The sequence below is a fragment of the Kitasatospora sp. NPDC004614 genome, assembly GCF_042873675.1.
Taxonomy (GTDB): Bacteria; Actinomycetota; Actinomycetes; order Streptomycetales; family Streptomycetaceae; genus Kitasatospora.
On record NZ_JBIALR010000027.1, the window covers coordinates 1 to 56,336 of the forward strand.

Below are 56,336 nucleotides of genomic sequence, written 5' to 3' on the forward strand. Positions count from 1 at the left end.
TCTCCCCCGCCCATTCCCCCATCGCCACAAGGCGAGTCTGGCCCCACCGCTCACACGGCGGGGCCAGAACCCAACATCTTCATCAGTCTTCTAGGTGTACTGACCACGGAGGTTGGTGACAGGGCTCACGGCGTGGTGATCTTGAAATGAGTGAGGGCCTTCTGGCCAGGTGTGGATTGCGACATCTTCACCGGCGACCAGAAAGGCCCTCATGCCACACCGTAACGCACCGCTGACCGAGACCGGACGCCTGCGTCTGGCCCGCTGCGTGGTCGAGGACGGCCGACCCGGCCGGGCACTCGAACTCCTGGACGCCCGCACCGACTCATATGTCAGGGAACACCCGGACCACGTCCGCTCCCGCGGCTCTGGCTGCTGGGCGAGGCCGGCCGCTACAAGGAGGGCATCTCGGAGGCCACCGCCCTCAACGAGCATGAGCCCGGCGAGTGGGACCCCGCGCTGGCGCGGCTGCTGGAGCGCGACGGACGGCTGGAGGAAGCCCTCGCACTGCTCCGCTCCTCCACCCACTACCTGGTTCACCATGACTTGCCCGACATGCTGATCAGGCACGGCCGCCCGGCCGAGGCCCTCGACGCCATTCCCACGATCGCCGAGAGGCGCGCGGCCGCCGAACGACGGGAGCGGGAACGCGAACGGGAGGCGGCGGAGCGGCGCGAGCCGGACGATCCCTGGACCACTACGGACGGGTTCAGTGTGGAACCCCCGTTCTAGCCAGAGCTCCGCGGTCAAACTTCGGTGAGACTCGTCAAACTTCGCTGAGACGGGTCAACGTCATCCACGGGAGCCGGTTCTCCCAGGAAAGCCGCGATCGATGACAAGTCGGTCATGAGTTGCCCCCTTGCTCCGCTGCCTGATTCGCGCTCGCAGCGTAGAGGCTGACCCTGACCCGCCCATTCGATACCCAGGCCGCTGTGGAAGCTGGGAAACGATCTCCGCTCACATGGAAAGTGATCTCCGACGCCCCGTCTGCGGTCCTGCTCACCATTACTCGTTAAACCCCTCCAACACTCGCCAACCGCAGACATCGTAGGGAATGTCAGGCATGCAAGAAAGCCAAACAGCCAACCACGTCCAGCACTTGGAGAAGCAAGGTGGTTGGCATCGTGAAGCAGGCCCTGACTGGCCAGCAGGTTGATCGCGCTGCCACGGCGGTTGTCACAACCTCTGGCTACGGTGCCCGCCATGGACAAGCGACTGCTGGCCGAGGAACTCTCCGGCACCTGGAATGACACCCGCGCGTTCCGCGACGCGCTCGTGGAACAGGGGGAAGGGGTGGTGGCAGCGGTACTGGTACTGCTCTGCGACGAAGGATCACCGGTCGACTGGGCCGCGTCGGCGGACGTCCTGTGTCGGATTGGCGAGCCCGCTCTCCTACCACTGGCACAGGCGGCCGTAGCGGCGGACTCGCCTGAGGTCGTCAGGAGGGTCGGGTGGGCGCTGGGACGGCTGAACGTGGAGGATCACGCGGTCTACGTTCCGCTGCTGGACCACCCGCACCCCGAAGTCCGAAGCGACGCCCTCTTCGCCTTTCAGACCCAGGGCAAGGCGGCGGCGCAATTCGTCGACAAGCTGATCCCGCGGCTGGGAGACCCGGAGCGTGAGGTCCGGCAGCGAGCGGTCTGGGCCCTTCAAGCGATCGGCCCCAAGGCCGTCCCCGGCCTGCAACAGGTGCGCTCCCGGCCCGCCTCGGCACCCAGGGTCCGGGCCGGCGCACTGGAGGCCCTCGCGGCCATCGGTGGGCCCGCGGCCCTCGACCCCCAGGACCTGGACGCCTGGAAGCGGCTGACCCAGATCAAACTGCTGACCGAGGTTCCCGAGGGCATGCACCTCTGCGGCTCCTGGTACGCGGTGCCGACCACCGACCAGAACGCGGTGCTGGACGCCTTCGACCTGGCGGCCCCGCAGCCGGTCACGCTTCGAACCGGCGCTGCGGCCTGGAACCACAACCACCACAACTGGAACCGGACCCACCCCCACGAATCCTGCTCCCGCGTCTTCGTCAGCCCCGCCCTGGATGGCTGGACCCTGATCTTTGGCGACTCCTCACAGAACACCCACCGCATCAACGACGCGGACGACCGGGAACAGGCCCTCGACCAGACGGTACGGGAGCGGTGCGCCAGCCTCAGCCGCCAGTTCGGCTCGGCCCAGTGGTACGGGATGAGCTGCGGCGACGGCTGGACCGCCTGGTGCATCGCCGAGGGCGGCGAGGTCGTGCGCCACTACGACGTCTACAACGCCGAGAAGGACGGCGACAACGGCCCCGGGCACCCGGCCGAGTCCGGCTACCTCCTGCCCCACCAGGACGGACTCCCCGATGATGCGTTCGACGGCATCAGCACCTCCGACTCCGAAACATTCCGTGCCCGGTACCTCCAGGTGAAGGAGGAGCTTGGCATCCCCGACACCTGCTATGCCGCAGACATCGCCGCCCGGCTGTCCGTCGATCCCGCCAACCTGGGGCCGGAAACCAGGAACGAGGGCCACGGAGTGCTCGCTCTCACCGCATGTGGCAGAGAACACGGTCACCCCGCCGGAGCACTGCCGGTATGACCCTTCCCACCCGGGGTGAGGACGGAGGGGCCGGTCGGATTCGGGAAGCGATCTCCAGCAGTCTGGGAAGCGATCATTACCAGGGTGTAGTTGGCCCAAGTCATTCCCACTCGTGAACACCCCATATTTCGTGTCCTTTCCGGCGGACAGCCGATCTCCCCCTGGGCGGTATGACCTACCGTCACCCGCTCGGGTCTGGCAATGGCCTCCGGTATCGACGTGGAGAAGACTGACCGGCCAAGGGCGTCGGAGGAACCTTCTGCTGACGAAGCGCGCGGCACCGGGCCGGCGAGGAACCGCCCGGACGCGGACGGCGTCACTGTGACTGGTGCGGGACGGACAACGAGGACAGCGGATGAAGCGGTTCGCGAGAACCGTGACAGGGCAATTCACCATCGCGGCGACCCGAGCCCGACCGGCCCGCCGCGGGCCGTCCCCGGCCGGCGAGAACTCCTGGAGAAACGGATCCAGGAACCGCTGGACGAGCACCTGCCCTCCGCCCCCACATGGCGCGGGACCGCCCCCGGAGCCCGAAGGCCCCGGGGGCGGTCCCCTTCACCGAACGAGCGGCGAGGTGGTGGGTGTTGTTATCCCACGAGCCGGTCCGCGTCCGAACGGCGACGCGCCCGGTACAGCAGCACACCGCCCAGCGTCAGCAGCCCGCCACCGGCCAGACCCGCCGCCGCGAGACCCGCGGGCGAACCCGTGTCCGGCAGATGACCCCCGCCGGCGTGCGGCGGCTTCGAAGGACCACCCGGACGCGGCACCTTCACACAGCCCTCGCCCTTCTCCTTCTCCGGGCACTCCGACACCGTCACACACAACGACACCGGCCGGGACTCCACCAACTGCCCCTGCAGATCCCGCGCCGAAGCCGTCGCAATGTTCGTGACATGACCGGCCTTCGCGTCCTCCCCGGTCACCACGTAGGTACCACGGCAGGTCGTGCTCGCACCCGGCTCCAGCGTGGCCGACTCGCACACCACCGGGGACACCCGGTCGTCACTGACCGAGACGTCCGCCAGCACCGTCGACCCGGTGTTCGTCACCGTGTACGTGTAGGTGATGGTGTCACCCACCTTCGCGGAACCCGACACGTCGGACTCCTTCACGATCGACAGCGACGACGCGCCGGGGACGGTCTCCACCGTCGCCTCACCCGGCGGGCTCACCACCGGGTGACCCTCCGGATCCGTGCCGTTCGCGGTCGCCTTGTTGGTCACACGACCGGCCTGAACATCCTCCTCGGTAATCGTGTACGAGCCGTGACACACCGTGCTCTGACCCGGGTTCAGCGTGGTCGCCTCACAGGTCACCGCGGTGACGTGGTCGTCCGTGACGGTGATGCCGTGCACGGGCACAGCACCCGTGTTGGTGACCGTGTACATGTAGGTGACGGTGTCACCCGCGCGGAACGGACCCGCCGCGTCGGCCTTCTTCACGAGGGACAACCGGGCCTCACCCACCACCGGAACATCCACCTCACCCGGCGGAGACTCCACCGACAGGCCGTCAGGACCTACACCACTCGCATGCGCCACATTCATCACGTGACCCGCCGCCGCATCCGCCGCGGTGACCACGTAACTGCCGTGACACAGCGTGCTCGCACCGGGGTTCAGCGCCGTCGCGTTGCACGTGACCGACGCGACGTGGTCATCCGACACGGTGAGGTTGTGGATGACGGCGGTGCCGGTGTTGGTCACGGTGTACGTGTAGTGCACCGTGTCACCCACATGGAACGGACCAGTCGCATCCGCCTTCTTCTCGATCGACAGCGACGCCACACCCACCACCGGAACAGTCGCCTCACCAGGCGGGCTCTGCACCGGCTCACCATCCGGACCCGTACCGTTCGCGTGAGCCGTGTTGGTCACGTGACCCGCCGCCACATCCGCAGCGGTGATCACGTAACTACCGTGACACAACGTGCTCGCACCGGGGTTCAGAGCCGTCGCGTTGCACGTGACCGACGAAACGTGGTCATCCGCGACGGTGATGTTGTGGACGACGGCGGTGCCGGTGTTGGTGACGGTGTACGTGTACTGCACCGTGTCACCCACATGGAACGGACCCGCACTGTCCGCCTTCTTCTCGATCGACAGCGACGCCACACCCACCACCGGAACAGTCGCCTCGTCAGGCGGACTCTGCACCGGCTCACCATCCGGACCCGTACCGTTCGCGTGAGCCGTGTTGGTCACGTGACCCGCCGCCACATCCGCAGCGGTGATCACGTAACTACCGTGACACAACGTGCTCGCACCGGGGTTCAGCGTCGTCGCGCTACACGTCACCGAGGCGACATGGTCATCCGCGACGGTGACGTTGTGAATGACGGCGGTGCCGGTGTTGGTGACGGTGTAGGTGTAGTCGACGGTCTCACCCACATGGAACGGACCCGCACTGTCAGCGGTCTTCTCGATCGACAGCCGGGCCTCGCCCACCACCGGCACAGTCGCCTCGTCAGGCGGGCTCTGCACCGGCTGACCCTCGGGGTCGGTGCCGTTCGCGTGAGCGGTGTTGGTCACGTGGCCGGCCGCCGCATCCGCCGCGGTCACCACGTAACTGCCGTGGCACAGCGTGCTCGCACCCGGGTTCAGGGTGGTGGTGTTGCAGGTGACCGAGGCGACATGGTCATCCGTCACGGTCAGGTTGTGGACGACGGCGGTGCCGGTGTTGGTGACGGTGTAGGTGTAGTCGACGGTGTCACCGACATGGAACGGACCCGCACTGTCCGCCGTCTTCTCGATCGACAGCCGGGCCTCGCCGACCACCGGAACAGTGGCCTCGTCAGGCGGGCTCTGCACCGGCTGACCCTCGGGGTCGATGCCGTTCGCGTGAGCGGTGTTGGTCACGTGGCCGGCCTGGACATCGGCAGCGATGATGACGTAACTGCCGTGGCACAGCGTGCTCGCACCCGGGTTCAGGGTGGTGGTGTTGCAGGTGACCGAGGCGACATGGTCATCCGTCACGGTCACGTTGTGGACGACGGCCGTACCGGTGTTCGTGACGGTGTACGTGTAGTCGACGGTCTCACCCACGTGGAACGGACCCGCACTGTCCGCCGTCTTCTCGATCGACAACTGAGCCTCCCCCACCACCGGCAGCACCACGCGATCCGGCGGACTCAGCACCGTCTCGCCCTGCGGGTTCGTAGCCGCGGCTTCGGCTCTGTTGGTGAGGTGGCCGAGGGCGAGGTCTGCGGCGGTAACCACGTAGGTGGCGTGGCACAGCGTGCTCTGGCCCGGGTTCAGTGTCGTCGCGTCGCACGTCACCGAGGTGGCGTGGTCGTCGGCGACCAGGAGGTCGTCGAGCACTGTCTGGCCGGTGTTCGTCACGGTGTACGTGTAGCCGACGGTGTCACCGACGTGGACGGGGCCTGCGGTGTCTGCCTGCTTGCTCAGGGCGAGGGAGGACGGGCCGATGACTGTGACGGTGGCTTCTGTCTCGGGGGAGGTGATTGGCTCGCCGTTGGATGTGCCGTGTGCTGTCGCGTGGTTGGTGGAGTGGCCGGCTGCGGCGTCGGCTGCGGTGATCACGTAGGTGCCGTGGCATTCTGTGCTGTCACCGGGGCTGCCGCGGGGGGCCAGGGTGGTGGTGTCGCAGGTGATGTTGGTGATCTTGTCGTCGGTCACCGAGAGGTTCGTCACCTCGGTGCCGCCGGTGTTGCTCACCACGTAGGTGTAGGGGACGGTGTCGCCCACGTTGAAGGGCTCGGGGGCGTCCACGTGCTTGACGATCTCGATGCCCGGCGGGGCCACCACGGGGATGTCCTCGGTGGATGGTGGCGATGTCACGGGGTCGCCGTCTGCGGTGCCGGTGGCTTGGGCGGTGTTGACGACGTGGCCTGCGGCGACGTCTTCCGCGGTGACCAGGTAGGTCGCTGTGCAGGTGACTGTCTTGCCCGGTTCCAGCACGGTCACGGGGCAGTTGATCGGGCCGACCTTCGGGTCGTTGACGGCCAGGTTGTTGATCGGGATGGTCCCGGAGTTGGTGACGACGAAGTCGTACGGGATCGTGCTGCCGATCGTGAGGTCGGCGGGCAGGGGCTGGTGGGCCTGCTTGACGAGGTTGAGTTCGGGCAGTGGCTGGTCGGTGCCGATCACCACGTTGCGGATGAGGTGCACGTCCGTGAACAGGCCCGTGGAGCCGGCGAAGCCGAACTTGTAGGTCGGGGGGACGGGTTGCGGCGCGGGGGTGCTCAGCACCTGGTGCGGGCCTGTGCCGTCGTTGAAGTCGACGCTGATGGTCAGGACCGGGTTCGGCGCCGGGGTCATGTGGACGTTGACCCGGCGGCGGGACGGCTCCAGCAGTGCCTGGGCCTGGGCCGGCGTCACGCCCGGCGGCAGGGCGGTCAGCGGGCCCTGCAGGTTGCCCGGCAGGGTGGACGGCCACGGGCCGCTGGTGGTGAAGTTGCTGGTCGTCGCGGTCAGGAAGCAGTAGCCCTCGAGGCCGTGGCCCGGGCCGCGGACGGTGACCATGTTGGGTCCGGGCGCCGGAACGTGGAAGCCCGTTCCGGCCGGGGAACGCTGTCCGGGCGGGCAACCGTTGCCGCGGTGTTCCCAGTCGCCGAAGTAGTTGCCGAGGACGTCGAGTCCGACGCCCAGGTAGCCGCCGTTGACGCCGGGCAGGAACGTCAGGTTCGGGTTGTCGTCGGGCAGCTTCTGCGCGTAGCCGAGGCTGCCGCCGAACGCGCCGGGGTGATCGAGCGAGACATCGCCGTTGACCAGGAAGAACGAGATGCCGTCGGCCGGGGTGGCGGGTGTGGTGCTGCCGTACTGCCACTGGTCGAAGCTCACGTCCAGACCGGCGTTGGCCGGCAGCGCCTGCTCGAAGAGCACCGCGCCGTTCTGGTCGTTGCTGGAGTCGGTGATCCGCAGGTAGCCGAACGGCGAGCCGTCCAGCGGCGGCACCGGGCCGACCTGCGGGAGCGGGCAGCCGCCCAGCGGGCGGTCGTCCGGCCCGAGGGGCGAGGTCGGAGCACCCGTCAGACACGCCGAGCCGACGGCGACGAACCTCGGGTCCGCGGTCGCGCCGGTGAAGTCCTCCTGCAGGAGGGGCGAACCGGTGGCTCGGACACGCTCCGGCATGGCCACCGCTCGGGGGTGTTCAGGGGCGGCGGCCTCGGCGCCCCACGAGGCGACCAGGCCGGTACCGACCAGGCCGAGGGTGGCTGCGGCGCTGATGAAGCGGGCCGTTCGGGATTTGAGCCGCCACGGTCCGCGGAAATATCTCGTCATGCCCTTGACTATGTGCAGCTAATACCAAGTGTTATCAATTATTACTATCAGTGGACCTGCCGAATCGCTCGGATGCCCGAACGCGGGATGCCAACCCGGCATCAGCACTGGCGCGATCACGGGGGCCTGATGAGAACTCAGGAGCGCGACGACCGGACACCCTCGAACGGGCCAGGCGGCGAGGTACGCATGCCGCCGACGACGCCCGGATCGGGATCGCCGGACGGGCGCCTCGATGGTCCCGCCGCGCGAGCAGTACCGCTCCCGGAATCGGCCCGCCACTCGCGCCGAACACCGTTCCGCGCTCGGAGGACGCCCGCAGGGTTCGACCACTGCGGCACCCTGGCACCCGTGAGCGCCGCGCTGCGCCATCTGTCGTGTGATGAAAGTGATCTGACGGACTGTTAGGTAAACGAGCCCTGCGCTTCCCGGGCGGCCACCCAGGGGTGAACCTTCGAACCGCCCCTCCCCCGCAGGCGCAAGGGGTTCTGAGGATCCGTCAGGACCAGACGGACGCACGGCCCTTTTGCGGGCCTCCGGATCCCGTGGCGTTCTGGAATCGGCAAGGCCGACACCGTGCCCCGCCACCGACCAACTTCTCGGAGGAGATTCTCATGCGTGCTCTCAAGCGTGTTCTGGCCGTCAGCGCCCTCGCCGCCCCCCTCGTCCTCGGCTGCGCCGGGCTCGCCTCTGCCCACGGCCACGAAGGCCACGAGGGCGCGGAGTTCAACCAGGGTCAGTTCATCGCCAACGAGGAGGGGGCCGGCGAGGCCAACGTCCACTCCGAGGTCGACCCGTGCGGCGTCGAGCACTCCAAGGGCTGGGTCTTCGCCGGTGACGAAGGCGTCGAGGGCTCGCACACCGAGTCCGGTGCCCACTTCTGAGGGCTGACCTCAGCATTCGCATTCAGGTGCCCGGCGGGAATCCCACCCGCCGGGCACCGGCGCGTCCGGGGCGGCGGGCCCGACGGCACGCCCGACGGCACGCCGGTCGGGAGGGCGGGCTCAGTGCTCGTCGAAGCGGTGCCCGGCCCGGTAGCCGGCGGGGACGCCGTCGGCGATGATCACGTCGGCCGTCATGTGGCGGGTGCGCAGGGGCAGGATGTCCTGGTAGGCGGGTGAGGTGTACCAGGCGTGGGCCTGCTGGTGGTCGGGGAACTCGATCATGATCAGGCCCTGCCGGCCCCAACTGCCCTCGAGGGTCTCGAACTTGCCGCGGTGGACGAGGAAGCGTCCGCCGAACGCGTCGAGGGTGGCGTCGATGCGCCGCAGGTATTCGACGGTGTCGGGGCAGACCTCGACGGAGTGGACCTGGGCCAGGGCGTAGGCGGGCATCGTGGTGCTCCCATGCAGTCGGGGCGGCTGACCTCGATGACGCTACGCAGCGGCGGGGCGAGGCGAATCCGTCATGAATCAGTCGGCCGGTGCCGCCGCACGCCCGCCCGGCCGTCGGACAGCCGGGCGGGGCAGGTGGCGGGTCAGGCGTTCCACTCGCGGGCGAGGATGGCGTAGACGCATTCGGTGCCCCAGCGGTCGCCGTCGAGGTCGCTGTCGATCAGGTGGGCCTCGCGGCGCATGCCGAGGCGTTCGCAGACTCGGACGGAGGGGGTGTTGAGGGCGTCGAGCCGGGCGAAGAGGCGGTGAACTCCCAGGGATTCGAAGGCTGTTGTGGTGAGGGCGCGGGCTGCTTCGGTGGCGTAGCCCTGGCCGGCGTACTGCGGGTTGAAGACCCAGCCGATCTCGGCCTGGCGGGCGCGGGCGTTGGTGAGGGTGACGACGACCTCGCCGACGACGCCCGGCTGGTCGGCCCGGCAGACGGCCCACAGGAGGCCGTCGTTGTCGGCGCTCCAGCCGGCGTGGACGCCGCGGGTGGCGATGGAGGCCTCGTTGCCCTCGCGGGTGAGTGCCGGGCGGTAGAGGTAGCGGACGACCTCGGGCAGGCACTGGTACGCGTAGCGGTCGTCGGCGTCGGCGGCGGTGAACGGGCGCAGGATCAGCCGCTCGGTGGTGATGGTGGCCGGGATGACGGCCTGGAGGTGCTGTGCAGCCTCGGTCATGGGTCCCCCTGGTGGTGTCGTGCGGTTCGGCGCACGGTGGCAGGTGGTGCCACCGTGGCGTCCGCACACCATAGTTGACGGTTGGGCGGCAGATTTCGAAGGCCGGGGCGGCCTCGCCGGCGGGGGCGGGGTGGTCAGGCGCGGAGGCGGAGCGGGGTCAGGTGTTCGGGGCGGATCAGGCGGGTCTGGGGGGAGAGTTCGCGGGTCTGGTTGATGAGGCCGTCCAGGTCCATCCCGGTGTCGTGGACGGCCGGCTCGGTGAGCGGGGTCTCGAAGGAGTCCCAGTGCACGGGGATCACCGTGCGGGGGTGGTCGAGGGCCTTGAGGAGCCGCGGTACGTAGCGGTGGACGCTGTGGGCGTTGGTCTCCGCCGACAGCATGGCGATGTCCGGCTTCAGCCCGGCGTAGTGCTGTTCGGAGAAGTCGGCGGCGCCGGTCAGCAGGGCGGACGGGCCGTCACCGAGGCGGACCTGGAAGGCGAGGGTGTCGCCCTCCGGGAGGTCGCCGATGGTCCGCGGGGCGGTGGCGGGCGGGCCGGTGAGGGTGCCGGGCACCCAGTACTGGTGCTTGGCGTTGCGGCTGTGCAGGCTGGCGACCACCTGGACGGTGAACCCGCCGAAGTCGAGGTACTCGCCGCCCTTCACCACGATCAGCTGCTCCGGTTTCACCCCCATCGCGCGGAGCAGGTGGCAGGTGGTGGCCGTCCCGACCACCTGCACGCCGTGGTGCTTGGCGATGTACGGGACGTCGTTGAAGTGGTCCCAGTGGCAGTGGCTGACCAGGACCAGGTCCGGCTTGCCGATGTGCTGGTCGATCAGGTCGGGGGCGACGGTCAGTTTCGTCTTCGGGTCGAAGTCGTTCGTCGGGTAGCGCGTGATGTACGGGTCGAACAGGACGGTCTTCCCGTTGCCCTCGATCCGCCATCCGCTGTTGCCGAGCCACCGGTAGACGGTCTCGCCGCCGGTCGGTGCCGGTTCGTCCGTCTCGGCCGCGGCCGCGACTCCGGCGCTCGCGCCGACCGCGGCTCCTGCTCCGACTCCGGCCACCGGCAGGAGGGCCGCTCCCGCGACCGCCGTGCGCAGCAGACCCCGTCGTCCTACTACCGTGTTGTCGTTCATGCGTGGGCAGACGATCACATCAGACCGCCTGGTTCCGGCTTTTGACGGATCGTCACTCACGTACTTCCGCGCACCGCCGGAGAGCGGGATCCTCGTTCGGAAGGTTCGGGTGGGGCGGTGACGGCGGATCGCGGTCCGGCCGGCACTGCTGCGCGCTAGGGTGTCCCCGCTGCGTTCGGGGGCGAACGGGGCGAAACGGGGAGGACTTGTATGGGTGAGGACCGGGCCAGCGAGCTGATCGTGCCGGACGGGCCGGGCGAGTCGGTCGTCGAGGGGTTTGTGCCGCCGCGGCCGCCGGGGTACCGGCCGTATCCGCGGATGTCCCGGGAGCAGTGCGCGGAGGCGGTGCGGCGCGGGGGCTGGCTGTTCAAGGCCGACGAGGGCCACGACCCGGACGGGCGGGTGCCGGTGGGGGTCGTGGAGGGGGCCTGGCAGGTGGACGGCGACGGCTTCCCGTTGCGGTTCTGGCCGAACCCGCGGTACGGCGCGCCGGCGCCGGAGCAGCCCGTCGTGGACGGCGCGGCGCCGCTGCCGCCGTTGCACGCCGGGCGTCGCCCGGCCGGGCGGGCGCTGCTGGGCTGGCTGGAGGACCCGCAGGCGCCGCGGCTGTGCCGGGTCGCCGGGTCGGGCGGCAGTGGCCGCAGTCACCTGCTGCACTGGCTGGTCGCCGCGTGCCCGCCGGACCATGCGCACTCCGGTCGGCGGGTCGAAGTGGCGCTGTCCGCCGCCGAGTTGACCGTGGACCTGTTCGTGTGGCGGCTCGCCGGGCTGCTGGGTGTGTCGGCGGCCGGGCCGGAGGAGCTGGTCGCGGCGTTGATCGACGGGGTGCCGCGCGTCCTGGTGGTGACCGACCTCGACCGGGCGGGCTCCGGTCTGCTGCCGGATGCCGCGCGGCGCATCGCGGCCGAGGTGTTGCGGCCCTTGCTGCGGGTGCCGTGGCTGCGGATCGTGGTGGAGTGCGCCTCCGACACGCCGGCGGCGGCCGCGCTGGACGTGCCGGCCGCCGTGCTCGACCTGGACCAGCCGCAGTGGACGGACCTGGAGGCGTTCACCCGGTGGGCGACATCCCTGACCGGACGCCAACTCCCGGCGGAGGTCTACCCGTCGCCCGCGCTGGCGCTGCTGGCCGCCCGCACCGGGGACGGGGTACTGCTCGACGCGGGCGCCCCGCTCGCGCGGCGGGCCGAGACGCTGGCCGAGACGTGGTGGGAGTCGCTGCCCGAACTCGTCCGGGCTCCGGTGGTGGCGCTGGCCTCGGTCCGGGGCGCTCTCGACGAGGAGCTGTGGGGCGAACTGCCCGGCAGCCTCGGCCCGTTCGCGGTGGAGCAGGCCGTCGAGCTGCTGTTGCCCGCCGACCACGAGGGGCGCTACCGGGTCTGGCCGGTCTCCTTCGCCGAGCGCCTCGCCCGGACCGGACTCGACCACCTGTCGATCCGCCAGAACCTCCTGCCGGAGGAGCAGCCCGGCCCGAAGGACGCCGACCGGCTGGATCTGGTGCTGCGGCACGCCGTCCGGACGTCGGCCCCGGTCGACGACCTGCTGGCGGACCCGGCGTTCCTGGTGCACGCCGATCCGCTGGCGGTCGGCCTCGCGGTGGAGCACGGGGTGGCGCTGCGGGCCGCGAACGGTGCGGAGTCGGGGGACGGCGGCGCCGTGCACCGGGCGTGGTGGCCGGCCGGGCCGCGGGTCATCGCCGCCGCGGACCCGGGCGAGCGCGCGTCCGCGCTGCACTGCTGGACGGCCGGTGAGGGCGGCGACCTGTCGGAGCGGTTCGCGCAGCTCGCCGGGCAGGGCTGGCGGGCCGGCTGGGCGTTCGCGCGCCGGACCGACCCGGTGTACCTGATCGCGCGGCACAACGCCCCGTCGCACGAGGGGCAGCTCGCGGTCGCCGTCGGCTGGGACATCGGGGCGATCGACCCTGCCACCGGTCGGCCCTCGGGCGGCTCGCCGCTCCGGCTGACGGACCGTTCCACCGTCGCCCTGGCCACCGGCCACGACGGCAGCACGTACGCACTGCGGCACAGTGGCGCCGTCGAGGAGATCCGTCCCTCCGAGCTGTCCGGCCCGTCCGGCGGCGGGATGCGGCGGCTGCTGGCCTCGGTGGACGCCGGGGCGACCGCGATCGCCGCGCGGGGCGGCGAGCAGCGCGCCGTGGCGGCCGGGGACGCGGCGGGAGGCGTGCACCTGCTGGAGGACCGGGACGGGACGGAGGCGGTGCGCAGTGACGCTCCGCTCCACGACGGGCCGGTGACCGCGCTCGATCTCGCCCACCACGGCGGGCACCACCTGCTGATCACCGGCGGCGCCGACGGCCGGGTGCAGGCGTGGATGCCGGGCCGCGGCCCGCTCTCCCCGCCGCTCCCGGCCCGGGACGTCCCCGTCACCGCGGTCGCCGTCGCCACCACGCCGGGCGGCCTGATGTGCGCGGCCGGGTGGGCGGACGGCCAGGTCCGCGTGGTGCTGGCGGGCGCCGAGCGGGTCACGCATGATCTGGCGATCGGCGCGGCTGCGGTCGGGCTGGTGATCACCGACGGGGGCCGCGTGTGCGTGGCCACTGCGGCGGGTGTCCTCGGGATCGACCTGGCGGGAGCGGCGCGGGCCTGAGGGTTCGGCGGGTGAGGACGCGGGCGGCGCCGAGTGGAGGTGGCGCCCGCGATCCCGCCGCGCCGGGGCCTGTCGGGTGCGGGTGCGGACGACGGGCAGGCGTGGTGGGCTGCGCCGAACCGGCCGCCCGCGACCAGGCGTTCGGCGGGGGCGGAGGGTCAGGTCGCTGACGGTGGCGTCGTGGGGGTGGTCGGTGCTACCCGTCGGTGCTACCCGGGCGGGGTGTCCTGGAAGACCGGCAACCGGCCAACTGGGGCCTTTCCTGGGCGTGTTGTCCGAGGTGGGGCGCGCGGTGACGCTCCCACGCCGGGCGTGCGCGGCGGTGCGGGCACGCCTTCGACGGTTGCGGCGCGCCGGTCGGGTACCGGACAGCGGGTGCCGGGTCGGGGCCCGTTCGGCGGGCGTGTGCGCTCCGACGTTGTGCCGAGGTGCGACCGGGGCGCGGTCGCTCCGGCGCGTGCGACGGGGGGACGGGCCCCGGCCCGTATCGCCGCTGGCGGGACGGTGCCGCGGGCGGGAGCGGGCTCGCGGTTGCGGCGGCGTCCGGCATGGGAAAGCGCAGGTAAAGGGAGGGTTCGGGGGCAGGTGGGCGGGCCGGTGGCATGCGCCCGCGGGATCCGGCCAACCCTCGCCGGGGCTCTTTCGACGCTCGCGCCCGTCCTTGCAGACTCTCGGTGACGGTCGGCCGGACGTCCCCCGCGTCGTCGGAAGCCGCGTCACACTCCCCCGCGAGGCGCCATGGAGCGACCGATGGACATGCGCTACGAGGCGTACACCTACGCCGATCCGGTCTTCTACGACTCCCCGGTCCAGTGGGCGGCCCGCGACGAGTTCCCGGCGGCTGCCGGGGCCGCGCCGGACGGCTGGGTGCGCGGCCTGCGCGAGGCGTGGGTGGGCTACCGGCCGGGCGCGGTGCCGTTGCCGGAGCGGGGGTGGAGGATCCACGTGTCGGCCTGCCTGGAGAACGCGCCGCGGATCCTGGACGTGGTGCGGGCGTACTGCTTCGGGCACGGGGTGGCGTTCGAATTCCTGCGCAGCCCGGCGTTGGTGCGGCTGCAGAACGCCGAGTACGCCCCGCGCGACTCCAGTGGGACGTTCATGACGCTGTACCCGGCGGACGACGCACAGTTGGAGCGATGTCTCGGCGGGCTGGACGAGGCCCTGGCGGGGGCGCCCGGCCCGGGCATCCCGGGCGGTCTGCGGTGGCGGCGCGGTCCGCTGTACCTGCGCTACGGGGCGTTCGCCGAGCAGTGGTGCCGCACCGGGGAGGGCGAGGTGGTGGCGGCGCTGCGCGAGCCGTCGGACGTGCTGCGTCCGGAGGTGCGGCGGGTGGCGTTCGACCTGCCGGAGTGGGCGCCGGTGCCGGCGGTGCTGGCCGGGGCGGTGGCGGGCGCGGGGCTCGGGAGTGTCGACGGTTTCCCGTTCACGGTGGAGCGGGTGCTGCACGTCTCGAACGGTGGCGGGAGCTACCTGGCGCGGCCGGTCGGCGGTGGCGAGCGGGTCGTCCTGAAGGAGGGCCGCCCGTTCGCGGGCCTCGATCGGCGTGGTGAGGACGCGGTGCGGCGGCTGGCGTGCGAGCAGCGGGCGTTGGAGGCGCTGGCGGGTCTGGGCGCGGTACCGGCCCTGCTGGGTGAACTGACGGCGCGGGGGCACCGTTTCCTGGTGCGGGAGTACGTGGCGGGCGAGGGATTGCACCGCTGGTTCGGCCGGCGCTTTCCGCTGGTGCGCGCGGAGGCGGACGAGGTGGCGGTGGCCGCGTACCGGGAGGAGGCGCTGGCGGTGCTGGATGCGGTGGAGCGTGCGCTGCGTGCCGTCCACGGTCGGGGCATCGTCCTCGGGGGTCTGCATCCGCGCGATGTGGTCGTCCGCGAGGACGGGTCGGTGGTCTTCGTCGACTTCGAACTCGCCTCCCCGGCGGGAGAGTTCGTGCACCCCGGGGTGGGTGAGGCCGGGTTCACGGCGCCGGCCGGGGTGACCGGGTTCGAGGTGGACGAGTGTGCGCTAGGGGCGCTGCGGATGTGGGCGTTCCTGCCGCTGGTGCCACTGACTGCGCTGCATCCGGCGAAGGGTGCGGCGCTGGCCCGTTCCGCCCGGAAGCGTTTCGAGCTGCCGATCGGCTACCTGCCCGAGGGCGGGTCGCGCGGGGAGGCTCAACTGGCCGCTGTGGAAAGCCTGTTCGGGGACGGGCGGGAGGGTTGGCCGCGGCTGCGGAACGGGCTGGTGGCGGCGATCGCCGGGAGTGCGACGCCCGAGCGTGCCGACCGGCTGTTCCCGGGCGACCCCGCGCAGTTCACCCACGACGCCCTGGGTCTGTCGTACGGCGCGGCGGGCGTCCTGTGGGCGCTGCACTCGGTGGGCGCGGGCGTCGATCCGCGGCATGTGCGGTGGCTGGTCGACGCGGTGGAGCGGCGGCCCTGCCGGCCCGGACTGTTCGTCGGCGCGCACGGCGTCGCGTGGGCGCTGGACCGGCTGGGCCGGCGCGGGAGCGCGCTGGGGCTGTTGCGGCGCCTCGAGCGGGACGACGAGCCGGGTGCCGGGCCCGGGCTGTCGGCGGGACTGGCGGGTATCGGGCTGGCACGGTTGCACTTCGCCCGCGTCACCGGCGACCGCGCGCTGCTCGCCGCGGCCGTCGACAGTGCCGACCGGGCCGTTGCCGCCCTCCGGCTGGGCGAACCCGCGCCGGCGCCCACGGCGCGGCCCGGACTGCTGCACGGCGCGAGCGGGACCGCGTTGCTGCTGGTCCGGCTGTTCGAGGAGTGCGCGGACCCGGCCCTGCTGGACCTCGCCCGGGCCGCTCTCGACCAGGACCTCTCGCGCTGCGTCGTCGCCGAGGACGGCACGCTGCGGGTGGACGGCCGGACATCGGCGTGCTTGGAGTCAGGCAGCGCGGGCATCGCTGCCGTCGCGCACGCCCTGCTGCGGCACCGCCCCGATTCCGTGCTGGCCGAGCAGGTGGGGCGGCTCCGGGCCGCCGCAGAGCCGGAGTTCGTCGCGCAGCCGGGCCTGTTCAACGGGCGGGCCGGGCTGCTCGCGCTGCTCGCCCTGGACCCTTCCGGGCCTGCGCCGGACGATGACGTGATCGACCGTCATGTTCGCCGCCTGGCCTGGCACGTACTGCCTCGGCAGGGCCAACCTGCGTTCCCCGGCGAGCAGTTGCTGCGCCTGTCGATGGACCTGGCGACCGGCACCGCCGGGGTGCTGACGGCCCTGGCCTCGGTGTACGACGGTAGCGCACCGATGCCGTTCTGGCCGGCCGGCAACTGAACCGTCCACGCGGGCGGTTCGGCGGATCGGGGGGTGGCGGCCTGTCGGTCGGCGCGCCGGGGCGGTGCGTCACAATGAGCGGATGACGGACGATCGGCTGCGGGTGGTGCTGGCGGAGGACTCGGCGGTGCTGCGGGACGGCCTGGCGGAGTTGCTGACCGTGCGGGGGCTGGAGGTGGCGGCGGCGGTCGGTAGCGGCGAGGAGTTGCTGGCGGCGGTGGCGGAGCACCGGCCGCGGGTGGCGGTGGTGGATGTGCGGATGCCGCCGACGCACACCGACGAGGGGGTGCGGGCGGCGTTGCGGATCCGGCGGCGCTGGCCGGAGGTCGGGGTGCTGGTGTTCTCGCAGCACCTGGAGACCGGCTGGGTGACCCGGTTGCTGGCGGACGGTGCGGCCGGCATCGGCTACCTGCTGAAGGAACGGGTGGCCCGGACCTCGGAGTTCGTCGACGCGCTGCACCGGGTGGCGGCGGGCGGCACCGCCCTCGACCCGGAGGTCGTCACTCACCTGATGCGCGCCCGCCGGCGCAGTGCGGTGGACGAGTTGACGGCCCGTGAGCGCGAGGTGCTGGCGCTGATGGCCGAGGGCCGTTCCAACCGGGCGGTCGCGCAGCGGCTCTCGGTGTCGGAGCGGGCGGTGGAGAAGCACGTCGCCTCGGTGTTCACCAAGTTCGACCTGCATGCCTCGCCTGCGGACAACCGTCGGGTGCTGGCGGTGCTGGCCTACCTCGCCGAGACGGGCGCCTGAAGGTCAGCCCGGGAGGCGGAGCTTGGCGGCGTTGCGGATGCGTCGGGTCCGCCCGCCCTCGGCCAGTGCCGCCACGACCGTCCCGACCGTCGCGGTCTGGGCGGCGTGGAGCTGGCACCAGTTGGACGCCGCGAGCAGTTCCTCGGCGTCCCACGGTTCGTCCAGTGTCACCGCCCGCAGCAGCGTCCACTCGCGCAGGCGCCTGGAGACGAACTCGCCCGCTGCCACGGGCCCGGTCATCTCGTCGCGCCAGGCCGGGTAGCCGGGGTCGGTGAGCAGTGCGGCGGCCCGACCGTCGAGGTACTCGCGGACCGCGCTGTTGGCCATCGCCGTGTCGGGGTCGGTGAGCACCCGGGCGATCAGTGCGGCCACGTCCTGCGAGGACGCCTCGGCGAACTCCGTGAGGTAGCGGGCCCACCGGATGTGTTCGTCCGGTTCCCGGTCCCAGTACTCCCCCGTCATCACCGATCCTGTCGTGCCCCGCGCGTTGTTCAGTGGGCCTGCTCGATGACGTCCTGGAGGTACTGCACGGCGAGTTTCTCCGCGTGGTGGCGTCGTTCGACCGTCGCGTCGCCGTCCTGTTCGGACCAGCGGCGGTAGAGGTCGACAGTGGCGAGGAGCGCCTGCCCGGCCTGGTGGCGATCGTAGCCGCACAGCGTGGCGCGGAGGGCGCGGGCCTCCTCGGGGGCGACGGTCTCCAGGCGGCGCACGCCGCGCGGGTCCGCGCCGGCCCGGCGGGCGGCGAGCGGCCCGAGGACGATGCCGCGCAGCTGGGCGAGGACGCCGATGGTCTCGAACAGTTCGCCGCGGCCGAGCTTCGTCGCGCCGTAGTGCACCCAGACCCAGAACCGGTCCTCGACCCACTGGGGATCGAACTCCTCGGCTGTGGGCGGCTGTTGGGCGAGGGCTCCGGCCAGCAGGCCGTCGCGGTCCCAGAGGATTTCCGGGTCCTCGATCCGCGAGGCGAAGTCGGAGACCCGGACGAACTTGAAGTCCACGTGCAGCAGCGGCGGCCCGACCAGGGAGACGATCAGGCGGGGCTCGCCGACGTGCTCCCCGGTGAACCCCGCCACCAGCGGTGCCCAGGAGCCGATCAGCGGCAGCCGTTCCCCCATGACCGCGTCGTACGCCGCGTCGTCGATCACCACGATCAGGTCCACGTCCGAGTAGACGTCGGAGTCGCCCGTCATGATCGACCCGCCGATCGCCGCACCGGCGACGCGTGCGTCCTGCCGGATGCGCGGGAGCGTGTCGTCGAGGAACTTGCTGTGCAGGGCGGGGATGTCCATCTGCTTTCCTTCCGGCCGGAGCAAAGCAGACCAACGTAGCACCCGACGGAGTGTCACCGGTCGGATTTGCGCGCGCGGTTCGACGGCGACGACGGCGGGTCCGCCGCCCGGTGGGCTGCCGATCCGGGGGTGATCAGTGTGGCGCGGTTTCGATGACGAAGCCGTGGAGGAGCGTTCCGGTGCTGTCGGGGTCCTCGATCATGGGACTGTGGCCGACGCCGTCGAGGATCTCGATGCGGGCGCCGGGGACTTGGCGGTACTCCTGGGCGGCGGAGGGACGCCAACGGTGGTCCTGCGAGCCGAAGACCACCAGGGTCGGCAGGCCGAGGCCGGAAAGCCGGTCGGGGATGGGCCGTTCCTTCACGTACGCGCTGGACGCCTCGTCGGTCGCGGTGAGGCTTCGGTAGGTCATGCCCCGGACGTCGGCGACGATCCGGTCGGGGATCTTCACCTCGCGGGTGAACGCGGAACTCAGCGCGGCGCGGATGGTGCCGTCGGTACGAAACCGCCAGAGGAGTTCCGCCACCACCGGCGTGGACAGCAGGTGAGCGGCGAAGCTGTCGCCGATGTACGCGTCGAGGCGCGGGCCGGTGTCGAGCAGCGCGATCGCCCCCACCAGGTCGCGGCGCTGCTCGGCCAGCGCGGTGGCGACGGCACCGCCGGTGGAGTGCCCGACGACGGTCGCGCGGTGCACCCCGAGTTGGTCGAGCGCGACACCGACCCGGCGCGCCTGCTCCTCCATGCCGTAACCACCGGCCGGTTTGGCCGATCTGCCGTGCCCGAGCAGGTCCACCCGCACCACGTGCAGGTCCCGCAGCGCCGGCAGGACCGGGTCCCACCACGCCGTCGAGCCGCCGAGGCCGTGCAGGAGCACCACCGTGGGCGCGCCGGGCGGCCCGTCCTGGACGACATGGAGGTCCCCACCGGGGATGTGCACGATCTGGTCGCCGGAGGCCCCCGCCGTCTGGCCGCGCACGGACACCGTGTTCCCCGTGAGGAGGAGGGCCAGCACGCCGGCGGCGAGCAGGGCGATCCGCCACCGGCGGGTCCGCGCCCGCCGTCGGCGCGGGACGTTCGGGGCCGCGTCCGGCCGGCTGTGGGGGTGTTCGTTCTGCGGGGCGTTCGGCTCGTTCATGACTCCTCCGTCGGTTGGCTTCGGTGCGAGGTGCGCGGCGCGCGGTGCGAGGTGCGCGGCGCGCGGTGTCGGTGCGACGTGCGCGGTGCGCGGCGTGCGGTGTCGGTGCGACGTGCGCGGTGCGCGGTGCCACCACTCTTGCGGTGGCGGGCGCGGGGAGTCTTGGAGAAATGTCGCGTCTCGCACGGTGGTTGATTCCGCTGCCGAGCCGCTCGTACCGTCGAGGCGTGCACCCTGTTGTCCGGACGGCAGACCCCACCGCTGCCTGGGAGATCGCGCGACCGTCACGAGTGACCGTGCTGCCCGGTGTCGAAATGGCCGGGTTCCGCATTCGCGGTGACCGCCCGATCGACCTACGAGTCATTCCTCACCCGGCCGTCACCGTGGCTCTCGATTTCGGTGACCGCCCGTTCGACATCCGCGGCGCGGCCGGCCGGATGCGGTCGGAGAGCCTGGCCGCCGGGCTCGGCTTCCGTGCCTTCCAGGTGTGCGTCGAGGGTGCCGACTGCGTGCAGATACGCCTGTCTCCGCTTGTCGCGCACCCCGTACTCGGGCTCCCGCTCGCCGAGTTGCGCGGGAGCGTCGTCGCGCTCGACGACCTGTGGGGCCGGGCCGTGCCGCGCCTGCGGGAACGGCTTCACCAGGCACGAACCTGGCCTGAGCGATTCGCGCTGATCGACACCGAGCTGATGACCCGGTTCCGTGCGGGCCCGGGGGTCGATCCCGAAGTGGCCTGGGCCTGGCGCCGGATCGTCGCCGGCCACGGACAGACCCGGGTGAGCGAGCTCGCGGGCCTGCTCGGTTGGAGCCGCCAGCGCACGTGGTCGCGCTTCGGCTCGCAGACCGGCCTGACGCCCAAACGCGCCGCGATGCTGGTCCGCTTCGATCGCGCCGTCCACCGACTGGTCCGCGGGGACGCTCCCGCGCAGGTGGCCGTCGATGGCGGCTATGCCGACCAGTCCCATCTCCACCATGACGTCCGCGCGTTCAGCGGGACAACTCCCGCCGGTGCCGCGCACGAACCGTGGCTGGCCGCCGATGACCGGGCCTGGCCGGCACCCGGCGGCACCGAGTGGCCGCCAACGGTCAGAGAGTGAGCGGCAGTTCGGCCGTGATGACGGTCGGGCCGCCCGGTGGGCTGGTGATGCGGAGGGTGCCGTCGACGGCGGCGAGGCGGGTGGTGAGGCCGTGGAGGCCGTGGCCGGGGGTGGGGGTGGCGCCGCCGGGGCCGTTGTCGTGGAGGGTGAGGCGGGCCCTGGTGGGGGTGGTGGTGAGGGTGAGGGTGGCGGCGGTGGCGGTGCTGTGTTTGGTGATGTTGGTGAGGAGTTCGGCGGCGCAGTACCAGAGGGTCTGTTCGACGGCTTCGTCCGGGCGGCGGGGCAGGTCGAGGTGGAGGGTGACGGGGACGGCGCAGCCGGCGGCGAGGGCGGGGAGGGCTTCGGCGAGGCCGCCGTCGAGGCCGGTGGGGCAGAGGCCTCGGGTGAGGGCGCGGAGTTCGGCGATGGTGTCGTCGGTCTGGGTGCGGGCGCGGTCGAGCAGGGTGCGCAGGCGGGGGTCGGCGGGGGCGTGCTGGGTGAGGGTGTCGTCGGCGAGCGAGAGGGTGATGGCGAGGGCGACCAGCCGGGCCTGGGTGCCGTCGTGGAGGTCGCGTTCGAGGCGGCGCAGCCTCTCGGTGCCGGTGGTGAGCAGGGTGTGGCGGGCCGCTTCGAGGTGTTGGACGCGTTGTTGGGTGCGGGCCGGTCCGAGCAGGTGGCGGGCCAGCCGGCGGTTGGCGTCGGCGGTCAGGCGGACGAGTGGTGGGGTGAGGGCGAGCAGGGCGAGGCCAAGCGGTGGGGCGGCGAGGTCGAGCGGGGTCGCGGGGTGCGGGCCGTCCTCGAGCAGGCGCAGCCAGAGCGGGAAGCCGAGCAGCCAGCCGCTGCCCAGTGGCAGCAGGACGGCGGCGAGGCCGAGTACGCCGAGGGGCAGGCGCAGCAGCAGGTAGCCGAGGGTGCGCCAGGCGACGGTGTCGGTGAGTGCGGCCCTGATCCGGGCGGTTGCCCCGTGCGGACAGGCGGCCGGGCCGGGCGCGGGGACGGTCTCGTCGAGCAGCCGGCCCGTCAACCACCGGTTCGGCAGGCCGAGTTGGCGGGCGCCGGTGAGTGCGAGCGCGGTGACCGGCAGTCCGACGACCGTCAGCGAGAGCAGCACCCCCGCGTACAGCGCGGCCAGCGCGTAGGCCGCGCCGAGCAGCGCCACCGGCAGTCCGAGCACCAGGAACGCCACGTCTCCGGGTCGCACCGCCCACCAGCGTCGCATCCTCATCGGCCCAACCTCCGTCTCCCGTACCGGCGATCATGATCTCCCGGCGACGGGCTCATTCGTGCGCGCTGCCCGCCGGGGCCCGCCGCATCGCGGCAACTGCGGCCGCCAGCACGGTGGGTACGGTGAGCAGGGCGGCCACGGCGGCGATCCAGGCGCAGGTGGTGACGGGGACGGTCGGCACGGCGCGTCCGGTGGCGGCGATGCTGAACGCGGCCGTGGTGGTGGCGGTGACGGCGCCGCCGAGGAGCAGGCCGAGGGCGGCGGTGACGGCGGCTTCCAGGGTGAGGACGCGCAGGACGTCCGCGCGGGTCGCGCCGAGCAGCCGCAGCAGAGCGAACTCACGGCGGCGTTCGCCGGTGAGTGCGGCCAGGGTGGTGACGGTGGCGATCGCGCCGAAGGAGCTGAGCAGGCCGAGTTCGGCCTGGCGCAGCCAGGTGTCGGTGGCGGAGGTGGCGCCGGTGGGCGGGCCGGCGGCCGCGTGCAGAGCGGTGGCGGTCATGGTCGCCATGGTGGCGGAGAGGCCGGTGAGCAGGGCGATCGGGACGACCGCGGAGGCGAGGCGGCGGGCGTAGCCGCGCAGGTTGGCGTCGGCCTGCCAGCCGGTGGCGGGCAGCAGGGCGCGCAGCGCGAGGCCGAACGGGGCGGTGGTGAGCGGGGCGAGCAGCGGGCCGGCGAGGGCGACGCCGGCGAGCAGGACGAGGGTGGCGAGCAGCGTCGCCTGCGCGGCTTTGTCGACGTCGGCGGGCGGCCGGGTCGCGGCGAGGCGCACCAGCAGTGCTCCGCCGGTGAGGGCGGCGGCCGCGGCGAGCAGGCGAACGGGGCCGGGCCGCCGGTCCGGGCCGGAGCTGTCGGCGAGGGCCGCGGCGGGCGCGGGCGCGGTGACCTGGCGGGCGGTCAGGGTGGCGGCGAGGGTGACGACCAGCAGGGTGAGCACGGTGGCGGCGGCTGCGGCGGGGAGGACGGCGCCGAGCCGGGCGTGTGGGGCAGCCATCATGCGGTGCTGGAGCGCGGCGAGGAAGGTGCGGGCGGCGGCGGTGCCGAGCAGGGCGCCGGGGGTGGCTGTCAGGACGAGCGTCAACGCGGCCTGTCGGCGCAGCAGTTGGCGGATCTGTCGGGGTGTGGCGGCGACGGTGCGCAGCAGGGCGAGGTCGCGGTACTGGTGGCGCAGAGCGAAGCCGAGCGTGTTCAGGGCGACGAAGAACGCCACCAGTACGGTGATTTCGCCGAACGCCCCGGCGATCAGCCCGAGTCCGGGCCCGCGCACCTCGCGCCGGTCGGCGGCCGGTACGCCGTGCTCGGCGAACAGCAGCGCGCCGAGTGCGGTGAGGGTTGAGACGGCGAGCAGCAACGCGGCGGCGAGACCGGCGAACCCGGCGGGGCGGCGGCGCAGTTGGCTCCAGGCGAGCACTGTGGTCATCGCGCCTCGCCTCCCGTCGTGGCGAGCGCGGTGGCGACGGCTGGGGCGGGGAGGGTGGCACCGATCCGGGCGTGCGGGGACGCCATCATGCGGTGCTGGAGTGCGGCGAGGAAGGTGCGGGCGGCGGTGGCACCGAGCGGTGCGAGCTTCAACGCGGCCAGCCGGTACAGCAGTTGGCGGATCCGTTGGGGTGTGGCGGCGACGGTGCGCAGCAGGGCGAGGTCGCGGTACTGGCGGCGCAGGGCGAAGCGCCGGGCGGGCGCACCCAGTGCAGTGGCGGCGGCGAGCAGCAACGCGATGGCCAACCCGGCCGAGCGACACCGTAGTTGGCGCCGAGCAAGTACCGCGCCCAGCACGCCTCGCCTCGCAGCGCGCCCGGCGGCAGCAGCCTGCCCGGCCAGCACGCCGAACGCGGCGGCGACAGCGAGCAGCAACGCGACGACCAACCCGGCCCGGCGGCCCCGCAGTTGGCGCCGGGCGAGCACCGCGCCCAGCACGCCTCGCCTCGCAGCGCGCCCGTCGGCAGCAGCCTGCCCGGCGAGCACGCCGAACGCGGCGGCGACAGCGAGCAGCAACGCGACGACCAACCCGGCCCGGCGGCCCCGCAGTTGGCGCCGGGCAAGTACCGCACTCATCACACCTCGCCCCCCGCCGCAGCCAGCGCGTCGGCGACCTGGTGGGCCGTCGGGTGGTGGAGTTCGTCGACGAGTTGGCCATCGGTGAGGAGCAGGACCCGGTCGGCATGTGCGGCGGCGGTGGGGTCGTGGGTGACCATGACGCAGGTGGTGCCGTCCTGGTCGACGGCGGTGCGGAGCAGGTGCAGGATTTGGGTGCCGGTGGTGCGGTCGAGGGCGCCGGTGGGTTCGTCGGCGAACAGGACGCGTGGGCGGGAGACCAGGGCGCGGGCGATTGCGACGCGTTGTTGTTGGCCGCCGGAGAGTTGGGCGGGGCGTTGGCGTTCGCGGCCGGCCAGGCCGACCCGGGCGAGGGCGTCGTGGACGGTGGGGCGGGCGGGGCGGTGTCCGGCCATGCGGCCGGGGAGTTCGACGTTCTGGGCGGCGGTCATGCCGGGCATCAGGTTGAACGCCTGGAAGACGAAGCCGACTTGCTCGCGGCGCAGTCGGGCGAGGCGACGTTCGGGCAGGGTGTGGATCGCGGTGGGGCCCCACCAGATCTGCCCGCGGTCGGGGCGGTCGAGGCCGGCCAGGCAGTGCAGCAGGGTGGTCTTGCCGGATCCGGACGGGCCCATCACGGCGGTGAACGTCCCCGGCCGGAATTCAACCGTCACGCCGCGCAGGACGGGGACGTCGCTGCCGCCGCGCCGATAGCCGCGGTGCACGCTTTCGGCGCGGACGGCGAGCTCCACTTCGGTACTCGTTGCGCTGTTCATGTGTTCATCGTGCGTCGCGGGGAACTGCTGTTTCGCCCGTGCCAGCACCCGTTCTCGGGGTTCGGAAAACCGCACCCCCGCGCCGCGAGAGACCGGGGTCAGGTCGGGCCGTCCACCCGGGCAAAGGTGTATCCGGGGGCAGGCAGGCCCTCGATCACGCCGGGCAGGGCGTCGGCGGTCTGTGAGCGGTCGCCGCTGCCATGGGGCATCGGGCATCGGGATCAGTGAGCTGGGCCGGGTCCGGTCGAGGACGGCCCGGGTGATCGCGTCGGCGCCGGGCCGGGCCCGGTCGGACGGCTCGATGTCCCACAGCACCACGGTGGCCTCGCTCTCGGTGAGCCGGCGCAGCACATCGGGGGTGCGGGAGCCGTACGGCGGGCGGAGCATTCGCGGGCCCGCCTCGCCGACGGATCTGGCGATCGCCTCGTCGGTGCGCCAGGGCGTGCGGGCCGCCGCAGAGGAACGTCGCGGGAACGGCGCACCGGTCGAGGACGTCCAGGATCCGGCCGGTGCACGGCGGGTTGGGGCCGTCGTCGAAGGTGGGCTCGACGAGGGGACGTCGGCGGTCGCCGGAGAACAGGCGGCGGCCGGCGCGGCGTGTGCCTTCCGGTGCGGGGATGCCGGCGTCGATGCCGGCGAAAATCTGCGCGGCGTGGCGGCCGGGGCGGGCCGTAGCCGGGGCACGCGGGCAGCACCCACGGGTCGGCGTGGCGGCCGGGGCGCACCGAAGCCGGGGCACGCGGGCAGCACCCGCGCGTCGGCGCAGCGTCAGGCCGGCGCTCATCAGGCCGCCGTCGAGCATGCCGTTGGTGGAGTCGATCACCGCCAACAGGCTTTCCGCCGGTGGCGGCGAACTCCCTTTGCCGGCCGAGCAGATGGTCGGCGAGGGCACTGATCCGGGCGGCCGGGCCACCGCGGGGCGGCCCACCGCGAGTGGTGGGCCGCCCAGGGCCGGGTCAGTGGCTGGAGATGCTGACCTTGCGGAAGTCCACCCGCAGGTTCGGGAAGCCGTCGCCCGGGGCGTTCTGGTCGTCCTCGCCGCCGGCCGCGATCTTCTGCAGCACGTCGAGCCCGCCGGTGATCTGGCCGAACGGGGTGTAGTTGGGCCGCAGCTTGGTGTCCTTCCAGACGATGAAGAACTGGCTGCCGTTGGTGTCCGGGCCCGCGTTGGCCATTGCGACGGTGCCGGCCGGGTAGGTCGCCCCTTCGAGGTTCTCGTCGGGGAAGGAGTAGCCCGGGCCGCCGCTGCCGGTGCCGGTCGGGTCGCCGCACTGCAGCACGTACAGGCGCTGGGTGGTGAGGCGGTGGCAGTGGGTGCGGTCGTAGTAGCTGCGTTCGGCGAGGAACCGGAACGAGAAGGTGGTGCAGGGGGCCTTGTCGGTCAGTGCCTTGAAGGTGATCGCGCCCTGGGTGGTGCGCAGGGTGGCGCTGTACGGCTTGGCCGCCTTCTTCGCGTCGAAGACCGGGATGCCCTTGAAGTTGTCCGCCGGCACCGCGGGCGAGTACACGCACCCGGCGCCGGCGGTGGTCGCGGCGGCCGCGGGTTCGGCGGCCACCGCGGTGGTGGAGAGGGCGAGCGGCAGGGACAGGGCGGTGAGCAGCGCCCAGGACTTGCGCTTCATTGTGCGGTTCCCCCAAGGGAGTTGACGGTTGTCGCCCGTCGGACGTGATCAGGGACCTGCCATACCTGCCCACTCAGGCCCCACCCACACCCCGCACCGCAACAGTCGCACCCTTGCCGCTCGCCGGTGTTCCCTTGCGTCCCCTCCGGGGAGGGTCAGTGCCCCCAGGCGGAGAACTCGGCGACGGCGTTGTTGCCGCCGCCACCGGCCGGCTGCGGGACGTAGAACATCAGGTCGGTGCCGTTCGAGTCGTAGCTGTTCGAGCCCACGTACGGGTTGTCCCAGTGGACCTGGATGATCCGGCCGTTCAGCACCGGGTTGGCGCAGCTCTCGGCGTAGAACCGGGCGTAGCCCTCGGTGCCGGTGGCGAAGCCGTTCGACTCGGACGCCCAGCTGCCCTGCTGCCCGTTGTAGATGTGCACCGGCGGCTGGCTGGTCCAGATGCCGTGCGAGAGCCACCAGTTCTCGCGGGTGAGGGTGCAGCCGGTCCAGTTGTTCAGCTTGACCGCCGTGCTGCGGGCGGCAGTTGTGAGGGCCGGCGCGGCGGCGGGCGACTTGGCGGTGGCCGCCTCGGTGGTGGTGGCGGCGGACGCGGTGCCGGTCAGCGCGACGGTGAGCGCGGCGGCGGCCGCGAAGGCGCCGGCGATGCGGGCGTAGGTTCCCATGGGTTCTCCCCCCGGAGTGGTCCGCCGGTCTCTCCGGCGGCCATGTCACTACTGTGGGCCGCCGCAATAAACCTCCAATTGACGAACACATAACGGCCACATTCATCGGCCCGCCCGCCGCACCGGGCCCACACCGAAAGGGTGACCGCGCGCAGGGCCTCTCGTGCGCCCCCGGAGCGGGGCAGGCCAGGGGCCGCGCCACGGTGCGCCGGTGCGAGATCCGGCCGAACGGAAAAGGATCAAGGCAAGTGCACCCCGAGAGAGGCTGTTTACCTTGGCCAGCGAGTTCCAGCGCAGCAAGCTCACCACCATGTTCCAGGCCTTCGACACCGACCGGAACGGCTACCTGGATCAGGACGACTTCCAGGACCTCGCCGACCGCTGGCACCGGCTGCCCCGGGTCGCCGACGATCCCGAACTCGCCGCGCGGGTAACGGAAGTGACGCTCGGCTGGTGGGACCATCTGTCCGCGGCGGCCGACCGCGACGGCGACGGCAGAGTCGGCCTGGACGAGATCCTCGCCATGGTCGACCGCCTGCCCGCGATGCTCGAATACGTCAACGCCACCTCCGACGCGGTCTTCGACGCCGTCGACGAGAACGGCGACGGCCGGATCTCCCGCGCCGAGCACCGCCACCTGGTCGACACCTGGCACGGCCGCGCCATCGACACCGGCGACGTCTTCGACCAGCTCGACCGGGACGGCGACGGCCACCTCGGCCGTTCCGAATTCGCCCTGCTCTGGGCACAGTTCTGGATCAGCGACAACCCCACCGACCCGGGCAACCTGCTCTGCGGGCCGCTCCCCGCACCCCCACACTGACCGTTCCGAGCGCTGTTGAATTTTGCATGTTCATGGATACCCTCTCCGCGGGCGGCGCGAACGGTCCGCACCGCGGAGGAGGGGTCGGGGTGGACAGGATCTCCACTGAGAACCGCGAGTTGACGCCAGGTCAGATCGTCGCGCCGGGGCTCGATCCGGTGCTGGCGGACCGGGTGACGGAGGCCCTGCTGCTGGCCGGCCTGCCGGTCGCGCACGGCGGCCACGGGCCGGGCGTGCACCTGGTGCCGGACGGCGGGGCGATCGCGCTGCGCTGGCTGGCCTCGCCCCGGCTGGAGGACGCGGCGACGGCGGGCGGCGGGCAGAACCCGGCGGCCACCGCCCGTCAACTGGTCGCCGACGCCCTCGAGAACGCACTCGCCGAACTGCTCCCCGCCTTCGACCTCGACGCGGAACGCACCGACGCCCCGGCCCGAACCACGGTGCGCGGCTCTGCCGCCCGGCCGGACACCGGCCCCACTCCCCCGCCGTCCGCCCCGGCCGCACCACCGCCGGTTCACCCCGGCGTCCGGGCCGAGATCGTCACGGCCGTCCGCCGCAGCGCGACCCTGGCAGGCCTCCCGGTGGCCACCCGCCCGGGCGGCGTGGGCATCACCCTGAACGACTGCGATGCGGCCGGCCTGGCCGACCTCGGCTGGAACCCGTCGCCGCGCCTCGCCGCACCGGACTTGACCATCGCCGTCCAGGACGCCATGCGCCACGCCCTCGGCATCGCCCTGCGCGCCACCGGCCTCGACCTCGGCTGGCACCGCCCGTCCGGCCGCCCGGCCCAACTCCGCGCCCACGGCCCGGCCTGAACCACGCACCGCTGCCAGGCCGCAGGTGTCGGCAACTCCGTTGGCACGACGGCGATATGCGCACGCCACCACCCAACTCGAATGGCGTGACACGGACTTCACGGAACACGTCCAAGCGGCGACGCCACCGACGGGCCGAGGCCCACCGGCAGCGCCACCGCGGACGTCGAACCGCTGTCAGTCGATGCTGAAGTCGCCCGTGAAGTCGGCGTCCTTCACGCCACCGGCCGGGGCGCCGATGGTGCATTCGATCCCACCGGCGACCAGGCTGGTCTTGAAGGTGCCGGTGAAGCCGTGGCCCTCGAACTGGCCGCTGCGCACGTGGCCCGACACATGCCCGACGTTGAGGGTGGAGTTGTCGATCTGGACGTCGAGGATGCTCTCCGCCGTTTCGCCATCCTCTTCGGTCCATTCGATCTTGGCGCTGCCCTTGCCGCTGCCCGAGCTGCCGCTGGCCAGACAGGAGAGGGAGACGTCATCGAAGCTCATGGTGAGCTTCGCGGTCATGATGTCGAACTCGCTGAAGTCGTCGCACGCGCCTTCCTGGCCCTGGTAGGAGACGTGCTGCGCACGCGGGAACAGCTCCACGCCGGGGTTGAAGTGGACCTGGCCGGCGGCCTGGCACGAGACCTTCACGGCCGTCGGCGCGGCGCTGGCCGCCGCCGGGGCGACGAGGGCCGCGCCGAGGGGCAGCACGGCGCACGCGGCGGCAACGGCGGCCTTACGGGCACGGGAACGGGAAGTGCGGAGCATGGGCGTTCCTTTCGGGGAACGGAAGGGGAATTCGGCCGAACCGGCGGCCGAGACCCATGATGCGCACACAAACGAGCTTCGCGGCTGGCCGTGCTGGGCCAACCGTCTGAACCAACTCGCACGGTTCTTCGCCTGATTCAGGCGTTTCCACGGGCTTCGGCGGGCCCGCCGACCGCTGCCGCGATCTGCCTGCCCGGCTTGCACCGGTCGGGTGACGCGGAGGCCTACTCCTCAAACGGACGACCAACCGGACGTTCCGGTCACCGTGAACTCGCGCGAGGGCGCGCATGACGGTCCACACCGGCTGCCACGGGCCGTCGGGCGGGGCCGGCGTCGCGGCGGCGGGCGCGTTCGGCGCGGAGGGCGGTGCTGCCCCGGCTCCTCGTCGCGTCAATTCGCTTTCGCCCGACCGCCGTTGAGGTCCGGCAACCGGAGGGTGTTCAGTCCCGGCTCACCCGCACGCCGCCCACCAGCCCCCAGGCCGCGACGTGCACCGTCGGGCCGCCGGCGACGGTCGGGCCGTCGTCGCTGACGCCGCCGAGGCGGATGCCGGTGACCTTGACGCGGACTTCGGGGCGGACCCGGAGGTGGACGCCGCCGACCAGGCTGAGCTTGGTGATGCGGAGTTCGGCGCCGTCGGGGATGTCGACCTCGGTGAGGTCGATGTCGGCGCCGCCGACCAGGGAGGCGGTCAGGGTGCGGGCGTGGATCTCGGCGCCTTCGAGGCGGGTGCCTCCGACCAGGCTGATGTGGACGTCGGTGGTGTCGTTCCCCGTGTTGGTCATGGCCGTCACCTTAGGGAATGCGGGGCGACCGGCGGAAGTGCCGGGCCGGACACGCGTCCGGCCCGAATGTCAGTGCGAGACGAGACGATACGGGCATGAACGACACCGCTCTGCTCTCCGCCGGCGACTACGCCGATGCCGTCACCTCCGCCGTCGAGGCCGCGGCCGCCTACTACGGCGACGGGTCCACCTCGCTGGGCGACGACGAGTACGACGCCCTGCTGCGGGCGATCGCCGGGTACGAGGAGGCGCACCCGGACGAGGTGCTGCCGCAGTCGCCGACCGGCAAGGTGGCCGGTGGCGCGGCGCAGGGCGATGTGCCGCACAGTGTGCCGATGCTGTCGCTGGACAACGTCTTCTCGGAGGAGGAACTCGCCGACTGGGCGGCCGGGTTGGAGCGCCGGCTGGGCCGCCCGGTGGCGGCCTGGTGCGTGGAGCCGAAGCTGGACGGGCTGGCCGTCGCGGCCCGCTACCGGGCGGGCCGGCTGCACCGGCTGATCACGCGCGGCGACGGCCTGGCGGGCGAGGAGATCAGCCACGCGGCGGGCGACGTGCTGGGCCTGCCGGCCGTCCTGACCGAGCCGGTGGACGTCGAGCTGCGCGGTGAAGTGCTGTTCACCCGCGAGCAGTTCGACCGCGCCAACGAGGTCCGCACCGCGCACGGCGCGCCCCCGTTCGCCAACCCGCGCAACGGCGCGGCCGGCACCCTGCGGGCCAAGGACCGCCCGTACCGGGTGGAGTTGACGTTCTTCGCGTACGGCGCGGTCGGCTTCGACGACGGCCTGGCGCACAGCGCGCTGCTGGCCCGGCTGGCCGAGCTGGGGGCGAACACGGCGGCGAGCACGGACGCGGCGCCGGTGCGCTGCGTGACGGTCGATCAGGTGCAGGAGCGGGTGGCGCAGATCGCGGCGCTGCGGGCGGCGCTGCCGTTCGGCATCGACGGCGTGGTGATCAAGGCGGACGAGGCGGCGGACCAGCGCGAGGCGGGCAGCGGTTCGCGGGCACCGCGCTGGGCCGTGGCCCGCAAGCTGGCGGCCGAGCACAAGGTGACCACGCTGCTCGGCGTGGAGTGGAACGTGGGCCGTACCGGCATCATCGCGCCGCGGGCGGTGCTGGAGCCGGTGGTGATCGACGGCGTGACGGTGACGTACGCGACGCTGCACAACCCGGCCGACATCGAGCGGCGCGGGCTGATGCTGGGCGACCGGGTCTTCGTGCACCGCGCGGGGGATGTCATTCCGCGGGTGGAGGCGCCGCTGGTGGACCAGCGCACCGGCGCGGAGCGGCCGATCGTCTTCCCGGAGGCGTGCCCGCGCTGCGGCGAGGCGATCGACGCCAGCGAGCAGCGCTGGCGGTGCGTCCGGGGCCGCAACTGTCAGGCGGTGGCGTCGATCATCTACGCGGCGGGCCGGGACCAGTTGGACATCGAGGGTCTGGGTTCGACCCGCGCGGTGCAGCTGGTGGAGGCGGGCCTGGTGGCGGATCTGGCGGACGTGTTCACGCTGACGCGGGAGCAGCTGCTGGCGCTGGAGCGGATGGGCGAGACGTCCACGGACAATCTGCTGGCGGCGATCGGGACCGCCCGCAGCCAGCCGCTGCACCGGGTGTTCTGCGCGCTCGGCATTCGCGGCACCGGCCGCAGCATGTCGCGCCGGATCGCCGCGCACTTCGGTTCGATGGCGGCGATCCGCGCGGCGGACGCGGACACGCTGGCGGCGGTGGACGGCATCGGCCCGGAGAAGGCCCGCCTGCTGGTGACCGAACTCGCCGAGCTGTCCGGCCTGTTGGACCGGCTGGCCGCCGAGGGCGTGGGCACGGCCGTCACCGAGCCGCAGGCCCCGGCGGCCACCGAATCCGCCGATGGGGGTGCGCTGGCGGGCCAGGCGGTGGTGGTCACCGGCAGCATGACGGGCCCGCTGGCGGAGCTGTCGCGCAACGAGATGAACGAGCTGATCGAGCGGGCCGGCGGCAAGTCCTCGTCCTCGGTCTCCAAGCGCACCACGCTGCTGGTGGCGGGCGAGAAGGCGGGATCGAAGCGGGCGAAGGCGGAGGAGCTGGGCATCCGGATCGTCTCCCCGGACGAGTTCGCCGCCCTGGTCGCGGAGCACCTGCCGCAGCAGGGCTGAGATCGGGCCGTCACCGCGTCACGGGGCGGCCCTCACAGCGCGGTGGCGATCAGGGCGATCGCGCCGACGCAGGACACGGCGAGCACCCCGTTGCGGGTGGCGGTGAGGGACAGGCGCGGGGAGAGTGCCATGCCGGTGGCCGCGCCGACGGCGAGGGCGGCCACGGCGGGCCAGGACGGCAGGACGAAGCCGACGACGGCGACGGTGGCCACGTTCTGCACCAGGAAGAAGGCGTGCAGGGTTGCTCTGGCCTGCCTCGGGGGCCAGCCCGCGTTGGCGGCGTACAGGCCGATCGGGGGGCCGCCGACGCCGCCGATGACGTTCAGTCCGGCGCTGGCCAGGCCGCTGATCCAGGCGCCGGCCGGGCGTTGCAGGAACGCCGAACGCAGCCCGCAGGCGAGCAGTGTGACGCCGGCCAGCACGCCGACGCCGGCGGCGATGGCGAGCAGCCGGGTGTCGACGGCGCCGAGCAGCCAGACGGCGACGGGGGTGCCGAGCAGGGTGGGCACCAGCAGGCGGCCGGTGTCCCGGGGGCGGATGTGCCGCCAGTCCCGGGACAGCGGCAGCAGCGAGGCGAGCAGGGCGAGCGCCAGCACGGTGGCGACGCCGCGGTGCGGGCCGAGCGCGGCGATCAGGGCGGGCGCGGAGATCAGCGAGAACCCCATGCCGGTGGCGGCCTGGGCGAACGCGCCGAGCGCGACGGCCGCCACGGCGAGAGTGTCGGGTCCGGTCACGGGGTGCGGTCCAGGGTGCAGCTGCGCTGGAACCACAGGGCGACGGCCATCAGCGCGGCGGGCAGGACGGTGAAGCCGAGCAGCAGCGCGTTCAGGGCTGTGCCGCTCTGTGCGGTGGTGTGGCCGCCGGTGCTGGAGATGAAGCCGCCGAGGGCGAGCGCGGCAGAGTACAGGTAGGGGCCGACGGCGGTGCCGGTGGCCTCGGTGGCGGTCCACACGCCGGTGTAGGCGCCGGCCTTGGACGAGCCGGCGGCGTTCACGGCATTGACGGCATTGTCGGCATCGGACGAGCCGGCGGCATTGACGGCGTCGGACGAGCCGGCGGCGTTCACGGCGTCGGACAGCATGGAGAACGCGAAGAGTTGCAGGCCGGAGAAGGCGATGCCCATGGCCATCACGACGACGGCGGTGAGCGCGGTGCCGACCCCGCCGGCCAGCAGGGCGCCGGGCAGCAGGGCGAGCGAGCCGGTGGCGAACACGGCCTGGGAGAGCAGCAGTCCGCGCTGTTTGCCGATCCGTCGCGACCAGGCGGTCCAGGCGGGTCCGGCGAACATCGCGGGGCCGAGGAACAGGCCCATGAACAGCGCCGTCAACTTGGCGTTGTGGAACAGGTACTGGGTGACGTAGGGCAGCGCGGCCAGGAACAGATGGGTTGTTGTGCCGGTGAACAGGTAGGAGGCCACCAGGGCGCGGAAGTTGCGGTCCTGGCGGGCGATCCGCAGGTCGGCGAGGGTGGAGTGGCCGGCCCGCGGGTCGGGCGGGCGGAAGCCGCAGGCGTCGGTGAGGCCGCGGACGCCGCGCAGTGCGACGGCGGCGGAGGCGGTCATCGCGACGGCCAGCAGCAGGGCCATCCGGGTGTAGTCGCCGCGGCCGCCGCCGGCCGCGAGGGCGGGGGCGGCGACGCCTGCGCCGAGCAGGCCGATCGTCAGCAGGGCCATCCGGAACATGAAGACCCGGGTGCGCTCGTGGTAGCCGACGAGCAGGTCGGAGGGGGTGGTGAGGTAGGGCACCTGGAAGGCGGCGAACAGCAGGTTGCCGATGATCAGCCAGCCACCGACCCACAACGCGGCTGGTGCGCCGGTGAGTTGGCCCGGGACGGTGAACATGGCGGCCATCGCGAGGCCGAGCAGCAGTCCGGTGCGCATCATCCGGCGGCGGTGGCCGTGGACGCGGGCCTGCCGGTCGGAGCGGGAGCCGAGCAGCGGGTGGACGACGATGTCGACGATCTTGGGCAGCAGCAGGGCGAGGCCGGCCACGGCGGCGGGGACGCCGAGCACGTCGGTGAGGAAGTAGAGCAGCAGCAGGCCGGGCACGGTGACCCAGACGCCCACGCCGACGGAGCCGGTGGCGTACAGGGTGAGGGTGCGGCGGCCGGCTCTGGGGGACGGCGGGGCCTGCTCCGGCCGGGCCGGCGACGGAGGGGCCTGCTCCGGTCGGGCCGGCGACGGCGGGGCCTGCTCCGGTCGGGCGTGGGGGTCCGTCACGGGGTGCTCCGGTGGCGGGCGGCGACGCCGGCGGCGAGCGGGGCGTCGTCGAAGGCGCCGGCGGCGGCGCGCTTGGCGAGGGTGCCGGTGACGATCCGGTCGGTGAGCGCGGGCAGGTGCCGGGCGAGGAAGAACTCGACGGCGCCCTTGCGGGTGGTGGGCAGGTCGCGGCGGGCCCGGACGGCGAGCGCGGCGCGTTCGATGGTGTCGAGGACGCCGTCCAGCGGCTCGTAGACGCTCATGCCGTCGAGGGAGAGTCCGGCGGCCTTGGTGGAGTCGTGGATGGGGCTGCGCACGGCGGACGGGTAGACGCAGGTGACGGTGACGTGGGTGCCGAGTTCGAGGCGCAGCGCGTCGGCGTAGGCGACCATGGCGCGCTTGGAGGCGCCGTAGGCGGCGGCGAGCGGGAGCTGCATGACGGCCATCCGGGAGGTGACCATGACGACCCGGCCGCGGGCGGCGACGAGGGCGTCCACGCAGGCGGCGGTGGTGCGCCAGGTGCCGAGCAGGTTGATCTCCAACTGGCGGCGGACTTCGTCGCCGGGGGCGAGTTCGGCGGGGGCGGGGCCGCCGATGCCGGCGTTGTTGACCAGGATGTCGAGGCCGCCGAGGGTGTCGAGGGCTTCGGCGACGGCGGTGGTGACATTGGCGCCGTCGGTGATGTCGCAGCGCAGCACGGTGAACGGTTCGTCGCCGGTGGGGCGCAGGTCGAGGCCGATGACGTGGGCGCCGGCCCGGGTGAGGCGTTCGCCGAGGGAGCGGCCGATGGTGCCGGAGGCGCCGGTGATCAGTACGCGGCGGCCGCGCGGGTCCTGACGGCGATCGAACAGTCGGATCGTCATATCGCTGCCTTCGTGGTGAGGTTGGGGCGGGCGACGGCTCGGCGGGCACCGGCCCGCAGTTCGCGGGGCACGGCGGCGGTGTACTGGTCGAAGTCGATCCGCATCATCGGCCGCTTGGCGCCCCAGCGGCGGACGGCGGCGGCGTGCATGCGCTGGACGTGCGCGCGCTGCTGCTCGGGCGTGGGCAGCGCGTAGCGGCCGGCCAGGTGGGCGGCGACCAGCTTGCCCTGGGCCTCGACGACGGGGAGCGCGGCACCGGTGGACTGCATCAGGCCGACGAAGCTCAGCGTGGGGTCGTCGAGGTGGAAGACCCGCTGGTAGAGCGGCAGTTCCTCGGGGTCGTCGCCGGTCCAGCGCTCGTCCAGGAACGGGATGGTGACGTGGTAGCCGGTGGCCCAGACGATCACGTCGACCCGGTCGGCGGTGCCGTCGGTGAACAGCACCCGGTTGCCGTCGAGCCGTTCGATGCCGGGACGGGCCTCGACCTCGCCGTGGGTGAGCCGGTGCAGGATGGTGTCGCTGATCGTGGGGTGGTTCTGGAACAGCCCGCCTGCCGGCTTGGGCAGGCCGTACCGCTCGGGCGTGCCGACGGCGAGCCGCAGCACGGTCTGCGCGACAGCCTGCCGGATCCGCCAGGGCAGCACGGACAGCGCGCCACCGGTGGCGTCGGACGGGCGGCCGAACAGGTACTTGGGCACGATGTGGCTGCCGTGCCGGGCGGAGAGCAGCACCGGCCCGTGCGAGACGTGCGAGGCGTCGACGGCGATGTCCATCGCGGAGTTGCCCATGCCGACGACCAGCACCCGGCGGCCCTTGTACGTGTCGGCGCTGTGGTGGTCGTGGGCGTGCATCTGGGTGCCGTCGAAGTGGCCGGGATAGCCGGGGCTGGGCCATTTCGGTTCGCGATTGTGGCCGTTGGCGACCACCACGGCGCCGAACTTCTCAATCCCGGCTGCCTGTTCGGTGCCGACCGCCGTCTCGACCTCCCAGTGGGTGTCGGCGCGGCGGACGGCGGTGACGTCGGTGTGGAACCGGACCCGCTCGGTGACGCCGAACCGGTGGGCATACTCGGCGAGGTAGCCGGCCACCCGGGCGGCCGACGGGTAGTCGGGCCAGTGCTCGGGCATCGGGTGGTCGACGAACTGGGTACGGCCCCTGCTGGTGTTCAGGTGCAGGCTGTCGTACGACGGTGACGTCCCGGCGCTGTCGTCGCCCGCCCACAGGCCGCCGACCCGGTCGCCGCGTTCCAGCACGGTGACGTCCAGGTCGTGGTCGAGCAGCGCCTTGGCCGTAGCGAGCCCGGCCGCGCCGGCACCGATCACCGCCACCTTCGTGGAGCCCATGGCCGGGCCCTCCTCTCCGTGGAAGGCGCTCATTCAATCGAATGATGGAGGAATGGGCAATGCTCCGTGACCTGCGACTTTTCGCTCCGTCATGTGATTGAAACCGGCACTCCGCCTCGGGTAGCCTCGGCCCATGAGCACCCGGTCCGACGACGGTCCCCGCGAACGCATCCTGGCGACCGCCACCCGACTGTTCGCCGAGCGCGGCTACGACGCCACCAGTACCCGGGCGATCGGCGACGCCGTCGGGCTGAACATCGCCACCGTCGCCTACCACGTGGGCGCGAAGCCGGAGTTGTACCGCGAGGTGATGCGCCGGGCCCATCTCGCCCAGCGCGAGGTGGTGACCGCCGCCGTCCGCCAGCTGCACACCTGCGGCCCGTCCGCCGAGGAGACCAGGGCGGCGCTGCTCGCCTTCGTCGACGCCTACCTGTCGTTCTGCCTGAACCACCCCGAGGTGCCGGCGCTGTGGATGCGCCGCTGGCTGGCCGAGGGCTCCGACCTGGCCGACATCGAGACCGAGTTCGCCGGCCCGCTGGTCGCCGAGGTCGCCGCCGCCGTCCGCGAGGTGCTCGCCCGGGCCGGCCTCGGCGCCGGGGTGGACGTCGAGATGCTGGTCTTCACCATCGTCTGGACGTCCCACTCCTTCGGCCAGGCCGGCGTCATCGACCCGGCCGGCCGCCGCCTCGGCCCGCTCGACCTGCCGGTCCTCGACCGTTTCCGGCACCACCTGCACACGGTGGTCACGGGCGTTCTCGACCAGTCCTGACGGCCGCTTTGAGGATGCCTCAGCTCTCTTCGCCTCAGCTCTCTTCGCCTCGGCTCTTCTCGGCTCGGCTCTCCTCGGCGCGGGCCAGCACCGCCGCGAACACCAGTGGCGCGAGGGCCTGGTAGCCGATCCACACCTCGCCACCCGCGCTGCTGCCGCCGTGCGCCAGCAGCAGCCCGGCGGCGGCGGTCAGCACCCAGCCGGCGTCGTAGCCGATCATCAGCCGGGTGTAGGTGCGGGCCGGCCGCCACCGCACGAAGCGGATCTCGGCCGCGCCGCAGATCAGCAGGGCCACCGCGCAGACGATCATCAGCCATGGCGCGACGCCGAGTTGGCCGCCGACCTGCACGGCCCCGAGTCCGAACACCGCCGCCAGCAGCACCTTGAAGGCGCCGTCGGCCACGATCCCCACCGTCCTGTTCCTCGCCATGCGAGTTCCCCTCCCCTGAGCATCTCAGTTTCCCGTAACGAGATTACGGTAATAATCAGACTATGCGAATGACGAGGGCCGAGGCCAAGGAACGCAACCGCCGGGCACTGCTGGACGCCGCCCTCCAGCTGGTATCCCGGGACGGCTACCGCGCGAAGCTGGACGAGATCGCCGCGCTGGCCGGGGTGACCACCGGGGCGGTGTACTCACTGTTCGGCAGCAAGAACGGCCTGGTGGTGGCCGTGGTCGCGGACCACCTGGGCCCGCACTACGCCGAACTCGAACAGGCCCTGCCGCGCGAACTCGACCTGCCGGCGGCGGTCGACGCCTTCGCCCGCCACTACCGCCGCAGCTGCGACCGCCCCGACGCGATGGCCGCACTGTCCCTGCAGGTGACGCTGCTGGACATGGCGGTGCACGACACCGACCTGCGCACCCGGCTGGCCGAGTCGGTGCGGGCCCAGGAGGCGCAGCTGGTGGAGCTGTTCGCCGGACGCGCGCTCGCCGGTGGCACGGTGACGGCGGATCGGGCGCAGCGCCTGGTCACCGCGCTGCGGGCGCTGTTCGTCGGGCTCACCCAGGGTGTGCTGCTGGGTCTGCACGACACGGCCGACGAGCAGTTCTTCGCGGATGCCGCGCGGGCGCTGACCCAACTCGCCTGACCGGCCTCGGCTTTCCCGCCCTCCAGCCTCCAACTCGAACAGCACTGTTCAAGTTGGAGGTTTTCCGGTATCCCTTAACCCGTACACCACTGTTCGAGTTACGGGGGGCCACCCATGCACGGCACCGCGCACCACCCACCGTCCACCCACGCCCCGGCCGCCGGGCATCCGCGCCGCCGGCTGCTGCTCGGGGTGCTCTGCCTGGCCCAGTTCATGCTGATCGTGGACGTCACGGTCATCAACGTCGCGCTGCCCGCGATCGGCGCCGACCTGCACCTCGGCCGCTCCGCGCTGACCTGGGCCGTCACCGCGTACACGCTCTGCTTCGGCGGGCTGATGCTGCTCGGCGGACGGCTGGCCGACGCGTTCGGGGCGCGCCGGGTCCTGACGGCCGGTCTGCTCCTGTTCACCGCCGCCTCGCTGGCCGGCGGCCTGGCCGACGGGCCCGCCGTCCTGCTCGCCGGACGCGCCGCCCAGGGCGTGGGCGCGGCCCTGGTCTCCCCCGCTGCGCTGGCCGCGCTGACCCGGGCGTTCGACGGGCCGGAGCGCACCAAGGCGCTCGGTGTGTGGGCGATGCTCGGCGGCATCGGCTTCGCCGCCGGCGCGATGCTCGGCGGGCTGCTCACCGCCGGACCGGGCTGGCACTGGGTGTTCTTCGTCAACCTGCCCGTCGGCCTCGGCGTCCTCGTCGCGCTGCCCGCGCTGCTCCCGTCCGCCCCGGCTGTCGGCGACCGGCGGATCGACCTGCCGGGCGCACTGCTGGTCACCGCCGCGACCGGCGCGCTGATCCTCGGGCTGGTCAACGCCGGTGACCACGACTGGAGTTCGGCCTCCGTCCTGCTGCCCCTCCTCGGCTCGGTGGTGCTCTACGGCCTGTTCGTCCTGCTGGAGCGCCGGACGGCCGCCCCGCTGATGGACGTCCGCATCCTGGCCCGCCGCCCGGTCGCCGCCGGCTCACTGCTGATGCTGGTCGCCACCGCGCTGCTGCTCGGCCTGGTCTTCCTCGCCTCGCTCTACCTGCAGGACGTCCGCCACCTGTCCGCGCTCGCCACCGGAGCACTGGTCCTGCCGATGGCGGCGGGCACCGCCGTCGCCGCCCACCTGACGGGCCACCTGCTCGCCCACGCGGGCGTCCGCACCGTCGCCGCCGGGGGCCTGCTGCTGGCCGCGGCCGGGAGCGTACTGCTCGCCGTCACGGACGGGCCTTGGTGGACGGTCGCCGGGCTGACGATCGCCGGGTTCGGGGTGGTGCCGGTGCTGGTCTGCGCGACCACCACCGCGCTCGGTTTCGTCCCGCACGAGGAGGCGGGCGTGGCGTCCGGCGTGGTCAACACCTTCCACGAGGTCGGCGGCGCGATCGGCATCGCGGTCGTCTCCACCGCCGCCGCCCCCGGCATCGTCGCCCACATCTCGGCCGGCTTCCCCACCGCCCACCTGGTCCTTGCCGCGGCCGCCCTGCTGATGGCCGCCCTCGCCCCGGTGCTGATCCCGCCGGGCCGCGCCGAACGGCCTGCGGGCATGCACGCGCACTGAGGCGACGCGCGCATGCGCGGGCGGGCGGGTGGCCTCCAAGGAGCCTGCGCAGAAATCGCACACCTCCCGCGCATGCGCGGGCGGGCGGGTGGCCTGCCGGCACCCCGCAGGACCCGAAAGAGACGGGCCTAGACTCCGACCATGGAATCCGACCAGCGCGGCGCCGCCGCGTCCACCCGGCGCGGCGGCTCCGGGCAGCCCCGGCGGGCCGATGCCGAACGCAACATCGCCGCGATCCTGGCCGCCGCCGCCGACTGCTTCGCCCGCGACCCGAAGGCCAGCATGACCGAGATCGCCGCCGCGGCGGGCGTCGGCCGGGTCACCCTGTACGCGCACTTTCCGTCCCGCGAGGCGCTGCTCGGCGAGTTGATGGACCGCGCGCTGCGCGAAGTCACGGCCACCGTCGCGGCCCAGCACCTGGAGCGCGCACCGGCCGACCAGGCCCTGCGCACCCTGCTGCGTTCGTCCTGGCACCTGCTCGACCGCAACCTGCGGATGCTGCACGCCGCCCGTCGCGCCCTGCCCGCGGAGACCGTCGAGGACCGGCACGCCGATGTCCTCGCCACCGTCGAGCAGTTGATCACCCGCGGGCAGGACGAGGGCGTCTTCCGCACCGACCTGCCCGCCCACTGGCTGGTCACCAGCGTCTACACGCTGATCCTCGCCGCGGGCGACCAGGTCGAGTCCGGCCGCTTCGGCTCCGCCGAGGCGCTGGCCGCCCTGGAGGCGACCGTCGGCTCCGCTCTGCGGAGCACCTGACCGGACGTCAGCGGTCGTCGCGCGGGCGGTCCCACTCGTCGGGCTCGTCCGGCCCGTACTCGGCCTCGGACTGCTCGCGCAGCTTCACCGCCCGCTTCTCGGACGCGGCGCGCTCCTCCGGCGACATGTTCGCCGCCGCCTCCCGCATCTCGCCGAGCCGCGCCCCGATCGCCGACAGGTACCGGTCGGACTCGACCACGTCCTTCATGCCGATCCGCCCGCTCAGCACCTCCCGGGCCATCTGCTGGAGCTCCGGCCCGACACCGTCCGCCTTCGCGATCGTCCGCAGCGCCCGGTGCAACTCCGCGGCCTGCGACGGGTTGTCGGCGACGTCGAGCAGGTCCGCGTCCGAGATCTCCGGCTCGCGATCGTCTGCTGCGCCCATGGCTGCCTCCTCGGGATCGGTGAATCAAGAGATCATAGTCCCCCGCCCGGAGGAGGCGTCATGTGCCCCGGCCTCGAGGCGGGTTCGCTCAGCAGTGGTCCTCGACGTAGAGCATCCGCCGCCCCGGCCCGGCCCGGAACTCGTGGGCCAGGTACCGCCCGGACCACGTCCCGCCAGGGCCCTTGTACTCGTCCTTGATCAGGGCCCAGAGCGTGGAACGCTCCGCCTCGGCCACGGATCGCGGGCTGATGCCGCCCATGTCCCCCCACACCACGGGCGTTGCCGCATCCTTCACCAGCCGACGGACGACGCGGAGGTCCAGGCGCTTGCGGTGGAGAACCCAGCAAGTGCCTTGCCCGTCAACGAGCGTGACGGGGTCGGCCAGGCTGTCGGGGTTCGCGGGGAACGACTTCATGCCGCGAGTCTTGCAGAGCCCGTCCGGACGGAGCGGGGTAATTCGATGGTCTCCCCGCTTCCGGTCCGGCGATACTGACCCGCCATGACGAGCGATGAGCACTCTGCCGATCCGGCGCTGCGCCGCGTGCTGGCCAAGGCGGGTGGGCCGGAACTGTTGGACGTGCTCTCCGAGGAGTTGACGGGTTCGGAGCTGACCACGCTGCTCCTGGAGGTCTTCCGGCGCCGCGCCGACCGGCTCACTCCGGCCGAGGTGATGCGGCGCTATCGCACCGACCGGTTCGTGACCCCGGCGCCGACCGGGTTCGCGCACCTGCGGCAGGCCGAGGACCTCCTGCTGTCCGCTCTGCCGGGCGACTTCCAGCTGGTCACCCTGGCCCCGCTGGTACCGCTGGCCGCGCACACGGCGGTGGCGACCGTGGATCCGCGCAAGGTCGTCGCCACCATCCGTGGCAGCGAGGTCGCCGCCGACCCGACCAATGCCCTGGCCCTGGAGGCGGCCGAGCGGAGATCCCGGGCCCTGGCCGCCGACCCCCGCTCCACCGTGCCCGTCCGGCTGGCCGCCGGCCAACGAGTCGTGCGTGCCCAGCACTTCGACGCGCCCGGCATGCTCGCCCACTTCCAGCTGTTCGCCCTGGTGACCGCCGGCCGGGACACCGGCAGCCGGGCGTTCGAGCACCAACACCTCGTCGAGCACCTGCGGTTCGCCGTCCGGGCGATGACACGCGCGGGCGCGCGCCGCACCGAGATCCGCCTCACCTGCCTCGACGAGCGCGCCGCGCCGGTCCTGGCCCGCACCCGGACGGAGCTGGCCGGGACACCGGGTGTCGACATCGTCGACGATCCCGACCGGGCGACCGGACGCGGCTACTACACCGACCTCTGCTACAAGATCCACGCCACCGTCCACGGCCGGCAACTGGAGGTCGCGGACGGCGGGTTCGTCGACTGGACCCAGCACCTCGTCGGAAGCCGCAAGGAACGCCTCCTGATCGGCGGATTCGGCGTCGACCGGCTCGCCGCGATGCTGACGCCACCCACCGCCCCCGAACCGTCGCCTCCGGGCCGGACCGGCTAGGAACTGCCCGTCCTGGCCCTCGGCGGCACGGAGGCGTGTTCATCGGGCAGGGGCGCGCCGGCGGCGAGTCGGCCGATCAACCGGCGGGCCGCTTCGGCGAGTTCGGGCGGGCCTTCGACGGTGAACGGACAGTCGAAGGTGACGAGGAAGCCGAGGATCCCCGACCAGGACCACGCCCCCATCCGGATCCGGGTGGTCCGCTCGTCGACCGCTTCGAAACTCGCCGCGCCCGGAGCCCACTTCGCCACCAGCGTCGCGGGGCACTCCATCAGGACAGTGCCCCAGCACGGCCAGGTGTCCGCGGTGTCCCCCCGGTCGGGCTGGCTCTGGACGAAACTGGCGAGGTCCGTCTCCGGCACCTCGCGGGGGCCGAACCGCCATGCGGTGGAGGCCAGTTGACCGATCCGGTCGAGCCGGTAGGTGTGCCACGAGTTTCGCCGCTGGTCGTACGCCACCAGGTACCAGCGCCCGGACCAGACGACGAGCCGGTGGGGCTCGGCCAGCACCTCCTCGCCCTCCACCGGCTCGCGGTCGACGGACCGGTAGGCAAACCGCACCAGCTCGCGCTGCTGCGCGGCGGCGCTCAGCTGCGCCAGCAGTGCGGGATCGACCTGGGGCGGGGCCAACTCCCAGGCGTTCTCGAGCTGTTCGACCGAGAAGGTGGCCAGCCTGCGGGCCAGGTGGGGAGGCAGCAGCTCCTTGATGGAGTTCAGCGCGCGCTTCGTGGCGTCCCCCATGCCGGTGACCGAGGCCGGGGCGGTCTGCAGGGCCAGCGCGATGGCGATGGCCTGCTCGTCGTCGACGACCAGCGGGGGCAGCCGAGCCCCGCGGGACAGCCGGTAGAAGCCGGAGGGGCCTTTGCGCGCCGTGACGGGATAGCCCAGTTCGCGCAGTCGGTTGATGTCGCGCCGGACCGTCCGCGGGGACACCCCCAGCCGCTCGGCCAGGCCGTCGCCGGTCCACTCCTTCTGGGCCTGCAGCAGGCTGAGCAGCTCCAGCGTTCGGTTGGCGATCACGGATTGCCCCCGGATTGGTGTGAGTAGCGGTCAGGTTACGTCCTCTTCTGCTGGCAGGGTGCCACTGGCTCGGAGGCCGGACGCCTCCGCCGCACCCCCATCGAACCTCCAACAGAACGGAAGAACGTCATGTCCGAGAATCCGGCTCGGCCCTCACCCACCGACCGGCGCGCCTGGTGGGGCCTGATCGCCGTCTCCCTCGGTGTCGCGCTGGTGGTCGTGGACTTCACCATCGTCAATGTGGTGATGCCACCGATCATCGACGACCTGGGGATCTCGGCCTTCGGCGCCCAGTGGATCCAGGAGTCCTACGCGATCGTGCTGGCCGCCCTGCTGCTGGTGGCGGGCCGCCTCTCGGACGTCCTGGGAGCGCGCAGGCTGTTCGTCGCCGGGACGGTGCTCTTCGGGCTGGCCAGCATCGCAGCGGCGGTGTCGCCCACCGGCGGGCTGCTGATCGCCGGCCGGTTCGCGCAGGGTGTCGGTGGCGCGATCATCATGCCGACGTCGCTGGCGCTGCTCAACCTGACCTTCCGGGGGCCGGACCGCGGCAAGGCGTTCGCCGTCTGGGGATCGACGATCGGGGCGGCGGCCGCGGTCGGACCGCTGCTGGGCGGTTGGCTCGCCGACTACTCCTGGCGGTGGGCGTTCGGCATCAACCTCGCGGTCGTCGCCCTGATCCTCTCCGGCGTCATGAGGTTTCTCCCGCTCTCCCCCCGCCGGCCGGGACGACTCGACGCCGTCGGCGCGGCGCTGTCGGTGCTGAGCCTCGGACTTCTCGCGTTCGCGCTGATCGAGGGACGCAACTACGGGTGGTGGGAACCGCGCAAGGACTTCGGCCCGTTCGGGCAGGGCACGGGCCTCTCGGTCGTCCCGGTCGCCCTGGTCGCCGCGGTGGCGTGTCTCGTCCTCTTCCTGCTCCGCCAGGCTCGGTGTACCCGGGGCAGCGGAACGGCGCCGCTGATGGACACCTCGCTGTTCGGCATCAAGTCCTTCAGCACGGGCAACATCGCGACATTCGTCATCGCCCTGGCCGAGTTCGGCATGCTCGCCGTGCTGCCGCTCTGGCTCCAGTACGCCCTGGGCTACTCGCCGGTCCGGACCGGGCTGCTGGTCTTCGTCGTCGCGGTCGGCAGCTTCTTCGCGAGCGGCGCGAGCTTCGGCCTGGCCGAGCGGACCGGCCCGGTCGGCCTGGTCCGGATCGGCCTGCTCCTGGAGGCCGCCGGCCTGCTGACGTTCGGCCTGCTGGCCCGCAGCGACTCCCCGTGGTGGGTCATCGCCACCGCCCTGTTCCTGTACGGCACCGGGGTCGGCTTCGCCACCGCCCAGGTCACCAACGTGGTCCTCGCGGACGTGCCACCGCAACACGCCGGCCAGGGCTCCGGAATCCAGAGCGCCGCGCGCCAACTCGGCTCCGCACTCGGCATCGCCGTCCTGACCTCGACGTTCTTCACCGCACTGGCCTCCGACCTGTCGCACCGCCTCCTCCGGCAGGGAACACCCGGGGCCGACGCCGCCCGGCTGTCCTCGGCGGTCTCCGACAGCGCCGGCGCGATGATCGCCCGGCTCGCCGACAACCCGCAGACGGCGCCCGCCGCCGACGCCGCACGCGACGCCATGTCCCACGCGGTCCGGGTCAACGGCTGGACCTGCGCCGCGCTGCTCGTCCTCGGCATGCTGGCAACGTTCCTCATCCCCCGGCCCGAGCGGGGCGCCCAGCAGCGGGGAGAGAGCAACGCTGCCGACCTGACCCACGCCTAGCTAGATCGCGGCGGCCAGCCTGGCGGCAGTCTCGGTCGCGGTGCGGCCCCAGCGGGGTGCTCCGGCGGTGAGGCGGGTGCGCAGGCCGCGCAGTTCGTGGCGGACCAGGGCGGGGAGGGTGGCGGGCGGGGTGTCGAGGAGGGGGGTGAGGGTGGCGACGGCGGTGTGCGGGTCGTCCTGGCAGAGGTGGCAGTCGGCGATGCGGGCGGTCAGCATGGCGCGGGCGGCGGGGAGTTCGCCGGTGCCGAGCAGGCCGAGCGCGGTGTGGGCGGCGTCGAGGGCGCGGCGGGCGAGGCGGGGGTCGCCGCTCGCGGCGGCGAGGTCGCGCAGGGCGGCGGCGGAGCCGGATTCGATCCGCATCCGCAGGGCCGGCGGGGCGAGCCAGGCGATGTGGGTCTCGATGGGCTCGGGCTGGTCGAGGTGGAGCCGGGCCCGGCCGAGGTGGTGGACGGTGGCGGGGACGTCGCGGGCCAGCGCGGTGGCGCGGGCCTCGCCGATCTGGGAGAGCGCGCCGGACCAGTGGTGGCCGGGTGCGGCGCGGCGGATCTCGCGGGCGTAGCCGCGGGAGGAGAACGGGTCGTCGTCGAGCAGCCCGAGCACGGCCATGTCGCTGAGGGCGGCGACCTGGGTGGCGGGGTCGCCGGCGAGTTGGGCCCAGCCGACGGCGCGGTCGAAGCAGGCCATCGCGGTGGCGGGGCGTCCGCCGTGCAGGCGCAGGCTGCCCGCGGCGTGGGCGTGTTCGGCGGCGAGTCGGGCGAGGACGCGGCGGTGCCGGGCGGGCGCGTCGGCGAGCCGGGCGACCACGGCGCGCAGCGTGGCCTCGATCACGGCGCCGGGTCCGCGTTCGCCCATCGCTCGCTCAGCGCTGTGGAGTTGGGCGCCGAGGACGGCGGCGAGGGCGTGCACGGTGTCGGTGTCGAGCGGCGCGGCGGGGTTGTCACAGAACGCCGAGTGCAGCGCCAACACGGCGTCGGGGGGCGGGAGTTGGCAGCCGGTGGCGCCGTGCAGCGGGCACTGCAGGTCGTGGTGGGGCAGCCGCTCGGGGAGGTGCTCGTGTGCTGCGGAACAAGCGGTCGCACTGGAGCCGGGGGGCAGCGGTGGCCGCAGCAGGTGGGCGGGCAGCGCGGGGCGGTCGGCCTCGGCGGTTTCGGCGCGTCCGTAGCAGCGGGTCAGTTCGCCGCTGGTGGAGAGGAGTTCGTCGAGGCGGCGGACGAGTCGGGGGGTGGCGCGGCGGGCGCCGTGTTCGAGGCGGCTGACGGCGGTGTGGTCGTAGCCGACGGCGGCGCCGAGTTGGGCCTGGGTCCAGCCGGCGTGGCGGCGCCAGTGGCGCAGCAGCGCGCCGAATTCCTGCCAGCCGCCACTGCCACTGCCCAGGTCGCTGCCGCTGCCGCCGCCACCGCCACTGCCACTGCCGCTGCCGCTGCCCAGGTCGATACCGCTGTCGATGCCGCTGCCGATGGCACCGCTGCTGTCCGGCATGGTGTCCGGGTCGGTTGCGCCCAGCATTCGCCGCCACCTCCCCGAAGGCTTCGCCGCCCCCGCCCGTGCGGGGGGCGGTATCGAGAAGGTACCGAACCGACCCCGGCCGCGTACATGGCGTGGTCTGTACCTGTTGTTTTCCAACTGCCGCCGGGGTCGGGGCATTTGACGGAACTTGCCAGCTCTTGGCAGGCCCTGTCAGCTCCGTTGACCGTGGCATGGCGACGGTGTGAGGGTTCCGGGCACCCCCACACCTGTGGCACCCCCACATCATAGGAGCTCTGAATGAAACGCAGATTGCTGACCGCCGGCACCACCCTGGCCGTGCTGGGCGGCATGCTCGGCGGTTTCGCCGGGCAGGCAGCTGCCTCGCCCGCGCCCGCTCCGCTCGCGCCCACCCCACTGGCCGCAGCGGTCTCGGCGGCGGACCTGGCCGCGTCGGCCGGCCTGGACGCGCTGGCCAAGGGTCCTGACGAGTCGTACGAGCGACAGTCCGTCACCCCGTTCCTGGGCGGCCTGTACTCGGTGTCCTACGAGCGCACCTACAAGGGCCTGCCGGTGGTCGGCGGCGACGCGGTGGTGCTCGCCGACGGCCAGGGCAAGGTCCGGGCGGTGCAGAACGCGAAGTCCGGCCCGGTCGGGGTCCCGACGAAGGCGAAGATCGACGCCGCGGCCGCGGAGAAGGCGGCCCGGGCGAAGCTGGCGAAGGTCGACTCCGCCGAGTCCCCGCGGCTGGTGGTCCGGGTCAAGGACGGCACCTCGCGCCTGGCCTGGGAGTCGGTGCTGTCGGGTTCGGACGGGAACCGGCCGAGCCACCTGCACGTGTTCGTCGACGCGATCACCGGCGAGGTCGCCGACAGCTACGACGACGTGAAGGCCGGCACCATCAACAGCAAGTGGAACGGCCCGTCGCCGCTGACCATCTCCACCACCGGCTCCGGCAGTTCGTTCTCGCTGCGCGACCCGAACCGTCCGGGCCTGCAGTGTTCGGACTACTCGACGGGTTCGGTGTTCAGCAAGTCCTCCGACTCCTGGGGCACGGGCAACCCGACCTCGAAGGAGACCGGCTGCGCCGACGCGATGTTCGCGGCGCAGAAGGAGTGGGACATGCTCCGTGACTGGCTGGGCCGCAACGGCCACAACGGCAACGGCGGCAGCTGGCCGGTGAAGGTCGGTCTGAACGACATCAACGCGTACTGGGACGGCTCGACCATTTCGATCGGCCACAGCCAGGCCAACGAGTGGATCGCCGCGATGGACGTGGTGGGCCACGAGTTCGGCCACGGCCTCGACCAGTACACGCCGGGTGGCGCGTCCAGCAACGAGGCGGGCCTGGGCGAGGCGACCGGCGACATCATGGGTGCGCTGACCGAGGCGTACGCCAACGAGCCGGCGCCGTACGACTCCCCGGACTACACGGTCGGCGAGATGATCAACCTGGTCGGGCAGGGCCCGATCCGGGTGATGTACAACCCCTCGCAGATATCCGGGAACCCGAACTGCTACTCGGCGTCCATCCCGAACACCGAGGAGCACGCGGCGGCCGGCCCGCTGAACCACTGGTTCTACCTGCTGGCGGAGGGTTCGAACCCGGGCGGCGGCAAGCCGTCCAGCCCGACCTGCAACTCCTCCTCCAACCTGACCGGCGTCGGCATCCAGAACGCGGGCAAGATCTTCTACGGTGGCATGCTGCTGAAGACCAGCGGCATGACGTACAAGAAGTACCGCACCGCGACCCTGACGGCTGCGAAGAACCTGGACCCCACCTGCAACCTGCACGCCCGCACCAAGGCCGCCTGGGACGCCGTCAGCGTGCCGGCCCAGCCCGGCGACCCGAGCTGCACCGGCACCCCGACCAGTGACTACTCGCTGGCGCTGAGCCCGTCCGCGGGCACCGTGCAGCAGGGCGCCTCGACCACCGCGACGGTCTCCACGGCCGTGACCTCGGGTTCGGCGGCGAACGTCTCGCTGTCCGTGAGCGGCGCGCCGACCGGCACCACCGCGGCGGTCTCCCCGTCGAGCGTGCAGACCGGCGGTTCGGCGACGCTGAACATCAGCGTCGGGGCGAACACCCCGGCGGGCACCTACCCGCTGACCGTGACCGGCTCCGGCCCGGCCACCCACACCGCGCAGTACCAGCTGACGGTGAGCGGCGGTGGCGGCAACCCCGGCGGCTCGGCCCCGGACATCGACGTGGCCAAGGTGCAGGCGCACCTGAGCCAGCTGTACACCGTGGCGCAGCAGAACGGCGGCAACCGCCGGGCGGGCAGCGCGGGTTACACGCAGTCGCTGGCGTACGTGAAGGGCAAGCTTCAGGCGGCGGGCTACACCGTCACCGAGCAGACCTGCACCTCGTGCAGCTACACCTCGAACAACCTGATCGCGGACTGGCCGGGCGGCCCGTCGGACCAGGTCACCATGTTCGGCGCGCACCTGGACTCGGTCTCGGCCGGCCCGGGAATCAACGACAACGGCTCGGGTTCGGCGGTGCTGCTGGAGAACGCGCTCGTGCTGGCGCAGCAGAACCCGACCATGAGCAAGCACGTCCGGTTCGCCTGGTGGGCCGGTGAGGAGCAGGGCCTGCAGGGCTCGGCGTACTACGTCGGCCAACTGTCCTCGGCCCAGCGCTCGGCGATCAAGGGCTACTACAACTTCGACATGGTCGGCTCGCCGAACGCCGGCTACTTCGTCAACAACGTCAACTCGGCCACCGCGGCGCCGCTGAAGGCGTACTGGGACTCGTTGAACCTCCAGCCGGAGGAGAACGTCGAGGGCCAGGGCCGTTCCGACGACTACTCGTTCCAGCAGGCCGGCATCCCGACCTCGGGCTACGCGGCGGGTGCGGACGCCGTGAAGACGTCCGGGCAGGCCGCCAAGTGGGGTGGTACGGCGGGCCGTTCGTACGACTCCTGCTACCACCAGTCCTGCGACACCACCTCGAACGTCGACGCGACGGTGCTGAACCGCAACGCCGACGGTGTGGCGTACGCGATCTGGAAGACCTCGGTGGGCGGCACCACCACGCCGGTCAACGACTTCAGCGTGTCGGTGAACCCGGCCACCGGTACCGTCCAGGCCGGTTCGTCCGCCACCGCGACGCTCTCCACGGCGACCACCTCCGGCTCGGCGCAGAGCGTGTCGCTGACCGCGAGCGGCGCGCCGTCCGGCGCCACCGTCTCGTTCAGCCCGTCCACCGTCTCCAGCGGTGGCAGCTCGTCCCTGACGGTCGCCACCTCGGCGTCCACCCCGGCCGGCACGTACACCATCACGCTGACCGGCACCGGCGCCTCGGCCACCCACGCCACCACCTTCACCCTGGTGGTGAACGGCGGCGGCAGCGGCGGCACCACCTGGGCGGCGGGCGTCAACTACAACGCGGGTGACGTGGTCACCTACAACGGCGTCAGCTACCGCTGCCTGCAGGCCCACACCTCGCAGAGCACCTGGACGCCGGACGTGGTTCCCGCCCTCTGGCAGCGCGTCTAGCAGCCGCAGCGTGGGCGGTGCCGCGGCCGGTCGGGGGACCGGTCGCGGCACCGCTCGCTGTCCGGCGTGCGGTCAGCCGGCAGGCGCATGGCGGCCACTCCGGCCTGGTGGCGGTCAGCCGGGCAGGCGCACGGCGGCCACTCCGGCCTGGTGCTCGCCGAACCCCCAGCCCATGACGAGCGAGCAGCCGGCCGCGTCCAGCACGTCGCTCCATGGCCAGTGCTCGGAGCCGCTGCAGAAGCCGCCCTCGCTGCGCGCATCGGCCTCGGTGCGGCAGAGCGCGCGCAGGTGGTCGCGGAGCCCGGGGTGGGCGACCGCGCGCAGCGGCGCCTCCCAGGTCTCGTCCCCGGGACGGTCGATGCTCACGTCGTGCCCGGTCACCAGGTGTTCGGGGCCGCGCTCGGTGAAGGTCGCGGCCCGCATCGCCTCGTCCAGGGTGCCGCCGGTGGCGACGCGCAGAACGACGGTCAGCCAGTGGTTCAGCCGCACGCACGCCTCGTCGCTCAGGTCGACCCCGTGGCGGCGCAGCAGCGGTGCCAGCTCCGCGCCCCGCACCACCGCGCCGTCCGTGTCGTCCACGGCGGCGACGGCGCGCAGGTCGGCGACGAAGGCCTCGTCGAACGGCCTCGGGCCCTTGTGCCCGTCCGCGCCCCACGCGCCCGTTCCGGCGAGCAGGTCGGGGTCGAAGCGGAACAGCGAGGCGCCCAGGTCGAACTGCCAGTTCCACGGGGAGAAGGGGTGCGGGCCGTCCGGGTCCGGCAGGTAGCCCGGCTCGGCCGCCGACAGGGCGTCGGGGGTGGCCCAGGTGTTGGGGAACAGGAACTCGTCGAGGGTGTCCGAGGCGTAGTACGCCCCGTACCGGGCGCCGGCGGGTTCCGCCGCCACGCCGTCGCCGAGGAATATCGCGAAGGCGTCGGCCAGCGCGGCGTCCCATCCGCCGGGTTCCGTATCGGTCGTCACGGGTGAACCTCTCCTACCTGTCGTTTCACGGGAGTTGAGGAACGGTACCGACTGCCGGCGACAGGCGTTTTACGTTCCCCAGACGGGCCGTGTCCGTACGATGGCGCCCGGGCGGACCCGGAAAGGGCTGTCCGGCCGCCGGGGGAAGGGTCGTCCGTTGTCGCACCGTGCCGCTGTGCTCGCCCGATTGCGGGCAATCAGCTCTTCGAAGCGGCCCGCCGGCCGGCGTTCGGCGCTGCGCGGGCTGGTGGTGCCGGCGGTGGTGGCGCTGGTGCTGGCGTTCGTGCTGAAGACCTTCGTGTTCCAGGTGTTCGTGATCCCGTCCGGGTCGATGATGGGCACCCTGCAGAAGGGCGACCGGGTCGCGGTCGACAAGTTCAGCCCGTGGCTCGGGGACACTCCGCAGCGCGGCGAGGTGGTGGTGTTCCGCGACCCGGGCGGCTGGCTCCCCGGCAAGTCGGACACCGGGGGCGTCGCCGGCGGTGTCCGCAACGTGCTGAGCTGGGTCGGGCTGGCGCCGTCCGCGGACGAGAAGGACCTGATCAAGCGGGTCGTCGCGGTCGCGGGCGACACCGTCGACTGCCGCGCCGGCCACCCCCTGACGGTGAACGGCACCACCCTCGACGAGCCGTACCTCTACCCCGGCGCTACGCCCTGCGACGACTACCCCGTGGGAACCGTCACCGTCCCGCCGGGCCACCTGTGGGTGATGGGCGACCACCGCAACGACTCCGCCGACTCCCGCTACCAGCAGCTCTACAACCCCGGCGGCGGCTTCGTCCCGGTCGACCACGTCATCGGCCGCGCCCGCGTTCTGCTCTGGCCCCTCCCCCGCTGGGCCTCGCTGCCCGTCCCCGACACCTTCCACCACCTCGGCTGACGGCCGGCCCATCCGCAGGTTCGGCAGCCGGGCCGCCACGGCTGCGCCCAGCCGGCGGCGATCTCGGTGTCGTCGGGCCGTACGCCGCCCGGAAGTTGAGGGTCCGTCATTGTTCGACCATAGCGCCGTGTCCGGTTTCCGCCGGTGCGGCGGTCCGCGCTGCTCGAGAATCCCGCCGGTGACCACACACCCGCGGGGAATCCGGATCAGGCACCGCGGCGCTCTTCCGCAGGTGCACCCCAGCGCCTATGTCGCGCCGACGGCCACGCTGGTCGGCGATGTGCGGATCGGGCCCCGCGCGCGGGTGATGTACGGCGCGGTGCTGGATGCCGAGGGCGCGTTCGTCGAGGTCGGGGAGGCGACGGTGGTGTGCGAGAACGCCGTCCTGCGGGCCTCCGCCGTCGCCGCCGAGCAGCCCGTCACTCTCGCCGACCACGTGTTCGTCGGCCCGCACGCCACGCTGCTGGGGTGCACCGTGCAGCGCTGCGCGTATCTGGCCACCTCGGCGAGTGTGCTGCAGGAGGCCCGGGTCGGCGCGGGGACGGTGGTCGCCGTCTCCGCGCTCGTCCATGCCCGCACGGTACTTCCGGACGAGTTCTTCGTTCCCCCGCACTGCCTCGCCGTCGGCGACCCGGTGCGGATCTTCGCGCCCGGTGACCCGGCCGTGCCGCAGGCCATCGCCGAACTCGGCTTCGCGGGCGTGGCGTTCGGCATCGACGCCGCGCTGACCGACCGCCTGGCCCGCTACGAGCGCATCGCCGAGGTGCGCGTGCGGGAGTTCGGCGCGCACCTGGACGACCTCCGGGAGCGGTGAACCGTCAGGCCGTCACGGGTTCCAGCCGCAGGCGCTGGAGCGGCGGCGACGGGGGCGGGTCGGCCGGGCCGAACCAGACGCGGACGTCGAGGCCGGTGCGGACGGGGAGTTGCGGGAAGCCGTTGACGGCGTGCTCGGTGCGGTGCAGGGCGTGCCGCGGGCGCAACTGCCGGTCGGCGTACGCGTCGAACGCGGCGTCGGACCGGCAGATGGTCGCCTCCACCTCCCTCACGCCCGCGGCGGGGAGGAAGCCCGGGCCGCGCAGCAGCAGCACGTCGTCGCTGTCGACCATCGTCGCGTTGGCCTCCTCGCGGTGCGCCCGCCACACCGGGCCGCCGTAGAACGCCTCCAGGGCGCGCCGGCGGTGCGTCATGTCGGGGAAGGCGCGCAGCCAGACGAACCGGTCGGGGTCGTCGAGGTCTCGGAAGCGGCCGCCGAGCGTGATGCCCGCGTCCCGCTGTCCGGTCACGAACTCCCGCTCGAACAGCTCGATCAGGGTGTCCCGGGCGCCGGGGTGCAGGGTGTACTGGCGGAGTTCGACGATGCTCATGCGGGGGCTGCTCCGGTGCGGGTGAGGTCCATGGTCCAGTTGAGTTCCCAGCTGCGGCCGCCGTCGGTGGAGAACTCCTGTTCCCACCGGGCGGTTTCGGGTCCGAGCCGGTGCCAGGCGAAGTGCACGCGGATCGGGCGGCCCTCGTAGTGGTCGTCGCCGTAGAAGTCGCCGCGGTCGCCGGTGAAGCCGCCGACCACCGGCGGGTCGAGTCGGCCGGTGCGGCTGTCGGACCAGTGGATCGTCCACTGCCGCGTCTCGCGGTCGTACAGCCGCAGCGTCAGGCCCTGCCGTCCGAGGGTGGGGAAGTCGATCTCGTCGATGTTCCCGGCGCCGCCGAACAGCGGCCGGACCACGACGCGGCCGGGGAACTCCGCCCAGGTGCCGCCGGGCGGCTCCGAAAGCGGGGTGGTGAGGCGGCGGTTGGCGACCTGCCAGGTGCCGTGCAGAAAGTCGAAGTCGTTCATGCGCCGCACGCTACGGCCGCTCCCCTGACATCCGCTGTCAGTGGAAACCCGGACACTGGCGATCATGCGTGCGAGTCGACTGGTCACCCTCCTCCTGCTGCTCCAGAACCGGGGGCGGCTGACGGCCCGCCAACTGGCCGACGAACTGGAGGTCTCCGTCCGGACGGTCTACCGGGACGTCGAGGCGCTCGCCGCCGCCGGCATTCCGCTGTACGGCGAGGCCGGGCACGCGGGCGGCTACCGCCTGGTGGACGGCTACCGGACCCGTCTGACCGGGCTGACGGCCGACGAGGCGCAGGCCGCGTTCCTCGCCGCACTGCCCGGCACCGCCGCCGAACTCGGCCTGGGCGAGGCGCTCGCCACCGCCCGGCTGAAGCTGCGGGCCGCGCTCCCGGCGGAGCTCCGCGCGCACGCGGACCGGATCCAGGAACGCTTCCTGCTCGACGCCCCGGGCTGGTACGGCGACGCGGACCGCACCCCGCACCTGGCGGCGGTGGCCGACGCGGTGTGGGCGCGGCGCGCGCTGCTGCTCCAGTACCGCCGGTGGCGCGCCCCGGAGGAGATCTCGCGGCGGGTCGAACCGTACGGCCTGGTGCTGAAGGCCGGCCGCTGGTACCTGGTGGCGGGCGGGCCGTCCGGGATCCGCACCTACCGGGTCGACCAGATCCTCGAACTCACCTGCCTCGGCGAGGAGTTCACTTTCCCGCTCGGCTTCTCCCTGCCCGCGTACTGGACCGCCCACCTGGCCGACTTCCACTCCCGCCTGCACACCGGCCACGCCCTGGTCCGCCTCACCCCGGAGGGCGCCCGCCGCCTCGGCGTACCGCCCGAGGGCGCGTGGACGCGGGCCCGGATCCCGATCGAGTCGCTCGACCACGCGCACGGCGAGTTCCTCCGTCTGGGCACCGACGTCGAAGTCCTGGAGCCGCCCGAACTCCGCACCCGCCTCGCCGCCACCGTCCAGGCTCTGGCGGCCCGTTACGCCGGGTGAACCGGTCCCGGGGGCAGGGCCTAAGGTTTGGCCGACAGCGCGACCGCCCGGAGGACCCTTTGCTTCAGCTGCGACTCATCGTTCCCGCCGACCTGCGCGCACAGGTGCTCGACCGGATCGACGCCTGCGTCGGTGTCGCCCACGTCGCCGTGCTGCCCGGTGGGGCGGTTCGGCCGCCCGGGGACCTGGTGCTGTGCGACGTGGCCCGCGAGGCGGTCGACGAACTGCTCGGCGAGCTGCGCGCGCTGGGCCTGGCCGAGCGCGGGGCCATCACCGTGGACGAGTCGGGGCTGACGATCTCGCGGGCCGCCGAGGAGGCGGAGGAGCGGGCCCCGGGCGAGGGTGTGGACGCGCTGGTGTGGGAGGAGGTGTCCGGGATCGTCCACGAGGAATCCACCCTCAGCTGGGTCTTCCTCGCGCTGCTGACCGTCGCCACCATGCTGGCCGCCTGCGGCGCCGTCCTGGACAGCGCGATCCTGGTGGTCGGCGCGATGGCCGTGGGCCCGGAGTTCGGCCCGCTCGCCGGGTTGTGCGTCGCCGTGGTGCAGCGCCGGGCCCGCCCGGCGGCCCGCTCCCTGCTGGCCCTGCTGGTCGGATTCACCGTCGCGATGGCCCTCACGGTGGGGTTCGCGCTGGCGATGGACGCTCTCGGCCTGTTCAGCGATGCCAAGTTCGCGGCGGCCCGCCCCAACACCTCGTTCATCTGGCAGCCGGACGCGATGTCCTTCGTGGTCGCCTTCCTGGCCGGTGTCGCGGGCCTGCTGTCGCTGACCT

General features: G+C 72.8%; 48 protein-coding genes (1 of these 48 running past the window's edge). 21 read left to right on the forward strand and 27 right to left on the reverse strand.

The window, feature by feature from the left end; translation table 11 throughout:
- Nucleotides 1-555: 555 nt before the first annotated feature.
- Both ACFYST_RS33800 and ACFYST_RS33805 read left to right on the forward strand, forming a co-directional pair.
- Entirely contained in the window at nt 556-732 is a 177-nt protein-coding gene (locus ACFYST_RS33800; protein WP_387867996.1) for a hypothetical protein, read from the forward strand.
- 471 nt (nt 733-1,203) lie between these two features.
- Nucleotides 1,204-2,574, forward strand: coding sequence for a HEAT repeat domain-containing protein (locus tag ACFYST_RS33805; RefSeq protein ID WP_387867998.1), 1,371 nt, complete (start codon nt 1,204-1,206; stop codon nt 2,572-2,574).
- A 587-nt stretch (nt 2,575-3,161) separates the two neighbouring features.
- On the opposite strand, the gene ACFYST_RS33810 is transcribed toward ACFYST_RS33805, so the two are convergent.
- Nucleotides 3,162-7,817 carry an LPXTG cell wall anchor domain-containing protein gene (locus ACFYST_RS33810; RefSeq protein WP_387868000.1) on the reverse strand — a complete coding sequence of 1,552 codons (4,656 nt, stop codon included), beginning with the start codon at nt 7,815-7,817 and terminating at the stop codon, nt 3,162-3,164.
- A 614-nt stretch (nt 7,818-8,431) separates the two neighbouring features.
- Here ACFYST_RS33810 and ACFYST_RS33815 point away from each other — a divergent pair.
- Nucleotides 8,432-8,701: a hypothetical protein gene (locus ACFYST_RS33815; RefSeq protein ID WP_387641907.1), complete on the forward strand. Its 270-nt coding sequence runs from the start codon at nt 8,432-8,434 to the stop codon at nt 8,699-8,701.
- 120 nt (nt 8,702-8,821) lie between these two features.
- Here the strand turns inward: ACFYST_RS33815 and ACFYST_RS33820 are convergent, their stop codons facing one another.
- The 3 genes from ACFYST_RS33820 to ACFYST_RS33830 form a co-directional block, all read right to left on the reverse strand.
- A complete protein-coding gene (locus ACFYST_RS33820) occupies nt 8,822-9,151 on the reverse strand; it encodes a DUF1330 domain-containing protein (RefSeq protein ID WP_387868003.1) in 330 nt (109 codons plus the stop codon).
- Nucleotides 9,152-9,294: 143 nt separating this feature from the next.
- Nucleotides 9,295-9,873: a GNAT family N-acetyltransferase gene (locus tag ACFYST_RS33825; protein WP_387868005.1), complete on the reverse strand. Its 579-nt coding sequence runs from the start codon at nt 9,871-9,873 to the stop codon at nt 9,295-9,297.
- Nucleotides 9,874-10,007: 134 nt separating this feature from the next.
- On the reverse strand, nt 10,008-10,991 hold the full coding sequence (locus tag ACFYST_RS33830; protein ID WP_387641900.1) for an MBL fold metallo-hydrolase: 984 nt from the start codon (nt 10,989-10,991) through the stop codon (nt 10,008-10,010).
- Between the two features lie 210 nt (nt 10,992-11,201).
- On the opposite strand from ACFYST_RS33830, the gene ACFYST_RS33835 reads away from it, so the two are divergent.
- The 3 genes from ACFYST_RS33835 (at nt 11,202) to ACFYST_RS33845 (ending at nt 17,607) form a co-directional block, all read left to right on the forward strand.
- Nucleotides 11,202-13,595 carry a hypothetical protein gene (locus ACFYST_RS33835; RefSeq protein ID WP_387868007.1) on the forward strand — a complete coding sequence of 798 codons (2,394 nt, stop codon included), beginning with the start codon at nt 11,202-11,204 and terminating at the stop codon, nt 13,593-13,595.
- A 750-nt stretch (nt 13,596-14,345) separates the two neighbouring features.
- Entirely contained in the window at nt 14,346-16,859 is a 2,514-nt protein-coding gene (gene lanKC / locus ACFYST_RS33840) for a class III lanthionine synthetase LanKC (protein WP_387868010.1), read from the forward strand.
- A gap of 82 nt (nt 16,860-16,941) precedes the next feature.
- A complete protein-coding gene (locus tag ACFYST_RS33845) occupies nt 16,942-17,607 on the forward strand; it encodes a LuxR C-terminal-related transcriptional regulator (RefSeq protein WP_387868013.1) in 666 nt (221 codons plus the stop codon).
- Nucleotides 17,608-17,610: 3 nt separating this feature from the next.
- On the opposite strand, the gene ACFYST_RS33850 is transcribed toward ACFYST_RS33845, so the two are convergent.
- From ACFYST_RS33850 to ACFYST_RS33860, 3 genes are all read right to left on the reverse strand, one after another.
- Nucleotides 17,611-18,069 carry a hypothetical protein gene (locus ACFYST_RS33850; RefSeq protein WP_387868016.1) on the reverse strand — a complete coding sequence of 153 codons (459 nt, stop codon included), beginning with the start codon at nt 18,067-18,069 and terminating at the stop codon, nt 17,611-17,613.
- Between the two features lie 29 nt (nt 18,070-18,098).
- Entirely contained in the window at nt 18,099-18,896 is a 798-nt protein-coding gene (locus ACFYST_RS33855) for a nucleotidyltransferase domain-containing protein (RefSeq protein ID WP_387868018.1), read from the reverse strand.
- 133 nt (nt 18,897-19,029) lie between these two features.
- Nucleotides 19,030-20,031: an alpha/beta fold hydrolase gene (locus ACFYST_RS33860; protein WP_387868020.1), complete on the reverse strand. Its 1,002-nt coding sequence runs from the start codon at nt 20,029-20,031 to the stop codon at nt 19,030-19,032.
- 290 nt (nt 20,032-20,321) lie between these two features.
- Here ACFYST_RS33860 and ACFYST_RS33865 point away from each other — a divergent pair, with 290 nt between their 5' ends.
- Nucleotides 20,322-21,128, forward strand: coding sequence for a helix-turn-helix domain-containing protein (locus ACFYST_RS33865; RefSeq protein WP_387868022.1), 807 nt, complete (start codon nt 20,322-20,324; stop codon nt 21,126-21,128).
- Here ACFYST_RS33865 and ACFYST_RS33870 read toward each other — a convergent pair.
- The 6 genes from ACFYST_RS33870 to ACFYST_RS33895 form a co-directional block, all read right to left on the reverse strand.
- A complete protein-coding gene (locus ACFYST_RS33870) occupies nt 21,118-22,332 on the reverse strand; it encodes a sensor domain-containing protein (RefSeq protein WP_387868025.1) in 1,215 nt (404 codons plus the stop codon). The genes ACFYST_RS33865 and ACFYST_RS33870 overlap by 11 nt on opposite strands.
- Before the next feature lie 52 nt (nt 22,333-22,384).
- Entirely contained in the window at nt 22,385-23,749 is a 1,365-nt protein-coding gene (locus tag ACFYST_RS33875; protein WP_387868027.1) for an FtsX-like permease family protein, read from the reverse strand.
- The gene (locus tag ACFYST_RS33880; protein ID WP_387868030.1) at nt 23,746-24,384 is read right to left on the reverse strand and encodes a hypothetical protein; all 639 of its coding nucleotides are present in this window, start codon (nt 24,382-24,384) and stop codon (nt 23,746-23,748) included. Before ACFYST_RS33880 ends, ACFYST_RS33875 begins: the two co-directional genes overlap by 4 nt.
- Nucleotides 24,384-25,139: an ABC transporter ATP-binding protein gene (locus ACFYST_RS33885; RefSeq protein ID WP_387868033.1), complete on the reverse strand. Its 756-nt coding sequence runs from the start codon at nt 25,137-25,139 to the stop codon at nt 24,384-24,386. The genes ACFYST_RS33880 and ACFYST_RS33885 overlap by 1 nt, the downstream gene beginning before the upstream one ends.
- 956 nt (nt 25,140-26,095) lie before the next feature.
- Nucleotides 26,096-26,761 carry a peptidylprolyl isomerase gene (locus ACFYST_RS33890; protein WP_387641869.1) on the reverse strand — a complete coding sequence of 222 codons (666 nt, stop codon included), beginning with the start codon at nt 26,759-26,761 and terminating at the stop codon, nt 26,096-26,098.
- A gap of 155 nt (nt 26,762-26,916) precedes the next feature.
- Nucleotides 26,917-27,426 (reverse strand): hypothetical protein, encoded by a 510-nt coding sequence (locus ACFYST_RS33895; RefSeq protein WP_387641866.1) that lies wholly within the window; start codon nt 27,424-27,426, stop codon nt 26,917-26,919.
- Nucleotides 27,427-27,700: 274 nt separating this feature from the next.
- Here ACFYST_RS33895 and ACFYST_RS33900 point away from each other — a divergent pair, with 274 nt between their 5' ends.
- The gene (locus tag ACFYST_RS33900) at nt 27,701-28,249 is read left to right on the forward strand and encodes an EF-hand domain-containing protein (protein WP_387868035.1); all 549 of its coding nucleotides are present in this window, start codon (nt 27,701-27,703) and stop codon (nt 28,247-28,249) included.
- Between the two features lie 89 nt (nt 28,250-28,338).
- A complete protein-coding gene (locus ACFYST_RS33905) occupies nt 28,339-29,064 on the forward strand; it encodes a hypothetical protein (protein ID WP_387868037.1) in 726 nt (241 codons plus the stop codon).
- A 177-nt stretch (nt 29,065-29,241) separates the two neighbouring features.
- Here the strand turns inward: ACFYST_RS33905 and ACFYST_RS33910 are convergent, their stop codons facing one another.
- Both ACFYST_RS33910 and ACFYST_RS33915 read right to left on the reverse strand, forming a co-directional pair.
- On the reverse strand, nt 29,242-29,817 hold the full coding sequence (locus ACFYST_RS33910; RefSeq protein ID WP_387868039.1) for a hypothetical protein: 576 nt from the start codon (nt 29,815-29,817) through the stop codon (nt 29,242-29,244).
- Nucleotides 29,818-30,257: 440 nt separating this feature from the next.
- Complete coding sequence (locus tag ACFYST_RS33915; protein ID WP_387641857.1) at nt 30,258-30,602, reverse strand: hypothetical protein; 345 nt, start codon at nt 30,600-30,602, stop codon at nt 30,258-30,260.
- Between the two features lie 95 nt (nt 30,603-30,697).
- Between ACFYST_RS33915 and ligA the strand changes: the two genes are divergently transcribed.
- Nucleotides 30,698-32,728, forward strand: a complete 2,031-nt coding sequence (gene ligA, locus ACFYST_RS33920; protein WP_387868041.1) for an NAD-dependent DNA ligase LigA — start codon at nt 30,698-30,700, stop codon at nt 32,726-32,728.
- A 32-nt stretch (nt 32,729-32,760) separates the two neighbouring features.
- On the opposite strand, the gene ACFYST_RS33925 is transcribed toward ligA, so the two are convergent.
- From ACFYST_RS33925 to ACFYST_RS33940, 4 genes are read right to left on the reverse strand one after another with little or no spacing between them, the layout of a single operon-like run.
- On the reverse strand, nt 32,761-33,462 hold the full coding sequence (locus ACFYST_RS33925; RefSeq protein ID WP_387868042.1) for a sulfite exporter TauE/SafE family protein: 702 nt from the start codon (nt 33,460-33,462) through the stop codon (nt 32,761-32,763).
- Entirely contained in the window at nt 33,459-34,946 is a 1,488-nt protein-coding gene (locus ACFYST_RS33930) for an MFS transporter (RefSeq protein WP_387868045.1), read from the reverse strand. Before ACFYST_RS33930 ends, ACFYST_RS33925 begins: the two co-directional genes overlap by 4 nt.
- A complete protein-coding gene (locus ACFYST_RS33935; RefSeq protein ID WP_387641847.1) occupies nt 34,943-35,788 on the reverse strand; it encodes an SDR family NAD(P)-dependent oxidoreductase in 846 nt (281 codons plus the stop codon). Before ACFYST_RS33935 ends, ACFYST_RS33930 begins: the two co-directional genes overlap by 4 nt.
- Nucleotides 35,785-37,131, reverse strand: a complete 1,347-nt coding sequence (locus tag ACFYST_RS33940) for a flavin-containing monooxygenase (protein ID WP_387868046.1) — start codon at nt 37,129-37,131, stop codon at nt 35,785-35,787. Before ACFYST_RS33940 ends, ACFYST_RS33935 begins: the two co-directional genes overlap by 4 nt.
- 133 nt (nt 37,132-37,264) lie before the next feature.
- On the opposite strand from ACFYST_RS33940, the gene ACFYST_RS33945 reads away from it, so the two are divergent.
- Nucleotides 37,265-37,900, forward strand: a complete 636-nt coding sequence (locus ACFYST_RS33945; protein WP_387641841.1) for a TetR/AcrR family transcriptional regulator — start codon at nt 37,265-37,267, stop codon at nt 37,898-37,900.
- Between the two features lie 34 nt (nt 37,901-37,934).
- On the opposite strand, the gene ACFYST_RS33950 is transcribed toward ACFYST_RS33945, so the two are convergent.
- Nucleotides 37,935-38,330 carry a hypothetical protein gene (locus tag ACFYST_RS33950; protein WP_387868049.1) on the reverse strand — a complete coding sequence of 132 codons (396 nt, stop codon included), beginning with the start codon at nt 38,328-38,330 and terminating at the stop codon, nt 37,935-37,937.
- Between the two features lie 68 nt (nt 38,331-38,398).
- Here ACFYST_RS33950 and ACFYST_RS33955 point away from each other — a divergent pair, with 68 nt between their 5' ends.
- From ACFYST_RS33955 to ACFYST_RS33965, 3 genes are all read left to right on the forward strand, one after another.
- Entirely contained in the window at nt 38,399-38,992 is a 594-nt protein-coding gene (locus tag ACFYST_RS33955; RefSeq protein ID WP_387868051.1) for a TetR/AcrR family transcriptional regulator, read from the forward strand.
- A 114-nt stretch (nt 38,993-39,106) separates the two neighbouring features.
- A complete protein-coding gene (locus tag ACFYST_RS33960; RefSeq protein ID WP_387868054.1) occupies nt 39,107-40,525 on the forward strand; it encodes an MFS transporter in 1,419 nt (472 codons plus the stop codon).
- Between the two features lie 141 nt (nt 40,526-40,666).
- A complete protein-coding gene (locus tag ACFYST_RS33965; protein WP_387868056.1) occupies nt 40,667-41,284 on the forward strand; it encodes a TetR/AcrR family transcriptional regulator in 618 nt (205 codons plus the stop codon).
- A gap of 7 nt (nt 41,285-41,291) precedes the next feature.
- Here the strand turns inward: ACFYST_RS33965 and ACFYST_RS33970 are convergent, their stop codons facing one another.
- Nucleotides 41,292-41,669 (reverse strand): hypothetical protein, encoded by a 378-nt coding sequence (locus ACFYST_RS33970; protein WP_387641829.1) that lies wholly within the window; start codon nt 41,667-41,669, stop codon nt 41,292-41,294.
- 88 nt (nt 41,670-41,757) lie between these two features.
- A complete protein-coding gene (locus tag ACFYST_RS33975) occupies nt 41,758-42,084 on the reverse strand; it encodes a hypothetical protein (protein ID WP_387868058.1) in 327 nt (108 codons plus the stop codon).
- A gap of 84 nt (nt 42,085-42,168) precedes the next feature.
- Here ACFYST_RS33975 and ACFYST_RS33980 point away from each other — a divergent pair, with 84 nt between their 5' ends.
- The gene (locus ACFYST_RS33980) at nt 42,169-43,161 is read left to right on the forward strand and encodes a hypothetical protein (protein WP_387868061.1); all 993 of its coding nucleotides are present in this window, start codon (nt 42,169-42,171) and stop codon (nt 43,159-43,161) included.
- Here the strand turns inward: ACFYST_RS33980 and ACFYST_RS33985 are convergent.
- A complete protein-coding gene (locus ACFYST_RS33985) occupies nt 43,158-44,177 on the reverse strand; it encodes a helix-turn-helix transcriptional regulator (protein ID WP_387868063.1) in 1,020 nt (339 codons plus the stop codon). The two genes, ACFYST_RS33980 and ACFYST_RS33985, sit on opposite strands and share 4 nt — an antisense overlap.
- 129 nt (nt 44,178-44,306) lie before the next feature.
- Here ACFYST_RS33985 and ACFYST_RS33990 point away from each other — a divergent pair, with 129 nt between their 5' ends.
- Nucleotides 44,307-45,935 (forward strand): MFS transporter, encoded by a 1,629-nt coding sequence (locus ACFYST_RS33990; protein ID WP_387868065.1) that lies wholly within the window; start codon nt 44,307-44,309, stop codon nt 45,933-45,935.
- Here ACFYST_RS33990 and ACFYST_RS33995 read toward each other — a convergent pair whose 3' ends face one another.
- Nucleotides 45,936-47,441 (reverse strand): helix-turn-helix domain-containing protein, encoded by a 1,506-nt coding sequence (locus tag ACFYST_RS33995; RefSeq protein WP_387868067.1) that lies wholly within the window; start codon nt 47,439-47,441, stop codon nt 45,936-45,938. It abuts the gene before it with no gap.
- Nucleotides 47,442-47,699: 258 nt separating this feature from the next.
- Here ACFYST_RS33995 and ACFYST_RS34000 point away from each other — a divergent pair, with 258 nt between their 5' ends.
- Nucleotides 47,700-50,900 (forward strand): M28 family peptidase, encoded by a 3,201-nt coding sequence (locus ACFYST_RS34000; protein ID WP_387868070.1) that lies wholly within the window; start codon nt 47,700-47,702, stop codon nt 50,898-50,900.
- A 114-nt stretch (nt 50,901-51,014) separates the two neighbouring features.
- Here the strand turns inward: ACFYST_RS34000 and ACFYST_RS34005 are convergent, their stop codons facing one another.
- Nucleotides 51,015-51,860: a hypothetical protein gene (locus ACFYST_RS34005; protein ID WP_387868072.1), complete on the reverse strand. Its 846-nt coding sequence runs from the start codon at nt 51,858-51,860 to the stop codon at nt 51,015-51,017.
- Nucleotides 51,861-52,035: 175 nt separating this feature from the next.
- On the opposite strand from ACFYST_RS34005, the gene lepB reads away from it, so the two are divergent.
- Together lepB and ACFYST_RS34015 are read left to right on the forward strand one after the other, a co-directional pair.
- On the forward strand, nt 52,036-52,740 hold the full coding sequence (lepB, locus tag ACFYST_RS34010; RefSeq protein ID WP_387868075.1) for a signal peptidase I: 705 nt from the start codon (nt 52,036-52,038) through the stop codon (nt 52,738-52,740).
- 178 nt (nt 52,741-52,918) lie between these two features.
- Nucleotides 52,919-53,554 (forward strand): gamma carbonic anhydrase family protein, encoded by a 636-nt coding sequence (locus tag ACFYST_RS34015; RefSeq protein WP_387868078.1) that lies wholly within the window; start codon nt 52,919-52,921, stop codon nt 53,552-53,554.
- Between the two features lie 4 nt (nt 53,555-53,558).
- On the opposite strand, the gene ACFYST_RS34020 is transcribed toward ACFYST_RS34015, so the two are convergent.
- Nucleotides 53,559-54,104, reverse strand: a complete 546-nt coding sequence (locus tag ACFYST_RS34020; protein ID WP_387868079.1) for an NIPSNAP family protein — start codon at nt 54,102-54,104, stop codon at nt 53,559-53,561.
- A complete protein-coding gene (locus ACFYST_RS34025; RefSeq protein ID WP_387868081.1) occupies nt 54,101-54,571 on the reverse strand; it encodes a hypothetical protein in 471 nt (156 codons plus the stop codon). Before ACFYST_RS34025 ends, ACFYST_RS34020 begins: the two co-directional genes overlap by 4 nt.
- 64 nt (nt 54,572-54,635) lie before the next feature.
- Here ACFYST_RS34025 and ACFYST_RS34030 point away from each other — a divergent pair, with 64 nt between their 5' ends.
- Both ACFYST_RS34030 and ACFYST_RS34035 read left to right on the forward strand, forming a co-directional pair.
- Nucleotides 54,636-55,562, forward strand: a complete 927-nt coding sequence (locus ACFYST_RS34030; protein ID WP_387868085.1) for a helix-turn-helix transcriptional regulator — start codon at nt 54,636-54,638, stop codon at nt 55,560-55,562.
- Between the two features lie 59 nt (nt 55,563-55,621).
- Nucleotides 55,622-56,336 carry the 5' portion of a DUF389 domain-containing protein gene (locus ACFYST_RS34035; protein WP_387641803.1) on the forward strand. Its footprint extends 218 nt past the window's final position, so the window shows 715 of its 933 coding nt (coding positions 1-715); its start codon is at nt 55,622-55,624; its stop codon lies beyond the right edge, outside the window.

Coding starts and splice junctions, on each gene's coding strand:
- ACFYST_RS33870 (WP_387868025.1), bottom strand. CDS start 22,332: ATGAGGATGCGACGCTGGTGGGCGGTGCGACCCGGAGACGTGGCGTTC.
- ACFYST_RS33955 (WP_387868051.1), top strand. CDS start 38,399: ATGACGAGGGCCGAGGCCAAGGAACGCAACCGCCGGGCACTGCTGGAC.
- ACFYST_RS33915 (WP_387641857.1), bottom strand. CDS start 30,602: ATGACCAACACGGGGAACGACACCACCGACGTCCACATCAGCCTGGTC.
- ACFYST_RS33970 (WP_387641829.1), bottom strand. CDS start 41,669: ATGGGCGCAGCAGACGATCGCGAGCCGGAGATCTCGGACGCGGACCTG.
- ACFYST_RS33885 (WP_387868033.1), bottom strand. CDS start 25,139: ATGAACAGCGCAACGAGTACCGAAGTGGAGCTCGCCGTCCGCGCCGAA.
- ACFYST_RS33890 (WP_387641869.1), bottom strand. CDS start 26,761: ATGAAGCGCAAGTCCTGGGCGCTGCTCACCGCCCTGTCCCTGCCGCTC.
- ACFYST_RS33990 (WP_387868065.1), top strand. CDS start 44,307: ATGTCCGAGAATCCGGCTCGGCCCTCACCCACCGACCGGCGCGCCTGG.
- ACFYST_RS33805 (WP_387867998.1), top strand. CDS start 1,204: ATGGACAAGCGACTGCTGGCCGAGGAACTCTCCGGCACCTGGAATGAC.
- ACFYST_RS33815 (WP_387641907.1), top strand. CDS start 8,432: ATGCGTGCTCTCAAGCGTGTTCTGGCCGTCAGCGCCCTCGCCGCCCCC.
- ACFYST_RS34025 (WP_387868081.1), bottom strand. CDS start 54,571: ATGAACGACTTCGACTTTCTGCACGGCACCTGGCAGGTCGCCAACCGC.
- ACFYST_RS33910 (WP_387868039.1), bottom strand. CDS start 29,817: ATGCTCCGCACTTCCCGTTCCCGTGCCCGTAAGGCCGCCGTTGCCGCC.
- ACFYST_RS33965 (WP_387868056.1), top strand. CDS start 40,667: ATGGAATCCGACCAGCGCGGCGCCGCCGCGTCCACCCGGCGCGGCGGC.
- ACFYST_RS33830 (WP_387641900.1), bottom strand. CDS start 10,991: ATGAACGACAACACGGTAGTAGGACGACGGGGTCTGCTGCGCACGGCG.
- ACFYST_RS33940 (WP_387868046.1), bottom strand. CDS start 37,131: ATGGGCTCCACGAAGGTGGCGGTGATCGGTGCCGGCGCGGCCGGGCTC.
- ACFYST_RS33860 (WP_387868020.1), bottom strand. CDS start 20,031: ATGAACGAGCCGAACGCCCCGCAGAACGAACACCCCCACAGCCGGCCG.
- ACFYST_RS33845 (WP_387868013.1), top strand. CDS start 16,942: ATGACGGACGATCGGCTGCGGGTGGTGCTGGCGGAGGACTCGGCGGTG.
- lanKC (WP_387868010.1), top strand. CDS start 14,346: ATGGACATGCGCTACGAGGCGTACACCTACGCCGATCCGGTCTTCTAC.
- ACFYST_RS33835 (WP_387868007.1), top strand. CDS start 11,202: ATGGGTGAGGACCGGGCCAGCGAGCTGATCGTGCCGGACGGGCCGGGC.
- ACFYST_RS33855 (WP_387868018.1), bottom strand. CDS start 18,896: ATGGACATCCCCGCCCTGCACAGCAAGTTCCTCGACGACACGCTCCCG.
- ACFYST_RS34020 (WP_387868079.1), bottom strand. CDS start 54,104: ATGAGCATCGTCGAACTCCGCCAGTACACCCTGCACCCCGGCGCCCGG.
- ACFYST_RS33950 (WP_387868049.1), bottom strand. CDS start 38,330: ATGGCGAGGAACAGGACGGTGGGGATCGTGGCCGACGGCGCCTTCAAG.
- ACFYST_RS33875 (WP_387868027.1), bottom strand. CDS start 23,749: ATGACCACAGTGCTCGCCTGGAGCCAACTGCGCCGCCGCCCCGCCGGG.
- ACFYST_RS33895 (WP_387641866.1), bottom strand. CDS start 27,426: ATGGGAACCTACGCCCGCATCGCCGGCGCCTTCGCGGCCGCCGCCGCG.
- ACFYST_RS33880 (WP_387868030.1), bottom strand. CDS start 24,384: ATGAGTGCGGTACTTGCCCGGCGCCAACTGCGGGGCCGCCGGGCCGGG.
- ACFYST_RS33935 (WP_387641847.1), bottom strand. CDS start 35,788: ATGACGATCCGACTGTTCGATCGCCGTCAGGACCCGCGCGGCCGCCGC.
- ACFYST_RS34030 (WP_387868085.1), top strand. CDS start 54,636: ATGCGTGCGAGTCGACTGGTCACCCTCCTCCTGCTGCTCCAGAACCGG.
- ACFYST_RS33850 (WP_387868016.1), bottom strand. CDS start 18,069: ATGACGGGGGAGTACTGGGACCGGGAACCGGACGAACACATCCGGTGG.
- ACFYST_RS33975 (WP_387868058.1), bottom strand. CDS start 42,084: ATGAAGTCGTTCCCCGCGAACCCCGACAGCCTGGCCGACCCCGTCACG.
- ACFYST_RS33995 (WP_387868067.1), bottom strand. CDS start 47,441: ATGCTGGGCGCAACCGACCCGGACACCATGCCGGACAGCAGCGGTGCC.
- ACFYST_RS34000 (WP_387868070.1), top strand. CDS start 47,700: ATGAAACGCAGATTGCTGACCGCCGGCACCACCCTGGCCGTGCTGGGC.
- ACFYST_RS33980 (WP_387868061.1), top strand. CDS start 42,169: ATGACGAGCGATGAGCACTCTGCCGATCCGGCGCTGCGCCGCGTGCTG.
- ligA (WP_387868041.1), top strand. CDS start 30,698: ATGAACGACACCGCTCTGCTCTCCGCCGGCGACTACGCCGATGCCGTC.
- ACFYST_RS33945 (WP_387641841.1), top strand. CDS start 37,265: ATGAGCACCCGGTCCGACGACGGTCCCCGCGAACGCATCCTGGCGACC.
- ACFYST_RS33820 (WP_387868003.1), bottom strand. CDS start 9,151: ATGCCCGCCTACGCCCTGGCCCAGGTCCACTCCGTCGAGGTCTGCCCC.
- ACFYST_RS33960 (WP_387868054.1), top strand. CDS start 39,107: ATGCACGGCACCGCGCACCACCCACCGTCCACCCACGCCCCGGCCGCC.
- ACFYST_RS33825 (WP_387868005.1), bottom strand. CDS start 9,873: ATGACCGAGGCTGCACAGCACCTCCAGGCCGTCATCCCGGCCACCATC.
- ACFYST_RS33800 (WP_387867996.1), top strand. CDS start 556: ATGCTGATCAGGCACGGCCGCCCGGCCGAGGCCCTCGACGCCATTCCC.
- ACFYST_RS33810 (WP_387868000.1), bottom strand. CDS start 7,817: ATGACGAGATATTTCCGCGGACCGTGGCGGCTCAAATCCCGAACGGCC.